This is a genomic window from Brevundimonas sp. (genome assembly GCF_016742135.1).
GTDB lineage: Bacteria > Pseudomonadota > Alphaproteobacteria > Caulobacterales > Caulobacteraceae > Brevundimonas.
This window is the reverse complement of record NZ_JACVCG010000003.1, coordinates 112,815-168,415: the sequence shown is the minus strand read 5'-3', so window position 1 is coordinate 168,415 and position 55,601 is coordinate 112,815. Positions and strand designations below refer to the sequence as shown.

The following is a 55,601-nucleotide window of genomic DNA, read 5'->3' as shown; positions in this document are numbered from 1 at the left end:
CACCCTGGGCGGAGTCGATACCGCGGAACTGGACCAGTCCACGATGGCGGCACGGCGGGTGCCGGGCCTTTATGTGATTGGCGAAGCGGTCGACATCACCGGCTGGCTGGGCGGCTATAATTTCCAGTGGGCCTGGAGCTCAGGCTGGGCCGCCGGACAGGTCGCTTAAGCGTGCGCGGCACGATAACGGCGTTCTGACGCAACTGTGACCACCTGTCGCCTTGTTCAGGGGGCGGCCTTGCGTACAGTTGTGCTGCGGGACGGGCCCCTCTGGCACGCCCCGGGGCCCCCCTCGTCCTCCGCCCCGGAGCGTGTGATGTCGGACCGCTTCGGGTGCGCCCGGTGTCGGTCCGGGCCCAATTCGGACAAAAGCCGGCGCCGGGCGCATTCACCTTTATCGGACCGCAGGACCTGACCCGGTCGTGCGGCCTTGCGCGTGGAGTGACGATGCCCCTTCTGATGTGCCCCAATGACAATGCCGCCATGCAGACGCTGGAACGGTCCGGCGTGCAGTTCGACATGTGCCCGAGTTGCCGCGGAGTATGGCTGGACCGCGGGGAGCTGGAGAAGCTGATGGCCGCCGCCGTGGATGAAGGCCGCTCTGCCGCGTCTGCCGCTCCGTCACAGCACCCGCCCCAGGCGTGGTCCGCCCCGCCCCGCCCGGAGCCTTACCGGGACGAGCGCTACCGCGACGACCGCCGCTTTGACGACCGCGGACACGCTCGCAAAAAGAAGCGCGACAGCATTTTCGATATCTTCGATTTCGACTGACCGGGCTTCAGGCCGCCAGACCGACCGTGCGCATCAGCTCGCGAATCGGTTCCAGCGCGGCGGGGGTTGATCCCAGCTCGGCCCTCACCTTGGGGTGACGCAGCAGCTTCAGCGCCTCGGCCCGGGCGCGCTCCGTCACCGGCCCCCGGGGTCCGGTTTCCCCCGCAGCCAGCCGCAGCAGAACCTGCAGCTTGTGCGGTACCGGCACCGGTGCGCGCACCATCTGGTCGATCAGCCGGGCAGAGGTTTCAACGGCCGAGCCGACCTTGCCCAGGGCCTCGCAGATCTGGGCTTCATCCGACGCGGCCAGTTCGACCTTTCCGGCCGCCCGCTGCAGGCCCGCCAGCGTCGCCAGAACCTGTCCGGGCGGGAGTTCGGAGCGGCGCATTTCCGTCTCGAATCTGAGCGAGCTGAGGCAGGCATGAAGCCAGCGCGCGGCGGACCGCTTGTTGGCGGCGCCCGTGACGTTCTCGCACAGCCGCATGAGGTGTTCGGCCTCGCACATGACCGTCCGGCAGGGCTTGACGAAGGCGGCGACGAAATCAGCCGTGATCAGGCTCTTGGAGCGCTCGGTGAAGGCATCCTGTACCTCTTCCAGGGTCAGCAGCCGGCCGGCTGTCGCCGTCAGGGTCATGGCCAGGGCCCTGAGAATGTCGATCTCGCCTTCGGGATCGGCCGGTCGCAACCGGCGCGGGGATCGCAGCTCGCGCAAAACCATACGGGCCAGAACTGCGGACAGCAGCGGATACTCCCCGCCCTGCAGCCGTTCCCCCAGCCGCCGGGCTGGCCCCTCGATCGTCGGCACAAGCAGCCGAAGCCTGTGGTCCTGGGCGATGAGGGCCTCGATCTCGGCCGGAGCGACCATGCGCACCACGGCCGCCAGGCTGGCGCCCTGATCCAGCGAGGGGCCGAGGATGTCGGCCAGACTGGTCCTCTGGGCCATCATTTCGCACAGGATCTGCTCGATGGCGACCATGACCAGGGCCCGCGGCGGGCCGTCCATCGGTGCCGCCTCCGCCAGATCCATCAGCCGGTCCAGCCGGGCCCTGGGGGTCTTCAGCCCCTTCAGCTGACCGGAAACCACGCCCCCCATGATGAAGGCCCGGTCGGACGTCCCCGCCAGTCGATGGGCCAGATCCGCCAGCGATCGACCCTCCAGCGTCGGAAACTTCTGGGCCCGTCCCGCCGCGACCAGCCGTTCGATCGCCCCATCGGCCAGCTTCTGATAGTGGCGGATCAACTCATGCACGGGCTGCCCGACGGCCTGGCTTTCCGGCACGGCGACCTTTTGCACGGCGTGCTGCAATTCGACGCCCGAGGCCTCCAGAACCTCGGCCAGATCGGGCCGGTGCAGAAGCTCAAAGGCCGTGACGCCGCGGCGGGTCAGCCAGTCCTCCAGCACCCGGCCGATCAGGTCGCGGGCATGCGGCGCATAAAAGTCCTGGATGCCGCTGCATCGCGGCCCGGTTTCGTCATCCGGAATGACCCGCTTCTGCCGAACCTCGGGCGCGCCCCGGGTCAGCACCGTCAGGCTGGAGAACTCCATTGTTTCCGCATCGAGGGTTTCCTTGGTGACCCGGACCGCCGCCGCGCGGTTGTCGTTGAGGATATCCTCGGCCGTCTCGATGGCGTGGCCACGGTTCTCCGTCGCCATCAGCAGGGTCCATGGCGCGGGGGCGGTCTTTCGGATGAAGACTTCGTAGTGGACGGGGCCGGCCATGATACACCTGAGGAACGCTACAAGCCCCGATCATGCCCCACGAGGGCTTAAGGCCGGGTTTCGCCCTGCGGCCCCCTCGGAAACGATCAGCCTCTAGCCGCCCGGCCCGGCGCGCCCTAATGTCACCCCGATTGAATCCGAACGGTTACGCTTCAGACGCGTTAGTCCGTGTCGACGGCGCGATGCGTCGAAGCCTCTGAGGAGTAAACCTTGGCCAACATCACCCTGGTCGACGACGACGAGAACATTGTCGCCTCCGTGTCGCTGGCGCTGGAAAGCCATGGGCACAAGATCACGGCCTACCACGACGGGGCCTCGGGTCTTGAGGCCCTTCTGGCGTCACCGCCGGATCTGGTCATCCTGGATGTGAAGATGCCGCGCATGGACGGCATGGAGGTGCTGCGCAAGCTGCGGCAGACCTCGCAGATTCCGGTCATCATGCTGACCTCCAAGGACGAGGAAATCGACGAGATTCTCGGCTTCAACCTCGGGGCTGACGACTACATCCACAAGCCGTTCAGCCAGCGCCTGCTGCTGGAGCGCGTCAAGGCGCTGTTGCGGCGCGTCGGCATCGGCACCGGCGACGGCGAGGCCCAGGGCGGGGAGGCGGCCCGTGCCATCCGCCGGGGCAAGTTGACCATGGATCCGGCCCGTCACGAGAGCACCTGGGACGGCAAGCCGGTCAAGCTGACGGTCACCGAATTCCTGCTGCTGCAGGCGCTTGCCCAGCGCCCGGGCTTTGTGAAAAGCCGAGACAACCTGATGGACGCCGCCTACGACGATCAGGTCTATGTCGACGACCGCACGATCGACAGCCACGTGAAACGCATGCGCAAGAAGTTCCGGGTCGTCGATCCGGAATTCGATGCCATCGAGACCCTGTACGGCGTTGGCTACAGATACCGCGAAAGCTGAACCGGAAGACACCCGCCAGACCCGGCCGCGTCGGCGCTTCCGACCGGTGGGATCGCGTCTCGGCGCGCTGATTCTGGCGCTGAACCTGCTCAGCCTGCTGATCCTGTTCGTCGGGGCCCTGGCCCTGAATGAGTGGCGGAGAGGCCTGATCGAGGCACGTCAGGAGTCGCTGATGGCCCAGGCCGAGCTGATGTCCAATGTTCTGGGCGAACTGGGCATCACCACGGGCGTGCCCGCCCCGGCCCTCGACGAATATGCGACCGCCCGATGGCTCCGCGACAATTTCGTGCCGGTCGGTCAGCGGGCGCGGGTGTTTGATCGCGACGGCCTGCCGGTGGCGGACAGCTATATGGTGACCGAGGCCATTCCCGGCGACCCGCTCCGGCCCGCCCTGCCCGCGGGCACGGCCGCACCCGAGCCCGACCTCAGGGCCGAGATCGAGGAAGACCGCCGTCTGGAGCAGGCCCGGCTGGAGTTGGCGACCGAAATCGAGACCGCCCTCACCGAGGGCCCCCAGGCGACCGTCCGCCGCGACGAGAGCGGCAAGCGTGTCATCTCCGTCTCCCTGCCGATCCGGCATGTGCGTCAGGAACTGGGCGTTCTGACGCTCGAGACCGCCGACGTCGATGCAATCCTGGCCGCCCAGCGCGCCGCCCTGATGCCGTTTGCCATCGTGGCCCTGGTGGTATCGCTGTTCTCGTCTCTGTTGCTGCATCTGTTCGTGGCGCGACCGGTCATGCGCCTGTCGGCCGCCGCCGACAGCGTGCGCCTTCAGCAGACCCGGGCCATCTCCATGCCCGATCTCGAGGAACGCCGCGACGAGATCGGCGATCTGGCCCGGTCGCTTGAGACCATGACCCGTGCCCTGTCCGACAGGATGGAGGCGATCGAACGGTTCGCGGCCGATGTCTCGCACGAGATCAAGAACCCGCTGACCTCCATCCGTTCGGCGCTGGAAACCCTGCCGCTGGTCAAGGCAGAGGCGCAGCGGGAAAAGCTGACCGCCCTGTTGCAGCAGGACGTTCGCAGACTCGATCGCCTGATCACCGACATCTCAAACGCTTCACGGCTGGATGCGGAACTGGCCCGGGACCGGCCCCGCACGCTGGATCTGGCCGCGCTGCTGACCGATATTGTCGAGGTTTATCAGACCTCGCCCAAACGGGGGGATGTGCCACTGCATCTGTCGATCAACACCCCGGGGCCGACCCGGATCGTGGGTCGCGACGGTCCGCTGGGACAGGTGATCCGCAATCTGATCGACAATGCCCGCTCGTTCAGCCCGCCGGACGGATCGGTGCGGCTCATCCTGGACCGCGCGCCCGACGGGTCGCAGGATATCCGTATCCGGGTCGAGGATGACGGACCCGGCATCCCGGCCGAGAATCTGGAAACCGTCTTCGAACGTTTCTACACCTCGCGACCCAAGGGCACCCAGTTCGGCACCAACTCCGGGCTGGGCCTGTCGATTGTCCGCCAGATCATTGAGGCTCACGGGGGCCGGGTCTGGGCCGAGAACATCATGGATCCGGACGATCCGGAGCGCATAGGCGGGGCCCGGTTTGTCATCACCCTGACGCCCTTCCGGCCATGACCGGCCCGACGCAGGTTCAGGCCACGGTCGTCGCCAGGCGTCAGGGCGAGGGCTGGGTCGGCGTCGCCCTGACCGGGCCGTCAGGCGTCGGGAAAACCGCTCTGGCGCTCAATCTGCTGGCGCAGGGCTGGCAATTGGTGGCCGATGACGCGGCGCTGATCTGGACCAGCGGTGGCCGGCTGTGGGCCCGGCCGCCCCGGTCGATCGCCGGGCGGGTGGAGGCCCGCGGACTGGGGCTGGTCTCCGTACCGTACCGGGACGTCTGCCGGCTTGCCCTGTCTGTGCGGCTGGGGCGGGACGAGCCCGAGCGCATGCCGGACCCGACGTTCGAGCCCTGGCTGGGCGTGCCGCTCAGGACCATCGCGGTCCAGGGCCGCGCCGCGGCGGCGCCGCGCATCGTGGCCCTGGCCCTGGCCGAGGCCCTGCGACGCCCCGTGTCACCTTGACGCTTTAATCCGGCGCCGGTTTGGCCTATCAAGCGCGGCTCACGGTCCGGGTCACGACCCCGGCCAGCGACTGACGCCGGGGATGGGTCCTGTCTTGGTGAAGCCTTCATGATCGGACTGGTGATCGTAACCCACGGCGGCCTGGCCTCGGAATTCCTCGCGGCCATGGAACACGTCGTCGGCCCCCAGCGCGGGGTGGCCGCCATCTGCATCGGCCCGGACGACGACATGGAGCGGCGCCGCCGCGATATCGTTGATGCCGCAGGGGCGGTGAACGACGGCGACGGCGTCATCCTGCTGACCGACATGTTCGGGGGCACGCCTTCCAACCTTGCCATTTCGGTCATGGAGGAAACCCGTGCCGAGGTGATCGCCGGGTTGAACCTGCCGATGCTGATCAAGCTGGCCAGCGTCCGTGCGCGCGAGCCGATGGAGGCCTGCGTCGCCCATGCGCAGGACGCGGGCCGCAAATATATCTCGGTCGCGTCGTGGGTCCTGTCGGGGGAAAAATGAGCGACGGTGATACACCCGCGACGGCCTCGACGGTCGTCGACATCTGCAACTCGCGCGGGCTGCATGCGCGCGCCTCGGCCAAGTTCGTCAAGCTGGCGTCCGAGTTCGAGTCGGACATCCGCGTGACCCGCGACGGTGTCACCGTCAACGCCCTGTCGATCATGGGCCTGCTGACGCTGGGCGCCGGCAATGGCTGTGGTGTCACGATCGAAGCCGAGGGTCCGGACGCCGAAGCCGCGGTCGCCGCCCTCCGGGATCTGGTGGCCCGACGCTTTGACGAGGACCAATAGGCCGGCAACATCCCTGACCCGCCAGCTGGGCCTGCCCGGTGCGGTGGGCCTCGGCCTCGGCTCCATCCTGGGAACCGGCGTCTTCGTCAGCCTGGCGCTGGTGGCCGAGATCAGCGGCGCCCTGGTCCTGCCCGCCATCCTGCTGGCGGCGCTGCTGGCCCTGTTCAACGCCCTCGCCAGCGCGGAACTGGCCGCCGCTCACCCGGTCAGCGGGGGTGCCTATGAATACGGTCACGTCTGGCTGACCCCGTCGCTGGGCTTCGTCGCCGGATGGGTCTTCCTGCTGGCCAAGTCCGCTTCGGCGGCCACGGCGGCGCTCGGCGTCTCGGCCTATGTACGCCACCTGACCGAAGGAGAGGCCGACGGCCTGGCCGTGCCCCTGGCCGTCCTGACCAGCGTCGGTGTCACCGCCCTCGTGATTTCGGGTCTGCGGCGATCCAGCGCCGTCAACATGGCCATTGTGTCCGTGACGGGGCTTGCCCTGATCGCGCTGATCGCGGCCAGCATGGTGCGCACAGACCCGCCCGTGATCGGCATCACCGGCGCGGGGCTCGATCCCGACTGGAGCCTTCTCGCCTCCGCCACGGCCCTGATGTTTGTCGCCTACACCGGCTATGGACGGATCGCCACGCTCGCTGAGGAGGTACGGGACCCCGTGCGGGTCATCCCCCTCGCCATCCTGCTGACGCTGGTGATCTCGGCGGCCCTCTACCTCGGCGTCGGCTGGGCGGTGGTCCGGGCGGCGGGGGCGGGCGTGGTGCTTGATGCCGCCGGTGGGGCCCCGCTCGAGGCCGTGGCCCGGGCGCTTCAGCGTCCCGGCCTCGCTACGCTGGTCGCCATGGGAGCCGTGACGGCCATGCTGGGGGTGCTGCTCAATCTGGTCCTCGGCCTGTCCCGGATCGTGCTGGCCATGGGGCGCAGGGGTGACCTCCCCCCCCGCTTCGCCCATGTCGATGCGCGCGGCGTGCCGACCGCCGCTGTGCTGCTGGTCGGCGCGGGCATCACCGGCCTTGTCCTGATCGGCGACATCCGTCTGGCCTGGAGCTTCAGCGCCTTCACCGTGCTGATCTACTACGCCATCAACAATCTGGCCGCCCTGCGCCTGTCGCGGGCGCAGAGGCTTTACCCGCGTCTCGTGCCCGCGCTCGGCCTGGCGGGGTGCGTCCTTCTGGCGTTTCAGGTGCCATGGCCGGTCTGGACCACGGGCCTCGCCCTGATCGTCGGCGCCCTTGTCCTTCGCGCCGCGCTCAGCCGCCCACGATCTGGCCGTCTTCCTTGACGAAGCGCGACGGCGGCTGGTCCATCAGGTCCAGCACCCGCTCCGACGGGCGGCACAGGGCGGCCCCCTTCGGCGTCACCACGATGGGGCGATTGACCAGCACCGGGTCCTCGACCATGGCCGCCAGCAGGGCCGCGTCGCTGACATCATCGGCGGTCAGGCCGCGCTCCTCGGCCGTGGTGCCGCGCTCGCGCAGCAGGCCTTTCAGACCTTCGCCGGTCCGGGCCGCCAGATCGGTCAGCTGATCCGCCGTCCAGCCGGTCTTCAGATATTCGACCACCTCCGGCTCGACGCCCGAGGCCCGGACCATTTCCAGCACATTACGGGAGGTGCCGCACTTCGGGTTGTGATAGATGGTGACGGTCATGCGGGCCCTTCTGTCAGGGTCTTTCCGGGCGGACGCCTGGTGGAGCCGAGGGGAGTCGAACCCCTGACCTCGTCATTGCGAACGACGCGCTCTACCAACTGAGCTACGGCCCCGATGCATGCTCGGGCACAGGCGAGCGCGGGACATAGGCGGGCGGGGCTTGTGGTGTCAATGGCGTCGTGCGTCAGCTGGCCCTTGGACGCCGGGAGCGGCTCAGGCTAGAAGCGGTCAACGACACCCCGCCATTTCCGAAAAGGATCGACATGGGCCCCGCCATCGCCGGCTTTATCTGTTTTCTGGTCGACTCGATCTTCCTGCTGTTGTGGCTGGCGATCATCGTCTCGGCGGTCATGAGCTGGCTGTTCGCCTTCGATGTGATCAACTATCGCAACCGCTTCGTGGCCCAGCTGGCCCACTTTCTGGACAGCATCACCGCCCCGATCCTGGCGCCTCTGCGCAGCGTGATCCCGTCACTGGGCGGGATCGACATCACCCCGATCATCGCGCTCCTGATCATTTCGGGCATACGCTCCTACATCCTGCCGGCCAGCTGCCGGGCCCTGTATCAACTGCTGGGCGGATTCTGATGCAGCAGGGCCACGCGCAGGTGCTTTCACCCTCCGGCCCGAGCGCCTAAGGTGGATGTTCCCCGGCGCCCCGGCGCCCTTGAATTTCGAAGGTCATGACCACGATCAGGACGGTCGCCATCATCGGCGCGGGACAGATGGGATCGGGTATCGCCCAGGCGGTGGCCACCGGCGGCTATGCGGTTCGCCTGTATGACGCCGACCCCTCGCGGCTGCCGCTGGCCCGGGCCACCATCGCCAACAGCCTCGCCCGCCGCGTCGAGCGCGAGAGCCTGGGCGCGGACGAGGCCCAGGCCATCCTGGGTCGGATCACCGATGCTGCCGATCTGGCCGCCGTCGGCGCGACCGATCTTGTGATTGAGGCCGCCGTCGAGGATGAGGCCGTCAAGACCGACATCCTGAAATCGCTGACGCCTCACCTTGGGCCCGACACCCTGGTCGCGTCCAACACCTCCTCCATCTCGATCACCCGCCTGGCTTCGGCCACCGACCGGCCCGACCGCTTCATCGGCCTGCATTTCATGAAGCCGGCCCCGGCCATGCGGCTGGTCGAGATCGTCCGGGGCATCGCCACCTCGACCGCCACCTACGACGCCGCGGTCGCCTTTGCCCAGAGCCTCGGCAAGACCACCACCAATGCCGAGGACTTCCCCGCCTTCATCGTCAACCGCATTCTGGTGCCGATGGTGAATGAGGCCATCTTCACCCTCTATGAGGGGGTCGGCGACGTCGCCTCGATCGACAAGGCGCTGAAGCTGGGGGCCAACCACCCGATGGGCCCGCTGGAACTGGCGGACTTCATGGGGCTGGATGTCGTTCTGGCGATCATGAATGTTCTCTACGACGGTCTGGCCGACAGCAAATACCGCCCCTGTCCCCTGCTGGTGAAATATGTCGAGGCCGGCTGGCTGGGTCGCAAGACCGGGCGGGGCTTCTATGACTATTCCGGCGACGTTCCGGTGCCGACGCGATGAAGACCCGTTTCGAAACCCTCGAGGATCTGCCGGGCCAGCGTCGGGTGACCTGGCGATCCGGCGGCTGGGTGGCGCTTGCGGCCCTGCTGGGCATCGCCTGGCCGCCCCTGATCATCACCTTCCTCGTCTGGCCGCCCGAGAACTGGCTGGCCGGGCTCAGCACCGACTGGCGCGTGCTGGTACTGGCGGTGGGGGTGCTCGCGGTGCCCCTGTGCCTGTGGCTGCTCAACCAGGAACGTCAGCGCACGGGCCGGCCGGGCACGCGCCTGGGCATCGTCTGGCGGTTCATGTTCTATGGCGGTCTTCTGGCGGCCGCCCTGCAGGGATTCAACGCCCTTGTCCTTTCGGGTATCGGGGCCGCGGGCGCGGCCGATGTCGGCCAGGCGCTGGGTTATGCCGAGACCGCCCTGCTGATCTTTGGCGTGGGCGGGGTCCCGCTGGCGATCCTGGTGGGCATTAGCTACGCCCTCTGGGCGGGCCTGTGCGCGGCCTTTCTCGCCTTCATGCCCCGTCCGGCACCGGTTCGCGACCGGCTGGGTCTGAGCGGTCGCGACAGCTTCGCGCCCGACTGACCGACGTTACAGGAAATTTACTTTCCTTCCGCCCGGCGCGCTGCGACCCTCCCGGCCTGACATCAGGTGATCGCCGGGGGGACATCACACCATGACATCCACAGACCTGCATACCGAACCGGCCAGCGCCCGGCTCTCGCCCGTCGCGCCCAAGGACCGGATTTTCAATCTGGACATGCTGCGGGGCTGGGCGATCCTCGGCATCCTGGCGGTCAATGCCATCGCCTTCGCCTGGCCCTCCCTGCTGATGATGGCCGAGGCCCCGCCTCCGGTGAACGCGACACAGGCCGATGTCATCGGCGTCTGGGTCATCGATGTCTTCTTCTCCGACAAGATGCGCACCCTGTTCACCCTGCTGTTCGGGGTGTCGGTCTTCCTCGTCGGCGGGGAACGCAGCGACCTCGACCGGGGTGCCCTGCTGCGGCGGCGGTTGTGGTGGCTGTTGCTGATCGGGGCCATCCACGGGGCGGCCCTGTGGTTCGGCGACATCCTGTTCCTGTATGCGGTTTCGGGTTTCATCTTCCTGATGTTCCGCTCGTGGTCGGCGCGGCGGCTGTTGTGGGTCGGGGGGCTGATCACCCTGTTCTGGGCCCTGGTCGCGACCGGCTTCTACTGGGGCATGGCCAATTTGCCGGCCGAGGTCGCCGGCAAGGTCGCCCAGAACATGCCGACGGCCACGCCCGAGGCCATCCAGGCGGTGGTCGACACCTATCGCTCCGGCTGGCCTGCGGGCTGGCTGGCCAATCTGACCACCTGGGCGACCTTCCTCGTCGCCATCCTGATCATGGTGCCGGTCACGGTGCCGTTGATGATGCTGGGCCTCGGCCTCTACAAGTCCGGCTATCTGACGGGTGCCGCCCCCAAGGGCGCCTATCTGACGGTGCTGGTCCTCGGCGGCGCCAACCTGGCCCTGTCGGCCTGGTGGGGCTGGCAGAAGGCGATGGCCCCGGACGGCGTCGATCCGACCGCAGGGCTCGCGGCAGCCTCGACCGGGGCGGCTCCGCTGGTCACCCTTTTCTATGCCACGGTCCTGATCCTGCTGACGAAGTTCGGGCTCAGGATCATCACCCGGGTGCTGGTGCCGGTCGGTCGCATGGCCTTCACCAACTACCTCAGCCAGACCCTGATCATGATGACCCTCTACTATGCGCCCTGGGGGCCCATGTGGTTCGGCACCCACAGCACCTCGCAGATGTGGATGGTGGTCGGGGGCGTCTGGCTGGCCCAGCTGGTCTGGTCGCCGCTCTGGCTGTCGGCCTTCCGCATGGGGCCGCTGGAGTGGGCCTGGCGCTGCCTGACCTATGGCCGGATGGTGCCGATCCGCAAGGGCGCGGACTGAGCCCACGGTCGCATTGCGGGATGGGGGGTGATGGCGTAATCGCCCCCCATGACCACTGAAGCCCCCTCCGATGCCCCGACCGCAGAAGCCCCCCGCCCGGAAGCGAGAGGCCCGCGCGGCTTTCAGGACCGGCGCGGTCCCGATCTGATCGCCGAGCGCCGCATCGTCGAGCGCGTCTCGGCCGTCTATGAGCGCTGGGGCTTTGAGCCGCTGCAAACCTCGGCCTTCGAATATGCCGATGCGCTCGGCAAATTCCTGCCAGATGCCGACCGCCCGAACGAGGGCGTCTTTGCCTTGCAGGACGACGACGACCAGTGGATGGCGTTGCGTTATGACCTGACGGCACCGCTGGCCCGCTATGCCGCCCAGAGCTGGGAGACCCTGCCGAAGCCTTTCCGCCGCTATGCCTTTGGTCCGGTCTGGCGCAATGAAAAGCCGGGGCCGGGGCGCTTTCGCGAGTTCATCCAGTGCGACGCCGACACCGTGGGATCCGACCGGCCCGAGGCGGATGCCGAGATCGTCGCCATGGCTTGCGAGGGACTACGATCGGCTGGCCTCGACGCTGATCAGGCGATCATCAAGATCAACAATCGAAAGCTCCTCAACGCGCTGCTCTCTACCCTCAACATCCATGATCCATGGACACGCCTGGCTGTCCTACGATCAATCGACAAGCTCGATCGGCTCGGAATTGAGGGCGTGGAACTGTTGCTGGGCGTGCACGGACGGGTCGACGAATCTGGCGACAAGACCGAGGGCGCAGGGCTGAACGACGCTGCCGTCAAACGCGTGCTCGAGTTTGTCAGTGCCGGCGGCGCCGACCGGATGTCCACCACGAACAACCTCGCGAATGTCATAGGAGCCTCGAAAGAGGGCGACGATGCTTTGCTTGAGATGTTCAAGATCGACGCCGCTCTGTCGAGCATGAATGTCCCCGCTTCACGGGCAACCTTCGATCCCACCGTCGTGCGCGGGCTGGAGTATTACACCGGCGTGGTGTTCGAGGCCGAACTGCTGCTGCCGACCACCGATGAACGGGGCCGTCCGGTCCGCTTCGGCTCGATCGGTGGCGGCGGGCGTTATGACGATCTGGTCGCGCGCTTCACCGGCCAGAGCGTGCCCGCGACCGGCTTTTCGTTCGGCGTCTCGCGTCTGGCGGCCGCCCTCCGGGCCAGTGGACGCGATCCGGCGGGCGAGGTGCGCGGGCCGGTCGTGGTGATCGCCTTTTCCGACGCCGACATGGCCCACTATCTGGGTGCCGTCGCCGAACTCAGGACCGCCGGCATCGCCGCCGAACTCTATCTGGGTCGCGCGGGCATGAAGGCCCAGATGAAATACGCCGACCGCCGCGGGGCTCCGGTCGCCGTGATGCTGGGTGGGGACGAAATCGCGGCCGGTACCGTCACCCTCAAGGACCTCGACGCGGGCCGCCGACTGTCTCAGGCCGTCGCGGACAATGCCGAATGGAAACAGGCACGTCCGGGCCAGCAGACCCTGCCGCGCGATCAGATGGTCGGTGCCATTCGCTCGATTCTCGAAGGAGTATCAACAACGGGCTGACCGCACCGCTGACTTATCGACGATCAGTCAAGAAAACGCCGGATTTCGCCTTCGCTTTGATTGACTTGTCGGGCCCGGATCGTATGAATGGGGCTCTCGAAGCGCGCGACGCGATGCGACGCGCTCCCTTCGTAGGCGTTTCGGGGAGGAAACGTCCGCTCCTAGACGAGCGAAAGAAGCCCGCCGCGATGTATCCCCCGCGGCGGGCTTTTTCGTGTCTGACGCTCACGCTCACCGCTCTCCCCGCCCAAGAGAAAGGGGCCGCCCTTTCGAGCGACCCCTCCTTCATTTCATCCAGACGCTGCCTACCAGAGGCGGACGCGTTCTTCCGGGGTCAGATAGTATTTCTGGCCGGGCTGGACGTCGAAGGCCTCGTACCAGGCGTCCAGGTTGCGGATCGGCCCCACCACGCGGAACTCGGCGGGCGAGTGCGGACCGGTGGCGATCTGGTTCCGCAGGGCTTCGTCGCGGTATTTGGTGTTCCAGACCTGGGCCCAGCCGAGGAAGACCCGCTGGACACCGGTGGTGCCGTCCAGAATCGGCGCCTCCGCGCCATCCAGTGACGCCAGATAGCCTTCCAGCCCGAGGGTGACACCGGCCAGATCGCCGATGTTCTCGCCCATGCTCAGCGCCGGACGGATCGGATAGCCCGGCAGGGGCTCATAGGTCGCATACTGGCGGCCCAGCATGTCGGCCCGGGCCTCGAAGCGGGCCGCGTCCTCGGCCGTCCACCAGTCGCGCAGCACGCCGTCGCCGTCGGACTTGCGGCCCTGGTCGTCGAAGCCGTGGCCGATCTCGTGGCCGATCACGCCGCCGATAGCCCCATAGTTGACCGCCGGGTCCGCCGTCGGATCGAAGAAGGGCGGCTGCAGGATTGCGGCCGGGAAGACGATCTCGTTCTTGGTCGAGTTGTAATAGGCGTTGACCGTCTGCGGGGTCATGCCCCACTCGTCGCGATCCACCGGACCGTCCATGCGGCCCAGCTGGTATTGCCAGCGGAAGATGCCCGCCCGTTCGACATTGCCGACCAGATCATCGGCCCGCACCTCAAGCGCGGAATAGTCGCGCCACTTGTCCGGATAGCCGATCTTCACCGTGAAATTGTCGAGCTTGTAGAGCGCCTGTTCCTTGGTCTCCTCGCCCATCCAGTCCAGCTGGCGGATGCGGGCGGCCAGGGCGACGCGCAGGTTGGCGACCAGCTCTTCCATCATGGCCTTGGATTCGGCGGGGAAGTATTCGGCCACATACAGGCGGCCGAAGGCCTCGCCCATCACGCCTTCCGCGAAGCTGACGGCGCGCTTGTCGCGGGCCCGCTGTTCCGGCTGGCCCGCCAGGTCACGACCCCGGAACTCCCACTGGGCGTCCGCGAAGCGCTGCGACATATAGGGGGCCATGTTGTCGGCCGTGTGGAAGGCCTGCCAGGCCTGCAGCAGCGGCAGGGGCGTGTCGGCAAAGATGGCGGCGATCTTGGGCAGGGCCGTGTCCTGGCGCACGACGATCGTCGGGATGCCGCCCAGGCTCATGGCGTCCAGATAGGCCGACCAGTTGAAGCCCGGGGCCTGGGCCGCCAGCTCGGCCGGGGTGTAGGGGTTGTAGGTCCGGTCGCGGTTGCGGTTCTCCTCCGGGGTCCAGTGAGCCTCGGCGATCCGGGTCTCCAGCGCCACGATCTCGGCCGCCGTCTCCGCCGGATTCTCCCAGCCGATCATGGTCAGCATGCGCTCGACATAGGCCAGATAGAGGGCCTTCTTGTCGGCCAGACGCTCTTCCAGATAATAGCCGCGGTTCGGCAGACCGAGCCCGCTCTGGCTGGCATAGGTGATGTAGCGTTCGGGGTTGCGGGCGTCGTCGCCGATTCCCACGCCAAAGAAGGATGATCCGAACCGGCCCTGGGTGCCGCCCATATAGGCCGCCATGGCGTCATGGCTGTCGATGGCGCGGATCGCGGCCAGATAGGGCTGCAGCGGCTGGTCATCCAGTGCCTCGATCCGGTCGGTGTCCATATAGGCGCGGTACAGGTCGGCGATCTTGCGCTCATCCGTGCCCGCCGCCAGGTCGGAAGATCCGACCAATTCGTCAACCATGACCTTCAGGCGGTTGTCCGACAGTTCGCGCAGGATGGCGAACGACCCGTAGGACGTCCGGTCCGACGGGATCACCAGCCGGTCAAAGGCCAGGCCGTTGGCATAGCGGAAGAAGTCATCGCCTGGCGCGACCGACAGGTCCCGCCCCGCCAGATCAAAGCCCCAGGTCCCGAACTTGGGGGCTTCGGTGCCCTGCCAGCCCGAACCGACCGGATCCTGCCCGGCCCCCGCGAACAGCGAGAAGACTGTGCAGGACTCGTTCAGGCACTCATGCTCGTGACCGTCGTCAAAGGTGTGCATCTGCTGGGCAAAGGTCGCCGTGGCGGGCAGCATCAGGGCACCGACAGCGGCGCCGATCAGAAGGCGTTTCATTTTCGAACCTCTTGTGGACTGACGCGACAGGGCCGCGTCCGGACGTTTCCAGTTACGGACCCTAGTCGGCCACGGCGCGCAATTCTCTTAAAAAAAGTTCATGATTGGTGCCGTCCGGCGTTGCCTTTGTCCTTGATCGGCCGCCGCGCTGTCGTATGCACAGGCATGGCGACCCCGCACGGCGACGGTTCGGAATACAAGGACCTGCTGGTCTTTCTGGCGGCCGCCGGGGTGGTCGTGCCCCTGTTCAGCCGCATCCGGATCAGCCCGATACTGGGCTTTCTGGCCGCCGGTGTGCTGCTGGGGCCCGACGGCGTGGGCCGCTTCGCAGATAGCGCCCCCTGGCTGGCCTGGCTGGGTTGGCTGACGCTCGACGACCGCGACCAGATCGCCCAGCTGTCCGAGCTCGGCGTCGCCTTCCTGCTGTTCATGATCGGGCTGGAGCTGTCGTGGGAGCGGCTCAAGTCCATGCGCCGGCTGGTGTTCGGGCTGGGGCTAAGCCAGATCGCGCTCGCCACCGCCGTGATCGCCGCAGGGTTCATACTAACCGGCCAGACCTTCGTCTCGGCCATGGTGCTGGGCATGGCGCTGGCCCTGTCCTCGACGGCGGTCGTCATGCCGGTGCTGGCGGAGAGCAAACGCTTGCAGGGCACGGCGGGCCGGGCGACCTTTTCCATCCTGCTGGCCCAGGACATGGCCGTGGCGCCCATCCTGATCACCGTCACCGTGCTGGCCACCCTGGCGCAGAGCGGTGGCGACATGAACCCGACCGTGCTGGGGGCGGCGCTGCTGACCCTCGCCCCCGCCGCCATCGGGCTGGCGGCCCTGATCCTGCTGGGACGGCTGGTCCTTCGCCCCCTGTTCCGTTCGGTCGCCCGGGCAAGGGCCCGGGGTCAGGGGCAGGAGATGTTCGTCGCCGCCAGCCTGCTGGTCGTGGTCGCCGCAGGCCTCGGCGCCCAAGCGGTCGGCCTGTCGATGAGTCTGGGCGCATTCATCGCCGGTGTCCTTCTGGCCGAGACCGAGTTCCGCGCGAGGTCGAGATCTCCATCGATCCGTTCAAGGGCCTGCTGCTGGGCGTCTTCTTCATCGGCGTCGGCAGCGGTCTGGATCTGGATGCCGTCGCCGCCGACCCCCTGGGCGTCGTCGCCCTCGCGGTCGCCCTCACCGTCGTCAAGATCGGCCTGATCTTTACCCTGGCCCGCCGTTGGGGCCTCGGCCCCCTCGCCGCGCTCGAGACCGCCCTGGTGCTCGGACCGGCCGGCGAGTTCGCCTTTGTCATCCTGACGGCCGGCATGGCCGGAGGGGTGGTCCCGTCGGGCATCGTCCAGTCGGTGATGGTGTCCGCGACGCTCAGCCTGTTCGCCATCCCTTTCCTCGGCCTGCTGGGCCAGAAGCTGGCCGCCCGCCGCATCGAAACCCGGGTCGACCTGCCCGCCGCCGCCCTGCAGCCGCCCGATTCCGGCGGCCAGGTGCTTCTGGTCGGCTTCGGTTGCGTCGGGCGTCTGGTCGGAGAGATGCTGGCCGAGCACGACCAGTCCTTCGTCGCCCTCGATACCGATCCGGGCATCGTCGCCGGCGCCCGGCGCGAGGGGCTGAATGTCCACTATGGCGACGCGGGCCGCCGCGAGATGCTTGAGCTCTGCAATGTCGCCACCGCCCGGGCCCTGGTCGTGACCATGGATGCTCCGGGCAAGGTCGATGAGGTGGTCCAGGCCGCCCGGGCGCTCCGAAAGGACCTGATCATCATCGCCCGCGCCCGCGACGACCGCCACGCCGTCCGCCTCTACGGCTATGGCGTCACCGATGCCGTCCCCGAAACGACGGAAGCCAGCCTGCAACTGGCCGAGAACACCCTCGTCGATCTGGGCGTGCCCATGGGTCTGGTGCTGGCCTCGATCCACGCGGGCGCGATCGCTACCGCGACCTGTTCCAGGCGGCCCAGCCCGAAACGTCCGACCGCCCCAACCGGGCCCTGCGCCGTCGCCTGTCGGCCGCGACCACCGGCCGCACCGATCCGGAGACCCCGGACACGGTTTAAGGGCGTCTGTTCGCATTTTGGTCATGGTTCGGTGTTGAAAGCGCCGTTTCCGTCCTCCCCGACGACAGCAACCTGTATGCCCATCGGTCGTTCCCCGAACACCTCGATCCGGCTGATCGTCAACGACACCCCTGTGAGTACCCCTTTACATGCGTGATATCGTTCTGAACCCGCCCGTCGATGCTCCCGAAGCCCATGGCCCGGAAACGGGTGCCCGTCCGCTGAACCGCCGCCAGGTGGCCAAGCAGCGCACGCGCGGCAAGGTGATCGAGGCCGCCCGCAACCTGTTCGCCCAGCGCGGCTATGACGCCGCCACCATCCGCGACATCGCGCGCGAGGCCGGCATGTCGACCGGGGCGGTCTTCGCCAACTTCCAGGACAAGTCGGAACTGTTCGACACCGTGCTGGCCGAGGATCTGGCCCGCCTGGCCGAGGCCCTGAACCGCGGCATCAAGACCGGCACCGACCTCAAGTCGCGCCTGCTGAACGGCTTTGTCGCCGGCTATGAGGCGACCCTCGAACAGCTTCCCCTCGTCCAGGCCGTCGTCGCCCGCGCCTGGCACCAGCCCCTCGACGAAGCCCAAAAGGGCCGCGCGCTGATCGCCCCGGTCATCGAAGGCCTCGAAAGCCTCGTCACCGACGCCATCAAGGCCGGCGAGCTCAAGCCCGCCACCGACGCCGCCCTCGTCACCGAACTGGTCTGGATGGCCTGGCTCTCGAACTACCGCCGCGCGGCCTACGACAGCTGGACGATCGAGACTCTCAAGGCGCATCTCGAGGCCCAGATCGACCTCATCCTGTCCGGCCAGCTCAGCCGCTAGCCGGGCCGCACCCCCGACGAACCCCCTGAAAGGCCGCGACCCCCGTCGCGGCCTTTTCGCTGTGGCGTGAGGGCAGGGGATCATCACGGGCTTCGCCGGCCTTGAGAATGAAGACCCCGCCGCAATCCTGGCCGTGATCGGGCCGGTGTTCGGCACTCTGCCATCCTGCTGCTTGTGAACCCCGGCTTCCTGCTCTGGGTCGGCCTGACGGAGGGCAAGCCGGGGACCAACCAATACGGCCCGAACCCCAAGGGGCTCTGAACCCGCCGACTTTACGAGAGGCAGCGCCGCCACACCGGCGGCTGCGGGTCGATGGCCATTGATAGCCCGGGACGCTGTTGATAGCGTCAGTGCCTTCAGGGATTGCCGGGACGAATGACCGATGATTGAGGCTCTGCTCTTCGCCGGTGGTCTGGCCTTGAATCCGGGGCCGGACGAGTGTGCGCCGCGCGTGGAAAACGCGGTCGCGATCTGGTGGTTTCGGCCGCTTGAACTCGCCCCGGGGGCGTCCGTCAGTCTGGAAGCCTACTGGACGGACCGGCCCCATTCCCTTGAACGGGCGCCGCGCCATTGCGTCACCGACATCGCGGCCTCACCCGAAGGCATCGTGCAGTTCGACGCTGACAGCCTCTCTGTACGGGTCGCCGACGACGCTCCCGCCTCCGCCCTGGTCACCATAACCGGGCGCCTTGGGGACCAGCATCTGGAAGCGCAGATACGGGTCGTGCGCCCGGAGGAAGCCCCGCTCAGGGGCACCTGGCGACAGGCCGATGCCACATGCCCGGATGGTGTGACGCCGACGCCAATCGAGGAGCTGGTCCTCGATGCCTCGCAGCGATTTTCTGTCACCTGGACTCCGTTCGAGGCCTACAGGGACTATTGGGGCACCTACCGGTTTGACGCCGCCGACCAGTCCTTCAGCGCCGAGGTCGAGGGCGACAACCAGCGCCCCGCAAACCTCGATCTTTCCGGCACAGCGTCCGTCACAGGTGATGAGTTGAGTCTGGAAGAGGTATGGCTCGGTGATCCCTCGCGAATGACCGCAGCCGCCAGCCGCTGCTCCTACCGGTTCGTCCGCTCCGGCTCGCCGGATTGACGGGAGATCACGGTCTGTCTGCCAGACGCTGCAGACCGGTTACCTCCGGGGGTATCGGGCGTGAGAAGCGCGGCCCCCCTCAGCTCTTCCACCTCAGCGTTTCCGGTTTGACCGGGTTCTGGAACGCCCGCTCCTCGGCGCGGCTGCCCGCCCATTCGCGTTTCAGCTGCTGGTACCATTTGGCCTGACGGTCGGCGTCGTCGATCCACAGCATGGCGGGGTCGAAGTCGAGGCCCATGTTCTGCAGGTTCACCATGTCGCCGTCCTGTTTCAGGAAGGCGCGCACCCCCTGGCGCAGCAGCGGCCGGGCCAGGGCAAAGATCCAGTGATCGGACCAGAACAGCTGGGTGATACGGGTGCGGTTGGCGGTCTCGGGCGTCAGGCACGTCAGGCCCAGCACCTGTTTGTCGCCGACCTGGATATGCTCCCAGCGATAGCCGGGCAGGCGAAAGGTGATCTCGGTCGCGGGCGCGCCGCCCAGCAGCTTATAGGCGCGGCTGTTGGACGAGGGGCGGTGGCGCACCATGGCAAAGCCCTGCTCGCGCGGCTCGAACGCCTTTTGCTTGTCGTGCATGGAGTGGCGCGAGCGCCACCACCATTGCTGATGGACATAGGGCCCGTGGGCCGGGTCCATCAGGCCGACCACCGCATGGTCGATATGGCTGTCGAAGACCATGGCCTCGACCAGACGCGGCGCGGGGCCGTCGGCCCCCGGAAAGACCGGCGGGGGATGGTCGGGCTCGGCCGGGCGGCGCGGGTCGGAAGCGATCCAGACGAACACCATCCCTTGGCTTTCGATGACCGGATAGGCGCGCACGCGGATGCGGTCGACCTCGAATTCCGAGTCATCGGTGAGGGACGGGATAGCCGCGCACTGGCCGTTCAGCCGGAACCGCCAGCCGTGATAGGGGCATTCGATCGTCTCGCCCTCGCCCGCGTGCTCGACCTGTCGGCCGGCCGAAAGGGGGGCGGCCCGGTGCGGGCAGATGTCGCGCAGGGCATAGACCTGGCCCGAGCGGGTGCGGCCCACCAGAACCGGCTCGTCCAGCAACATATAGCGGGCCTGCTGGCCGGGCTTCATCGCCTGGGCGGTCGTGACGAAATACCAGGTGTCCTTGAGGAAACCGCGCCCGAACGGCAGGGGGGCGGCCTTCGCGCGGGGCTCTGTCGGGGAGGAGGTCTCAACGGCCGTCATGTCGGCTAGTGTTAGGACCAGAGCCGCCGCAACGCCAGCCTCTGCCACAGCATGGCAGGGGTTGCATAGCGAAAGCACTTTGCATTATAAAGCGACTGTCTCACGCTCGCAGGATGTCCCGCATGAAAACCCTTCTTCTCGCCGCCGCCCTCGCCCTGATGCCGGTCGCGGCCTGTGCCCAGAGCCCGGTGTCGGTGCCTGGCGATCACGGTCACGCCCATTCCGCCTTCCAGTCGGGCCGCTTCCATGTCCGGGTTGAGGGCGAGGGGCGCGACATCATCCTTATCCCCGGCCTGTCCTCGCACCCGGATGTCTGGGAACCGCTGGTCGCGCGGCTGGAAGGCGACTGGCGCGTCCATATGATCCATGTTCAGGGCTTCGCCGGCGCGCCGGCCATGGACAACATCGACGGCCCCGTCGCCGCGCCCGTCGCCGAGGACATCGCTCGCTACATCCATGAGCAGGGCCTGGAAGCCCCTGTTGTGATTGGCCATTCCATGGGCGGCACCATCGCCATGATGCTGGCCGCCCGCCACCCCGACCTCGTCGACCGCCTCGTCGTCATCGACATGATCCCCTTCATGGGCAATGTCTTCGGCGGCGCCGCCGCCACCCCCGCCTCCGTCACCCCCCTCGCCGACCAGATCGGCGCCGCCATGGCGACCTCCACCCCCGAGCAATGGCGCGCCTCGGCGACCGCCAGCATCGTCGGCATGATCCAGACCGAGAGCCTGCGTGCCGGCCCCATCGAGCACAGCGTCACCAGCGACCCCGGCGTGGCGGGACGGGCCATGCGCGAGCTGATCGTCACCGACCTGCGCCCCGAGCTGGCGGCGGTCACCGCCCCGACCCAGGTCATCTATGTGGCATTCAACAACCCCGGCATGACGCCCGAGATCACCGACAGCATCTATGCCGCCTCCTTCGCCAATCTGCAGGGTGTGGTCCTGAAGCGGATCGATGACAGCGCCCACTTCATCATGCTGGACCAACCCGACGCCCTGGCTGACGCGGTTAACGGCTTTTTGGACTGATCGGCGTCATCGTCATGGTTTGGACGGAAATCCCCCGGAAGGTGCCTTGCAAGGTTTCCGGGGTGATTTCCGTTATGGCCATTCGGCGCTAGAAGCGCTGTGGGGCACTGAACGGCCGAGAGGGTGACGATGGCGGGCAACGCCTTTCTGGATCGACTGAAGCGCGGCCCCGGGGGCCCGGGCCAACGCAGTCCATTGCAGCGGATCCTGTACTGGAGCGTTGTGGCCGGCGTCTGGGGCCTGATCTTCCTCGTTGTATTCTTCGCCGTCTTCGCCCGGGACCTGCCGGACACCTCGGCCCTCTACGACATCGATCGCCAGCCTTCGGTGACCTATCTGGACCGTAATGGGGCGTTGATCGCTGTGCGGGGCAGCCAGCAGGCCCCGCCCGCCGACCTTGAGGCCCTGCCCGACTATGTGCCGGCGGCCTTCATCGCCATCGAGGACCAGCGGTTCCGCTGGCACCCCGGCTTTGACCCGGTGGGCATGGTCCGCGCCATGGTCGCCAACATGAGGGCCGGGCGGGTGGTCCAGGGCGGATCGACCATCACCCAGCAGCTGGCCAAGAACCTGTTCCTGACGCCGGACCAGACCCTGCGCCGCAAGGGCCAGGAGCTGATGCTGGCCATCTGGCTGGAGATGAAATTCTCCAAGGATGAGATCCTCGCCCTCTATCTGAACCGGGTCTACTTCGGAGCGGGGGCCTATGGCATCGAGGCGGCGGCCCAGCGCTATTTCGACAAGTCGGCCAAGGATCTGACGGTCGGAGAGGCGGCGCTGCTGGCCGGCCTGCTGAAGGCCCCGTCTCGCTATTCGCCGGTGTCCGAGAGCGAACGGGCGGCCGCGCGGGCCACCGTCGTCCTCGACGAGATGGAAGAGAGCGGCGTCATCACGCCCGAGCAGCGGGCCGCCGCCGTGCTGGAACCGGTGCGGGTGTCGCGGACGCTGGCAACCCAGCACGCCCAGTACTTCGTGGACTGGCTGGACAAGGAGATCCGCGGCCTGGTCGGCGAACCGACCGAGGATCTGATTGTCGAGACGACCCTCGACCTGACCCTGCAGACCGCCGCCGAACGGGCCGTCAGCGGCGTGCTGCGCGAGAACGCCTCGCGCGGGGTCGAGCAGGCGGCGCTCGTGGCGCTGGACGGCGACGGGCGGGTGCGGGCCATGATCGGCGGTGCCTCCTATGCCGATAGCCAGTTCAACCGGGCCGTCGATGCGCGGCGTCAGGCAGGCTCAGCCTTCAAGCCCTTCGTCTACCTGACCGCCGTCGAGGCCGGCTACACGCCCCAGACCCCGGTGGTCGACGAGCCGATCCGCATCGGCTCGTGGGAGCCGCGCAACTACTCCGGCCGGTTCATCGGGCGGACGACCCTGTCGAACGCGGTGGCCCAGTCGACCAACACCGTCGCGGTCTCGCTTGCCGACAGCCTGGGCCGGGACAATGTGGCCCGCACGGCGCGACGGTTGGGGATCACCAGCCGCATCGGCCTTGAGCCCGCCATGGCCCTGGGGGCGGTCGAGGTCTCGCCCGTCGAGATGGCCCAGGCCTATGACGCCTTCGCCAACGGCGGCAAGCGCGTCACCGCCTACGGCATCAGCCGCATCCGCACCCGCGAGGGCCGGGTGATCTATCAGCGCTCGGCCCGCGAGAGCCGACCGATCCAGGCCATCGCCAACCCGCCGCTGCTGTACATGAACGAGATGCTGCGCGGGGTGATCACCTCGGGCACGGCGCGATCGGTGGCCATCTCCGGGCGCGACCTGGCCGGCAAGACGGGCACGACCTCGGACTACAAGGACGCCTGGTTCGTGGGCTACACCGGCGGCTTCGTCACGGCGGTCTGGGTCGGCAAGGACGACAATACCGCCATGCGCGGCGTGACGGGTGGACAGGCCCCGGCGGCCATCTGGCGCGCCTTCATGACCGCCGCCCTGCCCCGGCTGGATGCGCCCCGGATTCCCGACGGCCCGCCCCTGCCCGAGGGCTGGCAGCCGCCGGATCCGGTCGGCGAGCTGATCGGCTCGATGGACGACCCCTATGTCGATGAGATCGAGCGCGGCATCCAGCCCACGCCGGAACGGCGGGAGCCCGAGCGGCCCTCGCCAGACCAGCCGGTGATCCGGCCGACCACGCCCCAGCCCGAGCGGCGCGATCCGGAGGTGCAGCGGCCCGAGCCGGGCCTGCCGCCCGAAAAGAAGGCCGATCCGCTGTTCTTCTAGGCCCCTCTTCTTCTAGACGCTGAGGGCGTGAAGCCCCGCGCCGTGCTGCCTCAGCCAGGCGCGGTGCGGTGCCGGATCGCCGATCAGCTGGCTGACCACGGCCCAGAAGCGGGGGCTGTGGTCGCCGTGGATCAGGTGCGCGACCTCGTGCGCGGCCAGATAGTCCAGCACGGCGGGAGGGGCGAGGATCACCCGCCAGGAGTAGCGGATCGTGCCCCGACCGGGGGTGCAGGAGCCCCAGCGCGAGCGGGGGTCATTGATCGACACCTTCGGCAGAGGCAGGCCCAGCGCCCGGCAATGGGCCTCGGTCCGGGCCATCAACACCTCGCGCGCCCGGCGCTTGAGGAAGGTCAGGATGCGGCGGCTCCAGGCCGCGCCCTCGCCGCCCGCGGCCAGAACCGGGCCGTCCGGCGTATCCGTCAGCCGGGCGGCGCTTGCCCCTGGCAGGGCCGCGAGCGTGATGTCCTCGCCCTCCACCGACAGGCGCTGCCCGGGCGCAAGGCCGACGGGCGTGGGCCGGTCGGCCAGCCGCTCGCGGATCCAGTCCGTGCGGGTGCGGGCGAAGGCTATGGCATCCCCAAGCCTGCGCTCGCTGGGTGCCACCAGCACAGCCTCGCCCGCCCGGGCGTCGATGCGGATCGACACGCGCCGGGCCCGCCGGTTGACCGACAGGCGCAGCGGCGCGCCACCCGCCTCGAGGCTAAGCCGCTGCCCGTCGCGATACGCCACCGGCGGCCTCGTTGCGGGCGATGAAGTCGCGCACGCGGGGATAGATGTCGTCGCGGAACCGGCGACCGTTGAAGACGCCGTAGTGGCCCACCTCGGGGTGGACATAGAGCTCGCGCCGGTCCTCGGGGACGTTCGGACACAGGCCATGCGCCGCCTGGGTCTGGCCGACGCCGGAGATATCGTCCTTTTCCCCCTCGACCGTCATCAGGCCGATGTCGGTGATCTTCGACAGATCGACCTTGCGCCCCCGGTGTTCCAGCGCGTTCCTGGCCAGCAGGTGGTTCTGGAAGACGATGTCGATGGTCTGAAGGTAGAATTCCTCGGTCAGGTCCAGCACCGACAGGTATTCGTTGTAGAACTCCTCGTGCTTTTCGACCCCGTCGCCGTCGCCGTTGACGAGGTGCTCGAAATATTCGTGGTGGGCGTCGCGGTGACGATCCTCGTTCATCGACATGAAGCTGTAGAGCTGGACAAAACCCGGATAGACGCGGCGCCCGGCGCCCGGATAGGGCAGGGGCACGGTGTGGATCATGTTCGAGCGGAACCAGGCAAACGGCCGGGCCTCGGCCAGACGGTTGGTGACCGTGGGCGACAGCCGCGCATCGATGGGCGAGCCCATATAGGTCATGCTGAGCGGCCGGTGCGGGTCCTTGTCCTCGGCCATCAGGGCGCAGGCGGCCAGCACCGGCGGTCCCGGCTGGCACACGCCTACCACATGGACGCCGGGGCCGATGGCGGTCAGCATCTCGCGGATGTGGTCGATGTAGTCGAAGAAGTCGAACCGGCCTTCCAGCATCGGCACCTGACGGGCGTTGACCCAGTCGGTGACATAGACGTCGTGGTCCTGGAGGAAGCCCTCGACCGTGCCGCGCAACAGGGTGGCATAGTGGCCCGACAGCGGGGCCACGATCAGCACGGCCGGGCCGTCGGCCGGCTTGCCCGCCCGCTTGAGGTCACCGGGATTGCGGGCAAAGCGGATCAGCCGGCACCAAGGCGAGGCCCAGAGGGTCTGCTGTGTCGTGCGCACCGGCAGGGTGTCGATGGTGACGACGTCCAGATTCCACGCGGGCTTGCCATAGCGGCGCGTCAGCCCCTCGAACACCTCGGCCGCAGCATAGGCGGTGCGACCGATGGCGGTCTCGGCAGCCGGATTGAACGGCGAGGACCAGAACGACCGGGCCAGCTGGGCCCCCAGGCGGAACGGCGTGGCGGAGTAGTAGGAGAATTCGTGAAGGGAATAGAGCATGCGTCTCTTCAGATGGCGGCGGGTCGCCTGCCTTGCAATGCAGCGCAGCATAGTTCGTGAGGCACTGCAAAAGGATTATCGGACGCAGAGGTTCCCGGACGTTCACACACCCGTGAGGGGAACGGGCACGCCGGGGCGCCCGTCCGCAGGAGCGGTGGGTTGGAGGGCAGGCGGAGCGCCGGGCCTTCGCCCGGAGACGATGTGTTTTACCGTTTCGACGAAGACCGACGCTCCGCGCGGTGGTTATCCGGAAGCTTGCGTCGGGTGGCCGTATTCGGGCCTTACCGCAGCGCCTCCGACGGGCGGGCGGGGCCTGCGCCCCGTCCCGGAACGGCCGAGTATCCCCCTCGACCCTTGCCCCCATCACGCACCCGGAGGCGGTGATGAGGGTGTTCGGACCCTGGGGTCCGACCCCGCTCCATCCGCTCCCGCCGCTCACAAGGTCGCAGGCCTTACGAGCCCTCCGTGCGACGGGACGGGAGGAGTGTGGCACGCGGCCGGACCTGGTCGGGAAGAACGGTGCGAGAATCGGGTGGGGCGTTGAAAGGGCGGGGGTTTTGGGCGGTGGCCGTCACACCATCCGTCTCCTCCCTAACGAAGTTGGGGAGGTGGCACGGCGCGCAAGCGCAGTGACGGAGGGGCTCCTGAGGGCGTGCATGCGTTAAAGAACCCCTCCACCCTCCTTCGCCCTTCGGGCTACGGACGGTCCCCCTCCCCATCGCGATGGGGAGGAGACTGAAATCTGTCGGCCGATTGAACCGGACGGGGGGCTCGCGGCACCTTATCTTTTCGAGAGCGGGAGTGTTCCTTCATGTCGCCGTGTCCATCCGACAAGGCCCGCCTGCTGGACGCCTATCTGGTCGCCGCCGCGCGGACCGGGGATGCGGCGGCGCGGGCTCGTCTGGTCGCGGTGTGGCAGCCGCGGCTGATCGGCCATGCCTGGCGGTTGACCGGTGATGCCGAGATGGCCCGGGAGGCGGTGCAGGACGGCTGGGTCGAGATCCTGCGCGGGCTGGGGGGCTTGCGCGACGAGCTGGCCTTTCCGGCCTGGGCGCTTCGGATCGTGACCCGGCGGTGCCGGAGGCTGGGCGGGCGACGCGGCCGGGATCGGGCGCGGGAGACCGGGCTGGACGATCAGATGGCGGCCACTGATCGCGAGACCGGGCCCGATGTGCTGGTCCGGCAGCATATGCGGCGGGCCATCGATGCCCTGCCGCCGGATCAGAGGGCGGCCCTGGCCCTCGTTTACCTGCACGAGCTGAGCGTCGCCGAGGCCGCTCTGGCCCTCGATGCGCCCGAGGGCACGATCAAGACGCGACTGATGCATGCGCGGCGCAAGCTGCGCGACCACCTGACCCTTCAAGGAGTGAGACCATGACCGACGATATCGACGCCCTGATCGCCAACACCCTCAAGGACGAGGACCGCGCCCTGCTGGCCCGCGCCGGGGCCGAGCCGGGCTATTTCCATCAGCTGGGGGAGGCCTTCGGTGGACCGACCGGCTGGGTCAATGTCGTGCTGATGATCACCCAGACGCTGTTGTTCATCGGCGGGGTCTGGGCGGCATGGCGGTTCTTTCAGGCGACCGAGGCGCTGGAGGCCCTGCGCTGGGGTCTGCCCTCGGCCGTGCTGATCCTGTCGTCGCTGATGCTGAAGCTGGCGATCTGGCCCGTGATCCATGCCAACCGGACCATCCATGCGCTGCGGCGGCTGGAGCTGCAGCTGGCGCTCAGGCGGCAGGCCCGGGACTGAGGGCGGTCAGCCGCGCGCCTGGACGCGGCGGACGATCCCGGCGGCGCGTTCGGGCCCCAGCTCATAGTTGAGGGTCTGGCGCGCCTTTCCGTCCGGGCCCATCAGCCAGATCGCCAGCGAATGGTTCATCGTATAGGTCTCGCCGCTGCCCGACCGGCTGTAGAAGATGTCATAGGCATCGGCGGCGGCGGCCACCTGTTCCGGCGTGCCGGTCAGGCCGATCACGCCCTCGGGGAAGCCGTCGGACGAGAGATAGTCTTTCAGGGCCTGCGGCGTGTCCCGCTCGGGATCGACCGAAACGAAGATCATCTGCAAGTCGTCGCCCCGGGGCCCCAGTTCGGTCCTGAGTGCCTGAAGGAAGGCCAGGGTGGTCGGGCAATAGTCCGGGCAGTAGGTGAAGCCGAAGAAGACCAGGCTCCATTTGCCGTCCAGCAGGGTCTGATCGACGGTTTCACCGTCCTGGTTGACCAGAGTGAAGGGACCGCCGGCCGTCGGCTGCCCCTCGACACCGGCCTCGATTGCCCGACCGGCGGGGCCCGCGCGGGTCTCGCTTCGGCCCTGCACCACGATCAGGGTCACCAGCGCCAGGGCGGCGGCGATGCCGAGGCAGGCGGCGGCCAGAACGATGACGGACTTGCGGGGCATGGGGCCTGTTCCTCGGTTGCGGCACCGGAACGTCTCGCCCCGGATGTCGGCCCGGGTCTATAGAGGGGATGTGGAGACGTTTGAAGCGGATAAAGGGCCGCATGGCCCGGCGCTGAAAGGCTGGCGCAACCTGCCCCGGCGGAGCCGCGGGCTGTCGCTGCGGACCCTGATCATCCTGCGCTGGCTGGCCATTGCCGGGCAGAGCGCCACCATTGCCGTGGCCACCGCCGGCTTTCACTTCGACCTGCCGCTCTGGCCGTGCCTGACGGTCATCGCAGCCAGCGTGGCCATGAACCTTCATGCCACCCGGCGGCTGAAACGGCCCGATCCGCCGCTGGCGGACGGGGGGCTGACGGCGGCGCATCTGGGGTTCGACATCCTGCAACTTACCGTGCTGCTGGGGCTGACCGGGGGGCTGCAGAATCCCTTCTGCCTGTTGCTGGTGGCCCCGGTGACGGTGGCGGCCGCCTCGCTTCCGGCGCGGCAGGCCCTGGTGCTGGGTCTGATGGTGCTGCTGGCGACCGTGGGTCTGTTCTTCTGGGCCATGCCCCTGCCCTGGCAGGCGGGGACGGAGCTGACCCTGCCGACCCTCTACCGGTTCGGCATCGGCCTCGCCCTGGTGACCGGGGTGGTGTTCACCGCCGCCTATGCCTGGCGGGTGGCCGCCGACGCGGAAAAGCTGGAGCTGGCGCTGGCCACCACCCAGGATGTGCTGCAGCGTGAACAGCGGCTGGCGGCGCTGGGCGGGCTGGCCGCCGCCGCCGCCCACGAACTGGGGACGCCGCTGGCGACCATCCAGGTCGTGGCCAAGGAACTGAAGCGGGCCTTTCCCGCCGATGCCCCGGCCGCCGAGGACGCGGCCCTGATCCTGGAGCAGGCCGAGCGGTGCCGGCTGATCCTGCAGAGGCTGTCGCAACGGCCCGAGGACGGGGATGCGCTTTATGACGACGTGGATCTGAAGGCCCTGCTGGAAGAGGTGGCGGCCCCGCACAGGGGCTTTGACCTGGAGTTTCAGATCTCGGTCCGGGTGGCCGACGGCTCGGCCCCGCCGCGTATCCGACGCCTGCCCGAAGTGATCCACGGGCTGTCGACCCTGGTCGAGAATGCCGCCGACTTCGCCACCCGCCAGGTGCGGCTTTCGGCCTCGGTCGACGCGGGTTGGATCGAGATCGAGATCGCCGACGACGGGCCGGGGTTCTCGCCCGACATCCTGCCCCGGCTGGGCGAGCCCTATGTCACCACGCGGCCGCAGGGCAAGGCGCGCCGGGCGCTGGCCGCCCAGATCGCCGCGGCTGCGGTGCCCCGCGCCGCGCGTCGGGCCGGTCGCGGCAAGGATCCGGCTCCGCCCGTGGCCATCGCCCCCAGTCAGGGCGGCATGGGACTGGGCTTCTTCATCGCCCGGACCCTGCTGGAGCGGACCGGGGGCAAGGTGACGGTGGGCGCGGGCAGCGGGGCCCGGGACCGGCTGCGCGGGGCGCGCGTCACCGTGCGCTGGCCAAGACCCGCGCTGGAGCCGGGCCAAGTGTCGCAGGGCGCGTCCTCGCCTTGACGCGAGGCGGTGCCATAACGACGTGATCGCTTCTGGAGGCAGATGATGACAGACACCGACCCGCGCATCACCCGGCTGAGCGATCGCTCCCTGCTGGTGCTGGACGACGACAATGCGCTCAGAACCCGGCTGGGCCGCGCGCTGGAGTCGCGGGGCTTTGAGGTGACCACGGCGGCCTCGATCGCCGAGGCCCAGGCCGCGCTGGGCCAGCGGGCCCCCGCCTTTGCCGTGCTGGACATGCGGCTGGAGGACGGCAATGGCCTTAAGATCGTCGAGGCCATCCGCGAGCGGCGCGAGGATGCCCGCATCATCATGTTGACCGGCTATGGCGCCATCGCGACCGCCGTGGCGGCGGTCAAGGCCGGGGCGGTCGATTATCTGCAGAAGCCCGCCGATGCCGACGATGTGGTCAAGGCCCTGCTGGCTACCGGCGACGCGCCCGAGCCGCCCGAGAACCCGATGAGCGCCGACCGGGTGCGCTGGGAGCATATCCAGCGCGTCTATGAGCTGTGCGACCACAATGTCTCGGAGACGGCGCGGCGGCTGGGTATGCACCGCCGCACCCTGCAGCGCATCCTGGCCAAGCGCGCGCCGCGCTAGGCGGAAGGTCCTGAGCCCGGACCATCCTCGTCCGGCACCTCGAACCTCGGCCGGGAGTCTTTCGTCAGAAGGGCATCGATCAGGGCTGTGATGCCGACCACCGCCGAGGCCAGCGCGACCAGGTACAGCATGCCGCTGTAAACCCCGCCGAAATTGTAGAATCCTATGCTGTTGACCAGTATGCCGCAGCCAATGATCGCGCTCAGGAAAGCGGGTGTGGCGGTGAACATGCGGCTGAGCAGCCTTGTCGGATCGCTGTCTGCCGGGAGCAGCTTCAGGAACAGGGAGCCCCGTTTGCCGTCGAGGCGCGCCTGCGCAAAGGGCTGGGCGATGAACTCATTGTACTTGTCCTTGTAGACCGACCGGTAGATCCGCCTCATCAGCGCATCGTGGGCCGAAATCGCGGCTTCGGTCGTATTGACCTGAAGGTGCGCGAAGAAGGCAAAAAACGTGATCATGAACGATGCGATCACCATAATGCCTGACCGGTTCACGGGCAGATCCCCGCCTTCGACACCGAAAATGGCGCCGATGAACGCAAGCAGTCCCAGCATGAACGAGTAGAGCCAGACAATATATTTGAGGCGGATCTCCTCGAGGTGTCTGTAGTGCTCGTAAGACTGTTGAAGTTGAACGAGGTCCGCCTCGAATATCCGGTCCCGGTCAGGCGCGGGGACAGGAGCGGGGGTCGAGGGCGTCGATTTGCGCATTCGCCCATGATCGTTCGAAGATCGTCGATCTTCAAGAGGCGGCCCGATCAGCGTCGGGGCTCAGGCCCTTTTCGAAGCGCCGCCAGACGGCCAAAGGCGATGGTCAGGGCCTTGCGGCGGGCCGGAGCCAGCGGCTGCGGGCCTGAATCCCTGAGGATGGCCCCGCCGAAGTCGTCGGCGACGATCAGTCCGACCTCCTGCGGCAGGATGTCGTGCGGAAAGCCCGTCGAGACGGCGAAATAGAAGCGGTCGCAGAAGGGGGCATAGTCGCCCCATTTCCGGTCGCAGCGATAATCCTCGGGGCTGGACTTGACCTCGCAGATGACGATCTCGCCGCGCGGGCCCAGCGCCATGACGTCGGCGCGGCGGCCATTGGGCAGGGCTACCTCAACCAGCGGCGCATGTCCCAGATCGACCATCAGCCGCGCCACGCCCCGGGTGATGCGGCGCGTGGTCTCGGGTCGGGGGCCGGCGACGGGCGCGAGGCTGAGCGACAGAAGCGGGGTGGCGGACATGCCGCCACTATGTTCCGCCTATGTTCTGCATTCAAGCTGGGCGACTACCGGCCCGTGTGCACCGTGCGGCTGGTGTTGAAGCCCAACTGGCCGGCGCGGGCGACGAGGCGATTGCGCTCGGTGGCCGAGGGGTTGGCGCTGCGGTGCCAGATCCACCAGTTCGACTTGTCCGGCAGGCCCATGATGGCCCAGCTGTAGTCCGGGGCATGATCCCAGACCCAGTAGTTCTGACCCGCCAGGCCGCCGAAGCTGAGCAGGCCGGTCAGGGTGAAACGGAATTTGGCATTGGTCGCGGGGTCGGTGACGCGGGCATTGGCGCGCAATATCTCGACCTGGCCGTCCGCCCGACGGGTACAGGTGACGGTGAGGCCATAGCGCCCGGCCCGCGACTGGGGCGTGAAGTCGATCTGGGCGCGGCTGCAGTCCTTTTGCACATCGTTGGGATTACGCACGACCTCGAACCAGCGCCCGTCGAAGCGGTCGAGATCGACATTCGTGGCCTGCGCGAAAACTGGCGTGGACTGGGCCAGGGCGGCGACCGCGAAGGGGGCGGCGATCAGACGGCACAGGGACATGGTGTGTTCCTTCGTCGTTGAAAAGGTCCGGGCAGTTACGCGCCAGACCGCCGTTCGGTTGCCTCAGCCCCGGCTGCGGGCCGCCCACTGCTCGCGCGTCTGGCCCCAGCGATCGACGCGCACGTCCTGAAAGGGTGGCGGCAGGCGGATCGGGCCCAGATTGCGGGACCCCAGACGCTCAGCCAGGGCCCGGGAGGGGTGGTTGTCCGGGTCGATGCAGTGGATCACCTCGACCCAGCCCAGAATGTCGAAGGCATAGTCGAGGCTGGCGATGGCTGCTTCCCGGGCATAGCCCTTGCCCTGGGCGTCAGGGTGCAGGCCCCAGCCGACCTCGGTTCCCGGCCAGCCCAGCGGCTGCCAGGGGCCGATCCGGCCGAGCCAGCGCCCGGTGTCGCGCTCGATCAGCGAGAACATGGCGATGCCGCCGAGCGCCCAGGCCCCGGCCATGGTCATCATGCCGCGCCAGGCGGCCTCGGGGGCCTGGGGTCCGCCGATGAAGCGGGAGGCCTCGGCATCGCCCATCATTTCCGCCCAGCGGGGAAAGTCCGACAGTGCGGTCGGGCGCAGGATAAGGCGCGCGGTCTCGATCCACGGGCCGGGGGCGACGTCATCCGTATCGGCAGAGGTCACAGCGGATACTCCTGTTCGAGGCTGTAGGTGCCGCCGTCCGGGCCCGTGACGCTGGAATACAGGCCGAAATGATCGAGCCGGAAGGGCGGGGATTGCAGCAGATTGTGCCCCTGAACCCAGGCCGCCAGCCGGTCGTCGCGGACGGTGGGCTTGAGATAGGCGAGGGTCACATGCGGGTGATAGGTCCGACGCGGGGGATCGAGCCCTGCCCGCCGGCCCGCGGCGTCGCAGCGCGCGGCCAGCGCGGTCAGGCGCTCATCGGGGGTGACGCCGGCCCAGAGGCTCCGCGCCCTGTGGCCATCGCCGAAGGCCCCGACCCCGGAGAGCGAGAGGGTGAGCGGGCCTCGCCCCGAGGCCCGGACCAGTTCGCCGTCCAGATCGTCGGCCTGACGCCGCGTCATCTCCCCATAGAAGGCGAGGGTGATGTGGAGGGCCTCGACCGGTCTCCAGGCCGCGCCGGGCAGGCCCGTCTGGCGTCGGACCAGGGCCTCGGCGATGTCGGGCGGAACGGCGAGGGCGGTGAACAGGCGGACCATGCGACCCTTGGTAGCGGCCGCGGGCGGGTCGTCCAAGTCCGGTTTCCCTTGCGTGACGGGGCCGGGCTGACGATATTCGTGAGCAAAGGCGGCGATGATGCCGCACGACCCGTGGGAGACACGCTCGAATGAACGAATTCCGGAACCCTGCGCGCCCCCTGCCGCAGACCGCCGACATGGCGATGGACGCGGGCCTGCGCGCCTTCATGCTGGGGGTCTATAACAAGCTGGCGCTCGGCCTCGTGGTGGCCGGAGCCCTCGCCTATGTCACCGGCAATGTCCCGGCGGTGGGGCAGTATCTGTTCGCCGTGGGCCCGGACGGCCGCATCGGCCTGACCATGCTGGGCATGATCGTCCAGTTCTCGCCGCTGGTGATGCTGTTCGGCTCGATGTTCTTCATGAAGAACCCGACGGCAGGCGGCGTGAACCTGCTGTACTGGGCCGTGGTCGCGACCATCGGCGCGGGCATGGGGGTGCTGTTCTTCATCTATACCGACGCCTCGATCGCCTCGACCTTCTTCATCACGGCGGCCGCCTTCGGGGCGCTGAGCCTGTTTGGTTATACGACCAAGAAGGACATGTCGGGGCTGGGCAGCTTCCTGATCATGGGCGTCATCGGTCTGGTGATCGCCATGGTGGTCAATATGTTCCTGGGCAACGGCATGCTGGCGCTGATCATCAGCGTGGTCGGGGTGCTGATCTTCTCGGCCCTGATCGCCTATGACACCCAGCGGCTGAAGATGACCTATTACGCCATGGGCGGAAACCAGGCGGCGCTGGGCGTGGCCACCGGCTTTGGTGCGCTGAGCCTGTTCATCAACTTCATCAACCTGTTCCAGTTCCTGCTGGCCCTGTTCGGCGGCCGGGAATAGGGCATTTTGCATTGCGCTACGTTCGCGTCGCGGACGCTCACTGCTTGAGCGCTAGAACTTCCAGGGCCCCGGTGGAAACGCCGGGGTCTTTTTCTTTTCGTCAGTCGATGACCTGAAACCGGCGGGCGTCGAAGACGCGCAGCACCTGGGCCAGGTCGCGGCCGCGCTTCAGCACCTGTCCGCCCTGGCCGATCACCGCCCACTGGCCTTGGCGGGTCTGGAGGGGGGGGCGCTTTTCGACACGATAGAGGGGGGCGTCGCCGGATCGGGCATAGACGGCGAATTCGGCGACATCGGCCCCGCCCGCGAGGCTGTAGTCGCGCCAGTCCCCGGTCGCGACCAGACGGCCGTAGACCCTGAGAAGCTGGTCCAGCTCGCGCCGCTCGAAGAAGACCGGACCCCGGACGGGGTGAGACCCGGAACTGTCCTGTGACGCGCTGCTCATGGGGGAATCCTAACGCGCTGCCGCCCAAACACCAGAGCCGGCCCGCAGAAGGTGCGCGACCGGAAAACCATGACTATCGGAAAAAATGCAGGGGTCACGAAAACGCCCCCATTTGGTCCTTCGCCCGCCCCCTTGGAGGGCGACAAGACCACATCGGCCCGCTGGAGCCCGGAGCGATCCCGGATCCTGAACAGCCCCCCCCAGCCCCCCGGGTTCCTCCCCAAAGGGTTTCAGTGGGCCGACGCTTCCTCCAAGCGAGCAACGCCCGTTTCGGCCATCCCCCTCCCCCCCAGGCCGGAGCGGGCGTTTGCGTTGGCGGGGACCGTAACCCGGTCCCCGCCAGCCTTACCCCTCACGAAACCTGCCCCGGAAATCAGGGCCTAGAAATCAGAGCCCGGAAATCAGAGCCCGGAAATCAGGGCCCGGAAATCAGGGCCCGGAAATCAGGGCCCGGAAATCAGGGCGAGACCGTCAGGTCGACGGTCTCGCCCGCACGGTGCACGCGCAGCCGGATCGGGCGGCGATCCGTGGCCAGCGCCGAGGCCAGGGCCTGAAGGCTGGAGACCTCGCGGCCATTGACCGAGGCGACCAGATCGCCCGCCATCAGGCCGGCGGACGCGGCGGGCGTGCCGCCCTCCACCACCTCGACCAGAATGCGATGTTGCTGACCGCCGCGTTCACCCGTCCGGGCCTCACGGAAGCCGGCCCCCCAGGCGGTCAGGGCCTCCCGCCCCAGGGCAATGCCGCCCGGCTCGGACATTTCGACGACCAGGGTGGTGCTGTATTCGGTGCCATCGCGCAGATAGACGATATCAAGCCGGCTGCTGGGAGCCGCCACGCCGACGGTCGCCAGGACCGAGCCGGCATTGGCCACCGGCCTTGACTGGACCCGAACGATCACGTCGTCGGGGCGCAGGCCCGCTGTCTCGGCGGGGGAGCCCGGGGCGACATCCCGCACCACGGCCCCGCGCACAATGTTCAGACCCAGTTCGCGGGCCGCGGTGGCGTTCAGCGAACTGAGCTGGGCACCCGTTCCGCCGCGACGGACCTGGCCGTGTTCGCGAATCTGGCCGACGACATACAGCATGATGCGGGTCGGCACGGCAAAGGCGATGCCGTCATTGCCGCCGCCTCCGCCCGACAGGATGGAGGTGTTGATGCCGATCAGCCGCCCGCGACTGTCCAGCAGGGGGCCCCCCGAATTGCCCGAGTTCACCGCCGCGTCGGTCTGGATATAGTCCTCGACCGCATCGCCCAGGCCCGAACGGTTGAGGCCCGAGATGACCCCCATGGTCAGGGTCTGGTCGAGGCCGAGGGGATAGCCCACGGCAAAGGCCAGGTCGCCGGTGCGCAGGGTATCGGAATCGGCCACCTCAACCTGTGACAGACCGGTCCCCTCGATCCGCAGCACGGCGATGTCGGTGGCCTTGTCCGTCCCGATCAGGACAGCGTCGAACAGGCGCCCGTCCGCGAGGTCGACCGTGAATTTCGAGCCTCCCTCGATCACATGGTTGTTGGTAACGATGATGCCCTGACCGGCGTCGAGGATCACGCCGGAGCCGGTCGAGACAGGCTGGGCCTCCGTCCCCGCAGACCGGGGGCCCCGGGACTGGCCCAGGGTGGTCACCTGAACTACGGCCGGGAGGCTGCGCTCAAGCCCGTCGGCGAAGCTGAAGACGCCGCGGGCCTCGTCATAGGGCAGGGGGGTGGCCTGGGCCCGGGCGGCATCCATCGGGAGGCCGGCCATGCCGGTGACGAGCACGGCCGCGACCGACAGTTTCAGCAGGACAGACCGACGCATCGCATTCCCCATTTCGTTCTTCGCTCTGGTCTTAGCGCGAGAAACGCGCCGTGACGATGGCCCCCGGCCCGGCATCGCCGATCGTCAGAACACCGCCGTGGCGGCGCACCACGGCCCGCACGAAGGGCAGGCCCATGCCATGGCTTTCGACGCCGTTTCGGGCCGGGTCGTCGCTGACCGCGTCCTCGACCGGTCCCCGGGCGCGCCCCGGATCCATCCCGGGACCCTGATCGGCGATCGAGACCTCGACCCCTGTATCGGTCGGGTGGGCCCTGAGGGTCACCACGCCGCCTTCGGGTGAGAATTTCACGGCATTGTCGACCAGATTGGTCAGGGCCCGCTGCAGCAGGGAGCGGACCCCCAGCACAGAGGCGGGCTCGACCTCGGTGACCAGACGCACGGCCCGTGTGTCGGCCAGCGGCTCATACAGTTCGGCCGTCGCGATCACGAGCTCATCCAGTTGTACCCGTTCGAACACCCAGGCCGAGCCGTCGCGGAGCGCCAGGGTCTCGTTCATGGCCCGCGTCAGATGACGGAGATCGTCGCCGGCCAGCTGCAGCAGGCGGGCGCGTTCCCCGGGGGTTGCGGCCTCCCCGAGCCGTTCCAGACGCGCGGTGGCCCGGGCCAGCGGGGTGCGGAAATCATGGGCCAGCTGGTCCGAGGAATCGCGCAGCCAGCCCAGCAATTCCTCCAGCCGGTCGAGCGTGCGGTTGACCCGAAGGCTGAGCGGCCGGAGCTCGGGCGCGATGTCATCCACCGGGGGGCGGCGCGAGAAATCGCCCATGGCAGCCCGGTCGAGGGAGGCGCTGACCTCGGCCAGGGCGAGGCCCAGACGGTGGCGGGCAAAGACGGCCGCGGTCAGGCCCGAGATCAGGATCAGCAATCCGCTGAGGCCGACAATCAGTACGGCCCGGCCCCAGGCCTCGCCGGACCGGTCGACGACCCGGCCGACGATGATCTCAAGGGCCCCCGCCTGACGCTTGACGACCACCACCTCCACATCGCGACCCGGGCACAGGGTGCCGGCCGGGAGCGCGGCCACATAGACGTCGTCGCCCAGACCCTTGAGGCGACGGGACCTTGCGTCCTCGAGAGCCGCGAGACCGGCGGGCTTGCCGCTGGGGGCGCGGATGAAGCGCACGCCCGCCCCGCCCCGCCCCGTGCGGCAGACCTCTTCGAGGGTGCGGTCTTCCCGGCTGGGCCCGGACTGAAAGGCGGTGAGCCAGGCCGAGAAATAGGCGGCGTCGGCCTCGGTCACCTGATCGGCACCGAGCCAGGCCTGGGCCCCCAGTTTGTCGACCATGGTGGCATAGTCCGCGAGCGCCACGAGGGCCGCCTTCTGGCGCTGGTCGGCGCGCACGGCCTGGCCGGTGATGACCACTGACCCCGACAGGGCCAGCGCCGCCAGCACCGCCACGGCGACCGACAGCTGGGCCGAGGTCCTCCCGGCCAACCACCCGCGCAGGCCGGACAGGGGACCCGACATCCGGCCTCAGCCCACGCCGTCGAGGTCGCGGAACACCAGGCTCTGGCTGCGCGCCGAGACGATCAGGGGGTGCATGGCGTCCGGCACCTCGGGGCACTGGTCCTTGAGCCGGCGCCTGAGGGCGCTGATCCGGGCGTCGATGATGTTGACGAAATTGTCGGGCAGGAAATTCCACTCCACCCAGCATTTGTCCCACAGCATGGTCTTGGTCACCGGCTGGCCGCGCGCGGTCATCAGCTCGCAGACGATGGCGAATTCGAGCGGCGACAGCTCGATGGCGCGCAGACCGCCGTCGGCGCTCCGGACCTGCAGGGTGCGGGCGCCGGGGGACAGGATGAAGGGGCCGTTGGTGACCTCGCCGCCGTTTGCCCTGGCGCGGCGGCCCGCGCGGCGCAGCTGGGCGGCGATGCGGGCCAGCAGTTCCTCGTCGCCCACCGGCTTGGCCAGATAGTCGTCGGCGCCGCCCAGCAGGCCCTCGACCTTTTGTCGCTCGGCGCCGAGCGCGGTCAGCATCAGGGCCGGAGAGTCGGACGAAGGGCCCTGGCCCGCCCGGATGCGCTTCAGCGTTTCCAGCCCGTCCAGCCCCGCGGTCAGCCGATCAAGGATCAGCACGTCATAGGGGGTATCGGCGGCGGCCTTGAGCGCCTGTTCGCCCGACTCGACGCGGTCGACGCGGGCGAAACCGGCCCGCGTCAGGCGGCTGGCAACGTGCTCGGACAGGGCCGGCTCGTCCTCGAGAAGCAGGGCGGTCATGCCGCCGAACACCTCGGCCAGCTGGGCGAACGCGTCCTCGCCCACCGTCGTGTCCGTCTGGTTCACCTGGTCCATACGCCCGCCTCCCCGCTCGCGCAGAGGATAGGCCCCTGTCCCGGAAAGACAATGTTCGGCCTATGGGCCGATGGACGCGCCTGACAGTTTCTGACGCACCGGGCCTAGAAGGCGCTCTGGCCGGTGATGGCCCGGCCGAGGATCAGGGCGTGGACGTCGTGGGCGCCCTCATAGGTATTGACGGTCTCGAGGTTCATGGCGTGGCGCATGACGTGCATCTCGCCGGTGATGCCGGCCCCGCCGTGCATGTCGCGGGCCTCGCGGGCGATGGCGAGCGCCTTGCCGCAATTGTTGCGCTTCATCATCGAGATGGCCTCGGGCACCCAGGCGCCGGTGTCGAGCAGGCGGCCCAGCGCCAGCGCGCCCTCCAGTCCCAGGAAGATCTCGGTCTGCATGTCAGCCAGCTTCTTCTGGACCAGCTGGCGCGAGGACAGGGGCCGGCCGAACAGCATGCGCTCGCCCACATAGTCGCGGGTGGCGTGGAAGCAGAACTCGGCCGCCCCCATCGCGCCCCAGGCGATGCCGTAACGCGCCTTGTTGAGGCAGGAGAACGGGCCGCGCAGGCCCTTCACACCTGGCAGCAGATTGGCCTCGGGCACGAAGACGTCGTTCAGGCCGATGTCGCCGGTGATGGAGGCGCGCAGTGACAGCTTGTCGCCGATCTTGTCGGTGGTGAAGCCGTCGAAGTCGCGCTCGACGATGAAGCCGCGGATGACGTCATCCAGCTTGGCCCAGACGATGGCCAGATCGCTGATGGGGCTGTTGGTGATCCAGTATTTGGCGCCGTTCAGGCGATAGCCGCCGTCGACCTTGTCCGCGCGGGTTTTCATCGAGGCCGGGTCCGAGCCGCCGTCGGCCTCGGTCAGGCCGAAACAGCCGATCAGCTCGCCGGCCGCCATCTTCGGCAGGAATTTCGCCTTCTGCTCATCGGAGCCAAAGGCATAGATGGGGTACATGGCCAGCGACGACTGGACCGACATGGCCGAGCGATAGCCACTGTCGACCGCCTCGATCTCGCGCGCGATCAGGCCATAGGCGACGTGGGAGGCGTTTGACCCGCCGTACTCCTCGGGCAGCATGGCGCCGAGAAAGCCCATCTCGCCCATCTCGGTCATGATCGCGCGGTCGAAGGTCTCGTCGGCGAAGGCGCGCACCACGCGGGGCAACAGCTGCGCGCGGGCATAGGCGCGGGCGGCGTCGCGGATCATGCCCTCGTCGTCGGTCAGGCGGCTGTCCATATCCAGCGGATCATCCCAGCGGAAGGTGCGGGTCGGGGGGGTGCCGTCGGCCATGGAGGCGCTCCTGAATCTGCGGGCGGGTCGCTGATCGGACCTCTTTTTCTGCCCCTGCCGCCGGGGTTTAGGCCAGAACGTGTGCGACGGGTAGAGGGCCGCGCGGACTGCGGCTATGATCCCCGCCATGAGCCGTCTGTTTCACCGTCTGTTCGTCGACCACCCGCGCGAGGTGGATGAGGGCTATTTCGAACATATGGCCGCCTCGTCGCGGTTCGGGTTTCGCCTGCTGAAGCTGGCGGGGGCGGCCTTCCTGCATTCCGTCGTGCCGGGTCTGTGCAAGACGACCGTCTCGCGCGAGGTCTGCTGCATGGCCGATGAGGTGGGTAGCCGGGCCCGCGAGGCCCGCGAATGCCGCATGCGCGAGGCGGGCGTCTGGGATCCCGGCCTTTGACATCATCCGCAAAGGGACCGCTGGCGGGCGTTCGCGTCCTTGACCTAAGCCGGGTTCTGGCCGGGCCGTGGGCGACGCAGACACTGGCGGACCTCGGCGCCGAGGTGATCAAGATCGAGCGGCCCGGGGCCGGGGATGACACCCGCCTGTGGGGCCCGCCCTTCACCACGAAGACGGATGGATCGCGCGGGGATGCGGCCTATTTCCTGTGCGCCAACCGGGGCAAGAAGTCGGTGGCGGTCGATATCGCCACGCCCGAGGGGACCGAGGCGGTCCGCAAACTGGCCATGACCTGCGATGTGGTGGTCGAGAATTTCAAGACCGGCGGGCTGAAGAAGTACGGGCTGGACTGGGCCTCGCTGAAGGCGATCAATCCGAAGCTGGTCTATTGCTCGATCACCGGCTTTGGCCAGGACGGGCCCGACGCCCACCGGGCGGGCTATGACTATATGATCCAGGCCATGGGCGGGCTGATGAGTGTCACCGGCCAGCCCGACGGGGCGCCGGGGGCCGAGCCGATGAAGGTCGGGGTGGCGGTCGCCGATCTGTTCACCGGCCTCTATGCCTCGAATGCCATTCTGGCCGCCCTGCTACATGCGCGCGCGACGGGTGAGGGCCAGCAGATCGACATCGCCCTGTTCGATGTGCAGGCCGCCATGCTGGCCAATCAGGCGACCAATTATTTCGTCTCGGGCAAGACCCCCACGCGCATGGGCAATGCCCACCCGAACCTGTCACCCTATCAGCCCTTTCCGTGCACGGACGGTATGGTCGTGATCGCGGTCGGCAATGATGGCCAGTTCCGCGCCCTGTGCACGGCGCTGGGCGCGCCGGGCATGGGCACCGACCCCCGCTATGCCACCAATGCGGTGCGGATCGAGAACCGCGCGACCCTGTCGGCCGAGCTGTCGGCCCTGACCGCCGGGCAATCGATGAAGGGGCTGATGGCGGCGCTGGAGGCTGCGGGCGTGCCCTGCGGCCCCGTCAATACCGTCGATCAGGTGTTCGCCGAGCCGCAGGCGAAGCACCGGGGGCTGGAGGTCGAACAGACCCGCGCCGATCTGTCGGAGCCCATCCGCACCGTGGCCAGCCCGATCCGCATGTCGGCGACGCCGGTCGCCTATGATCGGCCCCCGCCCGCGCTGGGGGAACATACGGATGAGGTGCTGGGGGAGGGCCAGGGCCGCTAGCTGCGAAGGTCGGCAAACGATCCGCAATACCCCAGAAGCCCGGCAAACAGCGCGCTGCCGAGGATCAGGAAGGTGCCCAACTGGATCAACGGCCGCGACCCGACCAGACCCTGAACATCCGCCTCGTCAAGTTCGCCGATCCTGCCGGGCGTGGCCTCGACCTGCCATTCGTCATTGTCATCCGGGGTCGCGAATTCTCCGGCCCGTGCCCGGCGGGCGATATCGCGGGCCGCGTCGATTTGCTCCGCATAGGCGACGACCCGGATTCCCCCCAGGGCCATTTGCACATGGGGTAGCATGGTGGCCATGTCCCGATCGGGAAGCCAGGCGCGAATGCCGTGCCGACCCAGCAGGGCAACCAGCAATTCCGCCTCCGCCACCGTCAGAAATCGGGCGACCTCATACTCTTCGGCCATCCGCCCTCCGGTAATCTTTACCTTAAAGGTCCAGCAGGAAGCGTTGCGGATCCTCGAGGTGCTCCTTGATCCGGACAAGGAAGGTCACGGCTTCCTTGCCGTCGACGATGCGGTGATCGTAGCTGAGGGCCAGATACATCATCGGGCGGATCTCGACCTGGCCGTTGATGGCCATGGGGCGCTGGACGATGTTGTGCATGCCCAGAATGCCCGACTGGGGCATGTTCAGGATGGGCGTCGACATCAGCGAGCCATAGACGCCGCCGTTGGTGATGGTGAAGGTGCCGCCCTGGAGCTGGTCCAGAGTCAGATTGCCGTCGCGGGCGGCGCGGCCCAGATCGCCGATGCCCTTTTCGATCCCGGCCAGCGACAGGGTGTCGGCATCGCGCAGCACCGGCACGACCAGACCCTTTTCGGTGCCGACGGCGACGCCGATGTCATAGTGGTTCTTGTAGATGATGTCGGTGCCGTCGATCTCGGCATTGACGGCGGGCAGCTCCTTGAGCGCCGCAATCGTGGCCTTCACGAAGAAGCTCATGAAGCCCAGCTTGATGCCGTGATGCTTTTCGAAGGCGTCCTTGTAGCGATTGCGCAGCGCCATGATCGCCGACATGTCCACCTCATTGAAGGTGGTCAGCTGGGCGGCCGTGTTCTGCGATTCCTTCAGGCGGCGGGCGATGGTCTGGCGCAGGCGGGTCATCCTGACCCGTTCCTCGCGCGGCTGGTCGGCGCGCGGCGGAGCCGCAGGCGCGGCCCTGGCCGGAGCCGCAGCGGCAGTCGGCTGGGGCTGGGCGGCGGCCTTCAGCGCATCGGCCTTGGTGATATTGCCCTTGGGTCCGGTGGCCTGGATGGATTTCGGATCGAGGTTGTTCTCGGCCACCACACGCTGGACGGCGGGCGACAGGTGCGGGTCGTCCGAGCCCGACGACGCCTTGGCCGGAGCGGCCTCGGCCCTGGGGGCCGCCGCAGCAGCCTCGCCGGAGGCAGCGATCTGGCCGATCACCTGACCGGGGGTGACGGTCGAACCGGCCTCGGCCGAAATGGTCAGGATGCCGTCGGCGGGGGCGCTGATTTCCACGGCCACCTTGTCGGTCTCGATCTCGACCAGCAGTTCGTCCTTGGCCACCCGGTCGCCGGACTTCTTTTGCCAGGTTCCGACCGAGCCCTCGGCCACGCTTTCGCCCATGGTCGGCACCTGAACGGGGACCGAAGCCTCGCCTCCAGCCTTCGGGGCCTCGGCAGGTTTGGCCTCGGCCGTGGGGGCGGCTTCTCCGGCGGGGGCGGCAGCGCCCTCGGTCACCTTGCCGAGGATGGCGCCGGGGGCGACGGTGTCGCCGGCATCGAAGGCGATCTCGGCCAGGGTGCCGTCGGCGGGCGAGACGACCTCAAGCGAGACCTTGTCGGTTTCCAGCTCGACCAGCAGCTCATCGCGCCTGACCGGATCGCCGACCTTCTTCGTCCACTTCGCAATGGTGGCTTCGGCGACGGATTCACCAAGGGCGGGGGTCAGGATATCAGCCATGTCAGTTCCGGTTCCGGATAAGCAGGGGTCAGTTCGGGGTGGCGAGGGCGTCGGCAAGGAAGGCGTCGAGCTCGGCCTTGTGGCGGCTCATCAGGCCGGCCGCCGTCGAGGCCGAGGCGGGGCGACCCACGTAACGGGCGCGCTTCGCCTTCACATCGAGACGCTCGAGCGTCAGTTCAAGCCACGGATCGACAAAGGTCCAGCCGCCCATGTTCTTGGGCTCTTCCTGACACCAGACCAGTTCGGCCCCGGGGAAGCGGGCCAGTTCGGTCATCAGCGACTTCATCGGCCAAGGATAGAACTGTTCCAGCCGCAGGATGTAGATGTCGTCGACCGGCTTGCCGTCCTTGAAGGCGGCCTCGCGCGCTTCCAGCAGGTCGTAATAGACCTTGCCCGAGCACAGGATGACGCGGCGGATGTCGGCGTCAGGCCTGAGCGTCATGCCCGCCACATCGGGACGGGTCTGGGCGTCGTCGTGGAGCACACGGTGGAAGGAGCTGCCCTCGGCCAGATCCGACAGGGGGGAGACCGCCTTCTTGTGACGCAGCAGCGACTTGGGCGTCATCAGGATCAGCGGCTTCCTGAACGGGCGGTGCATCTGGCGACGCAGGATGTGGAAATAGTTGGCCGGGGTGGTGCAGTTGGCGACCTGCATATTGTCCTCGGCGCAGGCCTGCAGGAAGCGTTCGAGGCGGGCCGAGGAATGCTCCGGGCCCTGACCTTCATAACCGTGCGGCAGCAGCATGGTCAGGCCGCACATGCGCAGCCATTTCCGCTCGCCCGAGCTGATGAACTGGTCGATGACCACCTGGGCGCCGTTGACGAAGTCGCCGAACTGGGCCTCCCACATCACCAGGGTGTTGGGATCGCTGAGGGCGTAGCCGTATTCAAAACCCAGCACCGCCTCTTCCGACAGGGCCGAGTCGATCACCTCGAAATGGGCCTGGCCCTCGCGCAGGTGATTGAGCGGGATGAAGCGTTCTTCCGTGGTCTGATCAATGATGCCGGAGTGGCGCTGGCTAAAGGTGCCGCGGACAGAATCCTGACCCGACAGGCGGACGGGGAAGCCCTCGTCCAGAAGGGTGCCGAAGGCGAGACTTTCGGCCGTGGCCCAGTCGAGGTCCTGACCGGTCTCGATCATCTGGCGGCGGCCGTCCAGCACCCGGCGCAGGGTCTTGTGCACGTCGATGCTGTTGGGGACGGTGGTCAGGCGGGTGCCGATCTCGACGAGGCGATCCTTCGGGACGGCAGTCTCGCCGCGCAGCTCGTCGCCCTCCGGCTTGCCGATGCCGTGCCACTGGCCATCCAGCCAGTCGGCCTTTTCAGGCTTGAAGTCCTTGCCGGCCTCGAACTCGGCATCAAGGAACTGCTCGAAACGGGTGATCTCGGCCTCGACGTCTTCGGCAGTGATGACCCCCTCGGCGACCAGACGCTCGGCATAGAGTTCGCGGGTCGATTTCTGGGCCCGGATCTTCGAATACATCAGGGGCTGGGTGAAGGTCGGGTCGTCGCCTTCGTTGTGGCCGAAGCGGCGGTAGCAGAACATGTCCACCACCACGTCCTTGTGGAATTTCTGGCGGAACTCGGTGGCCACCTTGGCAGCGAAGACCACCGCCTCGGGATCATCGCCGTTCACGTGGAAGATCGGCGCCTGGACCATCAGGGCCACGTCCGACGGATAGGGCGAGGAGCGGCTGTTGCGCGGCGCCGTGGTGAAGCCGATCTGGTTGTTGACGACGAAGTGAACCGTGCCGCCGGTGCGGTAGCCCTTCAGCCCCATCAGGGCGAAACATTCGGCCACCACGCCCTGGCCGGCGAAGGCCGCATCGCCGTGGATCAGCAGGGGCATGACCTTGGTGCGGTCCAGCGCCCATTCGGCTTCGGGCTTGCCGGCGTTGGCCTCGCGGATGTCGAACGCCTGCTTGGCGCGCGCCTTGCCCAGAACGACCGGATTGACGATCTCGAGGTGGGACGGGTTGGCGGTCAGCGACAGGTGGACGGTATTGTCGTCGAACGAGCGGTCCGAGCTGGCGCCCATGTGGTATTTGACGTCGCCCGACCCCTCGATGTCGGACGGCACGGACGAACCGCCCTGGAACTCGTGGAAGATCGCGCGATAGGGCTTGCCCATGACCGCCGACAGGACGTTCAGACGCCCGCGGTGGGCCATGCCCAGCACGATCTCGTCGACGCCCAGATTGCCGCCGCGCTTGATGACCTGCTCGAGCGCCGGGACCATGGCCTCGCCGCCATCGAGGCCGAAGCGCTTGGTGCCGGGGAAGCGCTTGTGCAGGAAGCGTTCGAAGGTCTCGGCTTCGATCAGCTTGTTGAGGATGGCCAGCTTGCCCTCGCGGGTGAAGGCGTTCTCCTCGAACTTGTCGGGGCCCTCGATGCGCGCCTGCAGCCAGGACTTCTCCTCGGGCTCGGCGATGTGCATGTACTGGATGCCGATATGGCCGCAGTAGGTGCGCCTGAGGATATCAAGAACCTCGCGCAGGGTGCCGGTCTCAAGGCCCAGCACGCCGTCGAGGAAGATCGGCTTGTCGAGGTCGGTCTCGCTGAAGCCATAGAATTCGGGCGTCAGCTCGGGATTACGGACTGGCGGCTCCATGCCCAGCGGGTCGAGCGTCGCCTGCAGATGGCCGCGCACGCGATAGGCCCGGATCAGCATCAGGGCGCGGATCGAGTCATGGGCGGCGGCGCGCACATCCTCGGGCGTCGTCGCCCGGGAGGAAGCGGGCGCAGGGGCCGCCGCCGGTGCGGCCTTGCCCGGCTTGCCGGCCGGTTTGGCTTCGGGCCAGCGACCGTCGAACACGCCGGTGTCCTCGGTGGGTTCGCCCGCGCCCTTGCGGCCCCATGCACCGGCTTCGGCGGAGGCCTTTACCGTCGCGGCACTGTCGCGCAACTGGTCAAAGAAGGACCGCCACTCGGCCGACACCGAAGCCGGGTCATCGGCCCAGCGCGCGTGAAGGTCCTCGATGAAGGCGGCATTCGCCCCGTAGAGAAAGCTGGTCTCGGCAAAGACCTGGTTCAGCCGACCGGCATCATCCGCCATCGTGTTCGTCGCAATCCCTTGGCCGCGGAGCGGCACGCTCCGTCGGTGACAGGGTCATATACGCACGGTTCGGCTGCGGGTCATGACCGAAACGGGGCGAAAGGGCGGGAAATTTGGTCCTGCGACAAGAAATTTCCCGCAACAGCCCCGCTTCAGCCCTTCAGGACCTCGACCAGGGTGGTGCCGAGGCGCGCCGGCGACGGCGAAACCGTGATGCCGGCCGCCTCCATGGCCGCGATCTTGGACTCCGCATCGCCCTTGCCGCCCGAGACGACGGCGCCGGCGTGGCCCATGGTGCGGCCCTTGGGCGCAGTGCGACCGGCGATGAAGCCGACCATGGGCTTCTTGCGGCCCTTCTTCGCCTCGTCGATCAGGAACTGGGCCGCGTCTTCCTCGGCCGCGCCGCCGATCTCGCCGATCATGACGATCGATTCGGTCGCATCGTCCGCCAGGAACATCTCGAGGACGTCGATGAACTCGGTGCCCTTGACCGGATCGCCGCCGATGCCGACCGCCGTGGTCTGGCCCAGACCCTCGTTCGAGGTCTGGAATACGGCCTCATAGGTCAGGGTGCCGGAGCGCGAGACGATGCCGACCGAGCCCTTGCGGAAGATAGAGCCCGGCATGATGCCGATCTTGCATTCCTCGGGGGTCAGGATGCCGGGGCAGTTGGGGCCCAGCAGACGCGAGTTCGACCGGTCGAGGCGCGCCTTGACCCGCACCATGTCGGCGACCGGAATACCCTCGGTGATGCAGACGATGAAGGGTACCTCGGCCTCGATCGCCTCGATGATGGCGTCTGCGGCCCCGGCCGGCGGCACATAGATGACCGAGGCGTCGGCGCCGGTCCGCTCGCGCCCCTCGGCCACCGAGGCGAAGATCGGCAGGCTCTCGCCCTCCGACCCGTGCCAGGTCTCGCCGCCCTTCTTCGGGTGGACGCCGCCGACCATCTTCGTGCCGAAATAGCGCAGCGCCTGTTCGGTGTGGAAGGTGCCGGTCTTGCCGGTCAGCCCCTGGACGAGGACGCGGGTGTCTTTGTTGACGAGAATGGACATGGGGAACCTGGATTCAAGCGCCGCGAGGCGGTGCAGGGGTGGGGGAGGAAGGCGCGAAGGCGAGCAGGGGGCGGTCAGCGGGTTTGGGGCCGCATGAACATGATCATGATCACGCCCTCGGAGTCGCCGGTCATGACGATCCGCATGTCGTCATTGGCCGCCAACTCAAGCAGGGCATCCTCGGCCAGGTCCGGCGCGATGGCGACCTTTCGGCCGTCCTGGATGGTGTAGGGATAGCCGCGAAGCTCCCCCGTGCTCATGTCGTCATTGGGCGTCATGTCCAGCCAGCGGGCGACGGCACCGTCCACGGCGGCATAGTCGCCGGGCATCACGCCAATGGCGCACACAGCAAGATACAGGTCGCCACCATTGGTCAGGGTGCCCAGCCCCTCGTTCATGTCGCCGGTCATGGCGATGTTGATGCCCTCGTTTCCGAACAGCATCCTGGCCTGCAGATTATCGAACGGGGCATCCGGTCCCAGCATCTCGGGCGGCAGCACGCTCCAACCGGCCGCGTCCAGTTTGGCCATGGCGACCGACGCCTGACCATCGGTCTCGACACAGGTCGACTGGAAGGTCGCCAGCAGGGGATCAGCCGCCTGAGCCTGGGCCACGGCCGGGACGAGGGCGAGGGCCGTAGCCGCGGCGAGGGGCTTGAGGATCGACAGGAGGGACATAGGCAGTCTCCGAGAAAACAGAAAGGAGTGTCAGGGCTGGATGGGCGAAGTAGAAGTGACGGTGCTGATGATCCGCTGGCGGGAGAGAGAGATGACTGCACGTCCGTCAGGAGACGTGGCGTAGGTCAGGGTGGAGTCACCGAGTCTTGACCAGGTCCGGACCGGACCGGCGGCCGACGGAAAATTCCCGCCCATCGGATCGCTTTCAAGTCCGAGGCTGGCGGCGAGGGCGGTAACCTCCTGCTGGAGGGAGGGCGGCGCGCGCTCCACGGACACCGAACACATCGACCCTGCCGAGGGGTCGGATGCATCGGACTCAGGGAGTCCGACGAGCATGACATGACCGCCCCGGACCCGGAACATCAGGTGCCATCCTCCCATTCGGTCGCCACTCGACGTAACGCGCACCCGCCGCCAGCGCCGCTCGCGCGCCAGTTCCTCGAAAGCCCCACGATCCAGCCCAGTTTCGACGCAGGCTTCCCGGAAGATCTGCAGGACATGCGCGTCCTGCGACGCGGTGTCTGCCAGCGCCGTGGTACCGATGACCGTCGCCCATGCGAGCGCGGCCAGCATCACCCCACCGCCTTGGTGAGCTTCTGCGCCACGACACCGGCAGCGAGAGGCTTCATGATCGACAGAAGCGACATGCGCATTGCTCCGCAGGAGAGATCCAAAGGGGCCGTCGGCCAGCCCCGGGCCGGGACCCTGGTCGGGGTGATAACAGGAATGATCGCGCGTGCCATCCGGTCAGATGTCCCGGAACGGGTTTTCGACCCGGACGGTCCCATAGGTCTGACCATCGTTCAGGTCTTCGGAATAGATCACGCGCGCGCCCAGCCGCTCGGCCGCGGCGATGATGGCGCCGTCCCAGTAGCTGATCTGGTAACGATGCGAGAGGGCGATCCCATCCAGAACCACGGCGGTCGTGATCGGCTGGCACGGCTTCATGGCCACCACCCGGACCCATTCCCGGGCCTTTTCCGGCGTGAGCGGCTGCGCGCTCTTTCTGATGACATTGTTGTAGAATTCGGCCAGCACCTGACCCGAGGTGCAATAGTCTTCCGTCAGAACGATTTCACGCGCACGGCCCCACCGATGGCCCGCGTGATCGCGGCCAAGGGCCGCGTAGAGCAGAATGTTGGTGTCGAGAAAGACCTCAGTATTCGCGATCAAACCGAGGTTCCCCGCTGTAGGTCTCTTCACGCGTGGGAGGGCGCCAGCCTTCGCCGCCGCGTCCTTCGGACTCGTCGATGAGCCTGAGAAGGGCCTCGCGCGCCTCGTCGGCCTCTCTCTCCTCCTCGACTGCGCGCTGGAGGAAGCCGCGCACCATCTCATTGACGCTGGTCCGCTTCATGGCGGCCAGCACCCGCACCTTGTCGAGCAGGTCTTCATCGATAGCGAGGGTGAGGTTGCGCGTCACGGGTTATGTGTAACACGGGTTATGTGGAGCGCACAATCTGTGGGCGCGGCTGCCGTCACTCTTTTCTCGGCGAAGCCGCTGGCACTCCGGGAGGCTCCAAGGCTGCGGAGCCAGCAGGAATGATAAGAGCGAGTTCAGACGATATCCCTTCGTTATACCCGAACGAGCAAGCAGCGTACTCCTCTCCGTTGATGTCGAACGACCGACAATCTCCAGAGAGGGGGGGCATTTGACTCGCCTCAGTGCGACGCTGAACACCCGGCCGCCCCGCCAGCCAATCTGTGAGCATGTTGGTCATAGCCTCGCTGCCCATCGGATTGGATACCCGACAAACCACAACCTCCTCCCACCGCTCAAGGCTGACGTGGTTGATCTGATTGTCGTTGGAGAACGCCCGATGGCCACCAGCCTCGTCCTTGGGCCACTCGTACCATCCTGCCGCCTCCAGTGCAGCGACGATCTGTCTCGAGTCTTTGGCAGCGGCTCCAGCCTCGCAGAACTGCATAAAGTCCTGCTGGATCAATTCAGCGTTGCGGGCGTCAGACGCCGGAACTGCTGACTGCTGGCATCCGCCAAGCGCGAGAAGCGCGCAGAAGGCAGAAGCCAGTCGCATCACCCCACCGCCTTGACGATCTTCTGGGCGGCGTCGTCGAGGTCGTCGGCGGCGGTGATGGCGAGGCCGGATTCGTTGAGGATCCGCTTGCCTTCCTCGACATTGGTGCCTTCCAGACGCACCACCAGCGGCACCTTGAGGCCTACTTCCTTGACGGCCGCGACCACGCCCTCGGCGATCACGTCACAGCGCATGATGCCGCCGAAGATGTTGACCAGAATGCCCTCGACGCGGGGGTCGGCCGTGATGATCTTGAAGGCCGCAGCCACCTTTTCCTTCGACGCGCCGCCGCCGACGTCACAGAAGTTGGCGGGCTCTTTCCCATACAGCTTGATGATGTCCATGGTCGCCATGGCCAGACCGGCACCGTTGACCATGCAGCCGATGTTGCCGTCCAGGGCGACATAGGCGAGGTCCCATTTCGAGGCCTCGATCTCCTTGGGGTCTTCCTCGGTCTCGTCGCGCAGGGCCAGGATGTCCGGGTGGCGGAACAGGGCATTGCCGTCAAAGCTGACCTTGGCGTCCAGCACGCGCAGGCGACCGTTCTCCATGACGATCAGCGGGTTGATTTCCAGCATCGACATGTCGGTGTCGATGAAGGCCTTGTAGAGGATCGGGAACAGGGTCTTGCCGTCCTCGGCGGCCGCTCCGTCCAGCTTCAGCGCCGTGTTCAGCGTGGCGACATCGGCGTCGGTGACACCGGTCTCGGGATCGATGACGATGGTCTGGATCTTCTCGGGCGTGTCATGGGCGACGGCTTCGATGTCCATGCCGCCCTCGGTCGAGACGACGAAGGCGACGCGGCCGTGCTGACGATCCACCAGCAGGGAGCAGTAGAGCTCGCGGGCGATGTCGGCACCATCCTCGATATAGAGGCGGTTGACCTGTTTGCCGGCCTCGCCTGTCTGGGCGGTGACCAGGGTTTTGCCCAGCATTTCGCGGGCATGGGCCACGGCTTCCTCAACCGATTTCGCCAGACGCACGCCGCCCTTGGCGTCGGCGCCCAGTTCCTTGAACTTGCCCTTGCCGCGTCCACCGGCGTGGATCTGGGACTTCACGACATAGAGCGGGCCGGGCAGGGACCGGGCGGCGGCCTCGGCCTCGTCCGCCGAGGTGATGGCCACGCCCGCCGCGACCGGTGCGCCAAAGCCCTTCAGAACCTGCTTGGCCTGATACTCGTGAATATTCATGGAAACCGTCGCGTCCGCTGGTGGGGAGGATTGCGAGGCTTATAGGCTCCGCCCGTTCGCACGCGCAACAGGCGGAGCCGGTCTGGTGTCAGGGATCAGTCGATCCAGTCGCGCTTGAGGGTGCGCGAGGCGCCGATCAGCAGCAGCGCCGCCAGCACATAGAAGCCCATGCCGGTGTAGATGGCCCAGCGCAGGCTCTCCTCAGCGAACCGGGGTGCCAGCAGATCGCTCATCCAGCCGAAGTAATAGAAGCCTACGGCGATGCCGAGCAGGTTGTTGATCAGCAGAAACAGGGCCGAGGCCGTCGAGCGCATTGGGGCGGCGACCAGATTCTGGATGGAGGCGGTGATCGGCCCCAGCCAAGCGAGGTTCAGGCCGGTCGGGATGATGAAGATCAGGAAGGCGACGATCAGGGCCTGGGCCCGGGTGCCGCCGTCGGCGAAGATCTGGGCGATCAGCCAGTCGGAGTTCATCGCCAGGATGAAACAGGGGGCCGAGATCAGAAAGGCGATGGCCGGGACCAGCGGATAGGCGCCCTTGCCGCGATGGGCCAGTTTGTCGGCGATCATGCCGCCCAGCCAGATGCCCAGGATGCCGCCGATCAGGGCGATGCCAGAGTAGTACCAGCTGACCTCCCGCAGGGTCAGGTCAAAGCTGCGCATGAAGAACAGGGGCAGCCAGCCGGCGACGCCATAGCCGCAGACAGAAGAGGAGGCCGCCCCCAGGGCCAGCAGCCAGAAGCTCTTCTTCTTGATCACGACCGAAGCGGTCGCGCGGGCGATCATCAGGGAGATGCCAATGACCAGCGCCAGCAGCCCGGCGAAGCCCAGAACCATGGCGCTGCCGAGGGCAAGGAGACCGGAATAGGCGAGGGCCGCCAGCACCAGCAGACCGGCGCCCAGGCCCAGCATGATGAGGGCGGCGGTGCGGCCCACAGCGGATGAGGCCGCGGGCGGATGCGAGGCCACGGGGGCGGCATCGGCGGGCGCGGCCGGCTCGACGGGACGGGGAATGTCCGTGGCACCCCGCTTGGGGTCCCTGACCGTCAGCCGAAGGACCGGAGCCACCAGTACGCCGATCAGGCCGACCACGATGAAGGCCGTCCGCCATCCGTACTCTGCCGCCAGAAGACCCCCGACGAGGGTGCCCGCCGCCGTGCCCAGCGGAATGCCGAAGGCAAAGCCGGCCAGGGCCCTTGCCCGCTGATGCGGCGGGAAATAGTCCGCGACGAGGGAATAGGCCGGGGCGACGCCGCCCGCTTCACCGACGCCGACCCCCATGCGGTAAAGGAAGAGCTGTCCGTAGGAGGTCGCGACGCCGCACAGGGCGGTGAAGCCCGACCAGACCGTCAGGGCACCGGTCATGATCCAGACGCGGCTGTAGCGGTCCGCCAGCCAGGCGAGCGGGATGGCCAGGGTGGAATAGACCGAGGCGAAGGCGATGCCGCCCAGCAGGCCGAACTGGCTGTCGGTCAGGCCGAACTCTTCCTTCAGCGGCGCGGCCAGGATGCCGATGATCTGCCGGTCCAGAAAGTTCAGCATGTAGACGAAGATCAGGATCGCCAGAACATAGAAGCGATAGCCCGGGGAGACGGGCTTTTCGGTGCCGGTCGCGGCAGCTTCGGTCATGGCGGTTCCCCTGATGGTTCCTGTACCGGGCGCGACGGTAGCGTTCCCGGTCCGGCATGCAAAAGAAAAAGGGCGGCGGCTCGAAGGAACCGCCGCCCGGACAGGTGTCAGACGTTCAAGGTCGGGATCAGAACTTGACCTGGATCGATCCGGTCACGGTCCGTGGGGGCCCGTAGTAGCCGATGATCGAGTCGTTGAAGAGGGCGCCCGGGAAGTTGTAGCCCCCCACGCGGTATTCTTCGTCGGTCAGATTCTTGCCGAACAGGCCGACGCTCCAGCGCTCGCTGGGCGCGGTCCAGATCAGCGACAGGTCGACCAGGGCATAGGCGTCCTGGTCCAGGATCGGGTTCGGGAACTCGAACTGGCTGAAGTCGCCGCGATAGCTGACCGAGGGGGTCACGACCAGCTCGCCACCCGCCAGATCACTGCGCCAGGTGACACCGAAATAGCCGGTCCATTCCGGAGCGTTCTGGAGCACCACCAGGTCGGAGATGTCCTCATAGGCCATGGTGGTCAGGTTGTAGCGCAGGAATTCGTCGAACTCGCTGTTCAGATAACCGATGGCGAAGTTGGCCGTCAGGCTGTCCGTCAGGAACAGGGAGCCTTCGAACTCGGCACCGTACAGGGTGGACTGGCCGACGTTGTCGACGAAGCTGGCGATGCCGCCGACGGCCGGAACCTGGGTGGTGACCTGCTGGTCCTGGTACTCGTTGTAGAAGATCGACGAGCTGAACGACAGCGGGCCCGCGCGTCCCTTCAGGCCGATCTCATAGCTGTCGACCGTTTCCGGGTTGTAGCCATTGACCGTGTCCGGGGTGAAGACGGCGTCGCCGCGCATGTCGAAGCCGCCGGACTTGAAGCCCGAGGACCAGGAAGCATAACCCGTGATCGCGTCGGAGAAGTCGTACGACAGGGCGATCCGCGGCGAGATGTCGTCGAAGGTGCGCTTGTTCGTATAGTCCGTCCGCAGCAGCAGCGGCGCACGCGGTGTTCCGCCCAGCAGAGGCGACCGGGTGGCACCGAGATAGTTGGCGCGGAACACGGTGCCGGTTTTGGTGTCCTCGGTCCAGCGGATGCCGAGGCCCAGGTGCAGGCGCTCGGTCAGGTCAAGGTTCACATCGGCGAACAGGGCGACGCTTTCCGTATCGACCACGCCGCCCGTGCCGATCACGATCCCGGCATTGCCGAGGATGGTGTCAAAGGCGCCTTCCGCGGAGCCGTCCAGATAGAAGAGGCCGAACACGCCCTGGATGCGGTCATAGTTGAACTGGAACTGGAACTCGGCCGTGAACTGTTCATCGGCATAGTAGGCCGGGATGTCCAGCGTCGGCGCCGGGGTGTTGTCGAAGTCGATGACCGTGTCGGTACGACCCTCGCGCCAGGCCGCGATCGCCTTGAAGGTCCAGTTTTCGCTGACGTCAACCTGGCCGGTGAAGGACAGGCCCTCGCTTTCGACCGAGTTCTCGTCACCGATCCCGGCATAGGTGTCATAGACGCTGCCCGGCACGCCTGCGCCCGGTCCGACGCCGGCCACTTCGCGGTGGCCGTGACGGGGGCTGGAGTCATCCTGGGTGCGATCATAGGCGAGGCGGAAGAAGACCTCGTCGCGCGGCGTGAACTCGGCACTGACGCGGAAGGCGGTGACGTCCTTGTCGTAGTGTTCGGCGCCCGTGTTCAGGTTGGAGCCGTAGCCGTCGCGGGTCAGGTTGGCGAAGGCCGCCCCGACGCGGAAGCTGTCGGTCAGCGGTACGCTGCCCGAAGCGATCAGGTCGACCTGATTGTAGCTGCCGTAGGCGCCGCGGATGGTGGCCTCGGCGTTTTGCGACAGGCGCGAGGTCACATATTTGATGGCACCGCCGACGGTGTTGCGGCCATACAGCGAGCCTTGCGGACCGCGAAGAACCTCAATGCGTTCGATGTCGAAGATATCGAGCACCGCCGCCTGCGGACGGGCGACGTAGACATCGTCCACATAGAGGCCGACGCCGGGCTCAAAGCCCCACAGCGGGTCCTGCTGGCCGACGCCGCGGATGAAGGAGATCAGGGTCGAGTTGGAGCCCCGGGCCACCTGGACGGTCGCGTTCGGCGTCTGCTGCTGCAGGGTGGTGATGTCGGTCGCGCCGGTTTCCTCGAGCCGGGTCGCGGACAGAGCGGTCACGGCGACCGGCACGTCCTTCAGCTGCTCGTCACGGCGACGGGCGGTGACGATGATTTCATCCAGCGCGGTGACGGTCGGATCCTGTGCCGGTGCCTGCTGGGCAATGGCGGTGGCGGACAGCGCGCTCCAGGCGGCCCCCGCCAGAAGGACGGTTTTGACGAGTCTGTTCATTTGAAACCCCAATCTCTGTTTCCAGCCCAAGACGCTTTTATTCAGCGTTCAATGATTTTCCGCAGACTGACCCCGTTTTTGGCCATCTGTCAAACGGCCAAGCCTGTCCGGGCG

The 55,601-nt window shown here is 67.6% G+C and carries 54 protein-coding genes, 1 tRNA gene and 1 pseudogene (1 of these 56 only partly in view); 26 read left to right on the top strand and 30 right to left on the bottom strand.

Translation table 11 applies throughout. The features are described from left to right. Together IBJ06_RS07645 and IBJ06_RS07640 are read left to right on the top strand one after the other, a co-directional pair. Positions 1-169 carry the final stretch of an NAD(P)/FAD-dependent oxidoreductase gene (locus IBJ06_RS07645; protein WP_292158877.1) on the top strand. 1,058 nt of this gene lie to the left of the window's left edge, so the window shows 169 of its 1,227 coding nt (coding positions 1,059-1,227); its start codon lies off the left edge, out of view; it ends in the stop codon at positions 167-169. A gap of 278 nt (positions 170-447) precedes the next feature. Further along, entirely contained in the window at positions 448-771 is a 324-nt protein-coding gene (locus tag IBJ06_RS07640; protein WP_292158875.1) for a zf-TFIIB domain-containing protein, read from the top strand. Between the two features lie 7 nt (positions 772-778). Here IBJ06_RS07640 and IBJ06_RS07635 read toward each other — a convergent pair whose 3' ends face one another. Beyond that, the gene (locus tag IBJ06_RS07635) at positions 779-2,491 is read right to left on the bottom strand and encodes a hypothetical protein (RefSeq protein ID WP_292158873.1); all 1,713 of its coding nucleotides are present in this window, start codon (positions 2,489-2,491) and stop codon (positions 779-781) included. Between the two features lie 210 nt (positions 2,492-2,701). On the opposite strand from IBJ06_RS07635, the gene IBJ06_RS07630 reads away from it, so the two are divergent. The 6 genes from IBJ06_RS07630 to IBJ06_RS07605 all read left to right on the top strand — a co-directional run bounded on the left by IBJ06_RS07630 (position 2,702) and on the right by IBJ06_RS07605 (position 7,528). Further along, a complete protein-coding gene (locus tag IBJ06_RS07630; protein WP_292158871.1) occupies positions 2,702-3,406 on the top strand; it encodes a response regulator transcription factor in 705 nt (234 codons plus the stop codon). Next, on the top strand, positions 3,381-5,000 hold the full coding sequence (locus tag IBJ06_RS07625; RefSeq protein WP_292158869.1) for an ATP-binding protein: 1,620 nt from the start codon (positions 3,381-3,383) through the stop codon (positions 4,998-5,000). Before IBJ06_RS07630 ends, IBJ06_RS07625 begins: the two co-directional genes overlap by 26 nt. Then, on the top strand, positions 4,997-5,446 hold the full coding sequence (locus IBJ06_RS07620) for a serine kinase (protein ID WP_292158867.1): 450 nt from the start codon (positions 4,997-4,999) through the stop codon (positions 5,444-5,446). The genes IBJ06_RS07625 and IBJ06_RS07620 overlap by 4 nt, the downstream gene beginning before the upstream one ends. A gap of 108 nt (positions 5,447-5,554) precedes the next feature. Beyond that, complete coding sequence (locus IBJ06_RS07615) at positions 5,555-5,959, top strand: PTS sugar transporter subunit IIA (protein ID WP_123285989.1); 405 nt, start codon at positions 5,555-5,557, stop codon at positions 5,957-5,959. Next, complete coding sequence (locus IBJ06_RS07610) at positions 5,956-6,249, top strand: HPr family phosphocarrier protein (protein ID WP_292158864.1); 294 nt, start codon at positions 5,956-5,958, stop codon at positions 6,247-6,249. Before IBJ06_RS07615 ends, IBJ06_RS07610 begins: the two co-directional genes overlap by 4 nt. Further along, the gene (locus IBJ06_RS07605; RefSeq protein ID WP_292158862.1) at positions 6,233-7,528 is read left to right on the top strand and encodes an APC family permease; all 1,296 of its coding nucleotides are present in this window, start codon (positions 6,233-6,235) and stop codon (positions 7,526-7,528) included. Before IBJ06_RS07610 ends, IBJ06_RS07605 begins: the two co-directional genes overlap by 17 nt. Here the strand turns inward: IBJ06_RS07605 and arsC are convergent. Continuing rightward, entirely contained in the window at positions 7,497-7,895 is a 399-nt protein-coding gene (arsC, locus tag IBJ06_RS07600) for an arsenate reductase (glutaredoxin) (RefSeq protein WP_292158861.1), read from the bottom strand. The genes IBJ06_RS07605 and arsC overlap by 32 nt on opposite strands. Positions 7,896-7,932: 37 nt before the next feature. Continuing rightward, positions 7,933-8,008 (bottom strand) — tRNA-Ala (locus IBJ06_RS07595). Positions 8,009-8,158: 150 nt separating this feature from the next. Between IBJ06_RS07595 and IBJ06_RS07590 the strand changes: the two genes are divergently transcribed. The 5 genes from IBJ06_RS07590 to hisS all read left to right on the top strand — a co-directional run bounded on the left by IBJ06_RS07590 (position 8,159) and on the right by hisS (position 12,927). Beyond that, positions 8,159-8,482, top strand: a complete 324-nt coding sequence (locus tag IBJ06_RS07590; protein WP_292158860.1) for a YggT family protein — start codon at positions 8,159-8,161, stop codon at positions 8,480-8,482. Between the two features lie 95 nt (positions 8,483-8,577). After that, complete coding sequence (locus IBJ06_RS07585) at positions 8,578-9,456, top strand: 3-hydroxybutyryl-CoA dehydrogenase (protein WP_292158856.1); 879 nt, start codon at positions 8,578-8,580, stop codon at positions 9,454-9,456. Continuing rightward, a complete protein-coding gene (locus IBJ06_RS07580; RefSeq protein ID WP_292158854.1) occupies positions 9,453-10,028 on the top strand; it encodes a phthalate transporter in 576 nt (191 codons plus the stop codon). The genes IBJ06_RS07585 and IBJ06_RS07580 overlap by 4 nt, the downstream gene beginning before the upstream one ends. 91 nt (positions 10,029-10,119) lie before the next feature. Further along, complete coding sequence (locus IBJ06_RS07575) at positions 10,120-11,367, top strand: DUF418 domain-containing protein (protein ID WP_292158852.1); 1,248 nt, start codon at positions 10,120-10,122, stop codon at positions 11,365-11,367. A 48-nt stretch (positions 11,368-11,415) separates the two neighbouring features. After that, positions 11,416-12,927: a histidine--tRNA ligase gene (hisS, locus tag IBJ06_RS07570; RefSeq protein WP_292158851.1), complete on the top strand. Its 1,512-nt coding sequence runs from the start codon at positions 11,416-11,418 to the stop codon at positions 12,925-12,927. 305 nt (positions 12,928-13,232) lie between these two features. Here the strand turns inward: hisS and IBJ06_RS07565 are convergent, their stop codons facing one another. Further along, on the bottom strand, positions 13,233-15,380 hold the full coding sequence (locus IBJ06_RS07565) for a M13-type metalloendopeptidase (protein WP_292158849.1): 2,148 nt from the start codon (positions 15,378-15,380) through the stop codon (positions 13,233-13,235). On the opposite strand from IBJ06_RS07565, the pseudogene IBJ06_RS07560 reads away from it, so the two are divergent. The 4 genes and pseudogenes from IBJ06_RS07560 to IBJ06_RS07545 form a co-directional block, all read left to right on the top strand. Then, positions 15,279-16,681, top strand: a pseudogene (locus tag IBJ06_RS07560) (cation:proton antiporter); the annotation flags it as partial. The gene IBJ06_RS07565 and the pseudogene IBJ06_RS07560 sit on opposite strands and share 102 nt — an antisense overlap. Then, positions 16,673-17,575, top strand: a complete 903-nt coding sequence (locus IBJ06_RS07555; protein ID WP_365812378.1) for an NAD-binding protein — start codon at positions 16,673-16,675, stop codon at positions 17,573-17,575. The pseudogene IBJ06_RS07560 and the gene IBJ06_RS07555, both read left to right, overlap by 9 nt. Then, a complete protein-coding gene (locus tag IBJ06_RS07550) occupies positions 17,568-18,239 on the top strand; it encodes a TetR/AcrR family transcriptional regulator (RefSeq protein WP_292158845.1) in 672 nt (223 codons plus the stop codon). Before IBJ06_RS07555 ends, IBJ06_RS07550 begins: the two co-directional genes overlap by 8 nt. A 382-nt stretch (positions 18,240-18,621) precedes the next feature. Continuing rightward, a complete protein-coding gene (locus IBJ06_RS07545; protein WP_292158844.1) occupies positions 18,622-19,335 on the top strand; it encodes a hypothetical protein in 714 nt (237 codons plus the stop codon). 79 nt (positions 19,336-19,414) lie between these two features. Here the strand turns inward: IBJ06_RS07545 and IBJ06_RS07540 are convergent, their stop codons facing one another. Beyond that, the gene (locus IBJ06_RS07540) at positions 19,415-20,530 is read right to left on the bottom strand and encodes an aromatic ring-hydroxylating dioxygenase subunit alpha (protein WP_292158843.1); all 1,116 of its coding nucleotides are present in this window, start codon (positions 20,528-20,530) and stop codon (positions 19,415-19,417) included. Between the two features lie 122 nt (positions 20,531-20,652). Between IBJ06_RS07540 and IBJ06_RS07535 the strand changes: the two genes are divergently transcribed. After that, positions 20,653-21,564 (top strand): alpha/beta hydrolase, encoded by a 912-nt coding sequence (locus tag IBJ06_RS07535; protein WP_292158841.1) that lies wholly within the window; start codon positions 20,653-20,655, stop codon positions 21,562-21,564. A gap of 129 nt (positions 21,565-21,693) precedes the next feature. Continuing rightward, positions 21,694-23,787, top strand: a complete 2,094-nt coding sequence (locus IBJ06_RS07530; protein ID WP_292158839.1) for a PBP1A family penicillin-binding protein — start codon at positions 21,694-21,696, stop codon at positions 23,785-23,787. Between the two features lie 12 nt (positions 23,788-23,799). Here the strand turns inward: IBJ06_RS07530 and IBJ06_RS07525 are convergent, their stop codons facing one another. Further along, positions 23,800-24,516, bottom strand: a complete 717-nt coding sequence (locus tag IBJ06_RS07525) for a M48 family metallopeptidase (RefSeq protein WP_292158837.1) — start codon at positions 24,514-24,516, stop codon at positions 23,800-23,802. Beyond that, positions 24,488-25,762: a polyhydroxyalkanoate depolymerase gene (phaZ, locus tag IBJ06_RS07520; protein ID WP_292158834.1), complete on the bottom strand. Its 1,275-nt coding sequence runs from the start codon at positions 25,760-25,762 to the stop codon at positions 24,488-24,490. The genes IBJ06_RS07525 and phaZ overlap by 29 nt, the downstream gene beginning before the upstream one ends. Before the next feature lie 811 nt (positions 25,763-26,573). Here phaZ and IBJ06_RS07515 point away from each other — a divergent pair. Together IBJ06_RS07515 and IBJ06_RS07510 are read left to right on the top strand one after the other, a co-directional pair. Continuing rightward, positions 26,574-27,140: an RNA polymerase sigma factor gene (locus IBJ06_RS07515; RefSeq protein WP_292158832.1), complete on the top strand. Its 567-nt coding sequence runs from the start codon at positions 26,574-26,576 to the stop codon at positions 27,138-27,140. After that, positions 27,137-27,514 carry a DUF6768 family protein gene (locus IBJ06_RS07510; protein WP_292158830.1) on the top strand — a complete coding sequence of 126 codons (378 nt, stop codon included), beginning with the start codon at positions 27,137-27,139 and terminating at the stop codon, positions 27,512-27,514. The genes IBJ06_RS07515 and IBJ06_RS07510 overlap by 4 nt, the downstream gene beginning before the upstream one ends. A gap of 6 nt (positions 27,515-27,520) precedes the next feature. On the opposite strand, the gene IBJ06_RS07505 is transcribed toward IBJ06_RS07510, so the two are convergent. Beyond that, positions 27,521-28,159: an SCO family protein gene (locus IBJ06_RS07505; RefSeq protein ID WP_292158828.1), complete on the bottom strand. Its 639-nt coding sequence runs from the start codon at positions 28,157-28,159 to the stop codon at positions 27,521-27,523. A gap of 43 nt (positions 28,160-28,202) precedes the next feature. Between IBJ06_RS07505 and IBJ06_RS07500 the strand changes: the two genes are divergently transcribed. Then, a complete protein-coding gene (locus IBJ06_RS07500; protein ID WP_292159406.1) occupies positions 28,203-29,708 on the top strand; it encodes an ActS/PrrB/RegB family redox-sensitive histidine kinase in 1,506 nt (501 codons plus the stop codon). Positions 29,709-29,753: 45 nt separating this feature from the next. Continuing rightward, positions 29,754-30,308, top strand: a complete 555-nt coding sequence (locus IBJ06_RS07495; RefSeq protein WP_292158826.1) for an ActR/PrrA/RegA family redox response regulator transcription factor — start codon at positions 29,754-29,756, stop codon at positions 30,306-30,308. On the opposite strand, the gene IBJ06_RS07490 is transcribed toward IBJ06_RS07495, so the two are convergent. From IBJ06_RS07490 to thpR, 5 genes are all read right to left on the bottom strand, one after another. After that, complete coding sequence (locus IBJ06_RS07490; protein ID WP_292158824.1) at positions 30,305-31,018, bottom strand: hypothetical protein; 714 nt, start codon at positions 31,016-31,018, stop codon at positions 30,305-30,307. The two genes, IBJ06_RS07495 and IBJ06_RS07490, sit on opposite strands and share 4 nt — an antisense overlap. A 47-nt stretch (positions 31,019-31,065) precedes the next feature. Beyond that, positions 31,066-31,533 (bottom strand): DNA repair putative endonuclease MmcB, encoded by a 468-nt coding sequence (mmcB, locus tag IBJ06_RS07485; protein ID WP_292158822.1) that lies wholly within the window; start codon positions 31,531-31,533, stop codon positions 31,066-31,068. Positions 31,534-31,577: 44 nt separating this feature from the next. Further along, positions 31,578-32,108, bottom strand: a complete 531-nt coding sequence (locus tag IBJ06_RS07480) for a lipocalin family protein (protein ID WP_292158820.1) — start codon at positions 32,106-32,108, stop codon at positions 31,578-31,580. 63 nt (positions 32,109-32,171) lie between these two features. Continuing rightward, a complete protein-coding gene (locus IBJ06_RS07475) occupies positions 32,172-32,738 on the bottom strand; it encodes a GNAT family N-acetyltransferase (protein ID WP_292158818.1) in 567 nt (188 codons plus the stop codon). After that, positions 32,735-33,274 carry an RNA 2',3'-cyclic phosphodiesterase gene (gene thpR / locus IBJ06_RS07470; protein ID WP_292159387.1) on the bottom strand — a complete coding sequence of 180 codons (540 nt, stop codon included), beginning with the start codon at positions 33,272-33,274 and terminating at the stop codon, positions 32,735-32,737. The genes IBJ06_RS07475 and thpR overlap by 4 nt, the downstream gene beginning before the upstream one ends. Positions 33,275-33,402: 128 nt before the next feature. Between thpR and IBJ06_RS07465 the strand changes: the two genes are divergently transcribed. Continuing rightward, positions 33,403-34,146 (top strand): Bax inhibitor-1/YccA family protein, encoded by a 744-nt coding sequence (locus tag IBJ06_RS07465; protein ID WP_292158816.1) that lies wholly within the window; start codon positions 33,403-33,405, stop codon positions 34,144-34,146. Between the two features lie 100 nt (positions 34,147-34,246). Here the strand turns inward: IBJ06_RS07465 and IBJ06_RS07460 are convergent, their stop codons facing one another. From IBJ06_RS07460 to IBJ06_RS07440, 5 genes are all read right to left on the bottom strand, one after another. Next, complete coding sequence (locus IBJ06_RS07460) at positions 34,247-34,591, bottom strand: DUF2794 domain-containing protein (RefSeq protein ID WP_292158814.1); 345 nt, start codon at positions 34,589-34,591, stop codon at positions 34,247-34,249. Positions 34,592-35,048: 457 nt separating this feature from the next. Further along, positions 35,049-36,392, bottom strand: coding sequence for a trypsin-like peptidase domain-containing protein (locus tag IBJ06_RS07455; RefSeq protein ID WP_292158813.1), 1,344 nt, complete (start codon positions 36,390-36,392; stop codon positions 35,049-35,051). A 31-nt stretch (positions 36,393-36,423) separates the two neighbouring features. After that, on the bottom strand, positions 36,424-37,878 hold the full coding sequence (locus tag IBJ06_RS07450) for a HAMP domain-containing sensor histidine kinase (protein WP_292158812.1): 1,455 nt from the start codon (positions 37,876-37,878) through the stop codon (positions 36,424-36,426). Positions 37,879-37,884: 6 nt separating this feature from the next. Then, complete coding sequence (locus IBJ06_RS07445; RefSeq protein ID WP_292158810.1) at positions 37,885-38,706, bottom strand: response regulator transcription factor; 822 nt, start codon at positions 38,704-38,706, stop codon at positions 37,885-37,887. A 104-nt stretch (positions 38,707-38,810) separates the two neighbouring features. Further along, on the bottom strand, positions 38,811-39,998 hold the full coding sequence (locus IBJ06_RS07440) for an acyl-CoA dehydrogenase family protein (protein WP_292158807.1): 1,188 nt from the start codon (positions 39,996-39,998) through the stop codon (positions 38,811-38,813). A gap of 127 nt (positions 39,999-40,125) precedes the next feature. Here IBJ06_RS07440 and IBJ06_RS07435 point away from each other — a divergent pair, with 127 nt between their 5' ends. Both IBJ06_RS07435 and IBJ06_RS07430 read left to right on the top strand, forming a co-directional pair. Further along, positions 40,126-40,392: a DUF6356 family protein gene (locus IBJ06_RS07435; protein WP_292158805.1), complete on the top strand. Its 267-nt coding sequence runs from the start codon at positions 40,126-40,128 to the stop codon at positions 40,390-40,392. Beyond that, positions 40,389-41,582 (top strand): CaiB/BaiF CoA-transferase family protein, encoded by a 1,194-nt coding sequence (locus IBJ06_RS07430; protein ID WP_292158803.1) that lies wholly within the window; start codon positions 40,389-40,391, stop codon positions 41,580-41,582. Before IBJ06_RS07435 ends, IBJ06_RS07430 begins: the two co-directional genes overlap by 4 nt. Here the strand turns inward: IBJ06_RS07430 and IBJ06_RS07425 are convergent. The 12 genes from IBJ06_RS07425 to IBJ06_RS07365 all read right to left on the bottom strand — a co-directional run bounded on the left by IBJ06_RS07425 (position 41,579) and on the right by IBJ06_RS07365 (position 55,487). Next, on the bottom strand, positions 41,579-41,998 hold the full coding sequence (locus tag IBJ06_RS07425) for a hypothetical protein (protein WP_292158801.1): 420 nt from the start codon (positions 41,996-41,998) through the stop codon (positions 41,579-41,581). The two genes, IBJ06_RS07430 and IBJ06_RS07425, sit on opposite strands and share 4 nt — an antisense overlap. Positions 41,999-42,020: 22 nt before the next feature. Further along, positions 42,021-43,520, bottom strand: a complete 1,500-nt coding sequence (odhB, locus tag IBJ06_RS07420; RefSeq protein WP_365812242.1) for a 2-oxoglutarate dehydrogenase complex dihydrolipoyllysine-residue succinyltransferase — start codon at positions 43,518-43,520, stop codon at positions 42,021-42,023. A 28-nt stretch (positions 43,521-43,548) separates the two neighbouring features. After that, positions 43,549-46,575, bottom strand: coding sequence for a 2-oxoglutarate dehydrogenase E1 component (locus tag IBJ06_RS07410; protein ID WP_292158798.1), 3,027 nt, complete (start codon positions 46,573-46,575; stop codon positions 43,549-43,551). Positions 46,576-46,727: 152 nt separating this feature from the next. After that, positions 46,728-47,630, bottom strand: coding sequence for a succinate--CoA ligase subunit alpha (gene sucD / locus IBJ06_RS07405; protein WP_292158796.1), 903 nt, complete (start codon positions 47,628-47,630; stop codon positions 46,728-46,730). 74 nt (positions 47,631-47,704) lie between these two features. After that, positions 47,705-48,307, bottom strand: a complete 603-nt coding sequence (locus IBJ06_RS07400; protein WP_292158794.1) for a hypothetical protein — start codon at positions 48,305-48,307, stop codon at positions 47,705-47,707. A 30-nt stretch (positions 48,308-48,337) separates the two neighbouring features. Beyond that, positions 48,338-48,880 carry a hypothetical protein gene (locus tag IBJ06_RS07395; protein WP_292158792.1) on the bottom strand — a complete coding sequence of 181 codons (543 nt, stop codon included), beginning with the start codon at positions 48,878-48,880 and terminating at the stop codon, positions 48,338-48,340. 174 nt (positions 48,881-49,054) lie between these two features. Continuing rightward, positions 49,055-49,480, bottom strand: a complete 426-nt coding sequence (locus tag IBJ06_RS07390; protein WP_292158790.1) for a PIN domain-containing protein — start codon at positions 49,478-49,480, stop codon at positions 49,055-49,057. Beyond that, on the bottom strand, positions 49,464-49,727 hold the full coding sequence (locus tag IBJ06_RS07385) for a DUF6364 family protein (protein ID WP_292158786.1): 264 nt from the start codon (positions 49,725-49,727) through the stop codon (positions 49,464-49,466). The genes IBJ06_RS07390 and IBJ06_RS07385 overlap by 17 nt, the downstream gene beginning before the upstream one ends. Before the next feature lie 55 nt (positions 49,728-49,782). Continuing rightward, complete coding sequence (locus IBJ06_RS07380) at positions 49,783-50,340, bottom strand: hypothetical protein (protein ID WP_292158784.1); 558 nt, start codon at positions 50,338-50,340, stop codon at positions 49,783-49,785. Further along, positions 50,340-51,530 carry an ADP-forming succinate--CoA ligase subunit beta gene (gene sucC, locus IBJ06_RS07375; RefSeq protein ID WP_292158782.1) on the bottom strand — a complete coding sequence of 397 codons (1,191 nt, stop codon included), beginning with the start codon at positions 51,528-51,530 and terminating at the stop codon, positions 50,340-50,342. Before sucC ends, IBJ06_RS07380 begins: the two co-directional genes overlap by 1 nt. 95 nt (positions 51,531-51,625) lie before the next feature. Continuing rightward, positions 51,626-53,158, bottom strand: coding sequence for an MFS transporter (locus tag IBJ06_RS07370; protein ID WP_292158780.1), 1,533 nt, complete (start codon positions 53,156-53,158; stop codon positions 51,626-51,628). 127 nt (positions 53,159-53,285) lie between these two features. After that, on the bottom strand, positions 53,286-55,487 hold the full coding sequence (locus IBJ06_RS07365; protein ID WP_292158779.1) for a TonB-dependent receptor: 2,202 nt from the start codon (positions 55,485-55,487) through the stop codon (positions 53,286-53,288). Between the last annotated feature and the right edge of the window lie 114 nt (positions 55,488-55,601).

Bases quoted from the DNA above. Each gene is read 5' to 3' on its own strand.
- IBJ06_RS07445 (WP_292158810.1), bottom strand. From the start codon at position 38,706: ATGGACCAGGTGAACCAGACGGACACGACGGTGGGCGAGGACGCGTTC.
- hisS (WP_292158851.1), top strand. From the start codon at position 11,416: ATGACCACTGAAGCCCCCTCCGATGCCCCGACCGCAGAAGCCCCCCGC.
- IBJ06_RS07450 (WP_292158812.1), bottom strand. From the start codon at position 37,878: ATGTCGGGTCCCCTGTCCGGCCTGCGCGGGTGGTTGGCCGGGAGGACC.
- IBJ06_RS07615 (WP_123285989.1), top strand. From the start codon at position 5,555: ATGATCGGACTGGTGATCGTAACCCACGGCGGCCTGGCCTCGGAATTC.
- IBJ06_RS07455 (WP_292158813.1), bottom strand. From the start codon at position 36,392: ATGCGTCGGTCTGTCCTGCTGAAACTGTCGGTCGCGGCCGTGCTCGTC.
- IBJ06_RS07495 (WP_292158826.1), top strand. From the start codon at position 29,754: ATGACAGACACCGACCCGCGCATCACCCGGCTGAGCGATCGCTCCCTG.
- IBJ06_RS07575 (WP_292158852.1), top strand. From the start codon at position 10,120: ATGACATCCACAGACCTGCATACCGAACCGGCCAGCGCCCGGCTCTCG.
- IBJ06_RS07380 (WP_292158784.1), bottom strand. From the start codon at position 50,340: ATGCGACTGGCTTCTGCCTTCTGCGCGCTTCTCGCGCTTGGCGGATGC.
- IBJ06_RS07610 (WP_292158864.1), top strand. From the start codon at position 5,956: ATGAGCGACGGTGATACACCCGCGACGGCCTCGACGGTCGTCGACATC.
- IBJ06_RS07435 (WP_292158805.1), top strand. From the start codon at position 40,126: ATGAGCCGTCTGTTTCACCGTCTGTTCGTCGACCACCCGCGCGAGGTG.
- IBJ06_RS07410 (WP_292158798.1), bottom strand. From the start codon at position 46,575: ATGGCGGATGATGCCGGTCGGCTGAACCAGGTCTTTGCCGAGACCAGC.
- IBJ06_RS07425 (WP_292158801.1), bottom strand. From the start codon at position 41,998: ATGGCCGAAGAGTATGAGGTCGCCCGATTTCTGACGGTGGCGGAGGCG.
- IBJ06_RS07620 (WP_292158867.1), top strand. From the start codon at position 4,997: ATGACCGGCCCGACGCAGGTTCAGGCCACGGTCGTCGCCAGGCGTCAG.
- IBJ06_RS07565 (WP_292158849.1), bottom strand. From the start codon at position 15,380: ATGAAACGCCTTCTGATCGGCGCCGCTGTCGGTGCCCTGATGCTGCCC.
- IBJ06_RS07540 (WP_292158843.1), bottom strand. From the start codon at position 20,530: ATGACGGCCGTTGAGACCTCCTCCCCGACAGAGCCCCGCGCGAAGGCC.
- odhB (WP_365812242.1), bottom strand. From the start codon at position 43,520: ATGGCTGATATCCTGACCCCCGCCCTTGGTGAATCCGTCGCCGAAGCC.
- IBJ06_RS07550 (WP_292158845.1), top strand. From the start codon at position 17,568: ATGCGTGATATCGTTCTGAACCCGCCCGTCGATGCTCCCGAAGCCCAT.
- IBJ06_RS07590 (WP_292158860.1), top strand. From the start codon at position 8,159: ATGGGCCCCGCCATCGCCGGCTTTATCTGTTTTCTGGTCGACTCGATC.
- IBJ06_RS07635 (WP_292158873.1), bottom strand. From the start codon at position 2,491: ATGGCCGGCCCCGTCCACTACGAAGTCTTCATCCGAAAGACCGCCCCC.
- IBJ06_RS07400 (WP_292158794.1), bottom strand. From the start codon at position 48,307: ATGTCCCTCCTGTCGATCCTCAAGCCCCTCGCCGCGGCTACGGCCCTC.
- sucC (WP_292158782.1), bottom strand. From the start codon at position 51,530: ATGAATATTCACGAGTATCAGGCCAAGCAGGTTCTGAAGGGCTTTGGC.
- IBJ06_RS07545 (WP_292158844.1), top strand. From the start codon at position 18,622: ATGATTGAGGCTCTGCTCTTCGCCGGTGGTCTGGCCTTGAATCCGGGG.
- IBJ06_RS07555 (WP_365812378.1), top strand. From the start codon at position 16,673: ATGGCCGGAGGGGTGGTCCCGTCGGGCATCGTCCAGTCGGTGATGGTG.
- IBJ06_RS07505 (WP_292158828.1), bottom strand. From the start codon at position 28,159: ATGCCCCGCAAGTCCGTCATCGTTCTGGCCGCCGCCTGCCTCGGCATC.
- phaZ (WP_292158834.1), bottom strand. From the start codon at position 25,762: ATGCTCTATTCCCTTCACGAATTCTCCTACTACTCCGCCACGCCGTTC.
- IBJ06_RS07395 (WP_292158792.1), bottom strand. From the start codon at position 48,880: ATGCTGGCCGCGCTCGCATGGGCGACGGTCATCGGTACCACGGCGCTG.
- IBJ06_RS07535 (WP_292158841.1), top strand. From the start codon at position 20,653: ATGAAAACCCTTCTTCTCGCCGCCGCCCTCGCCCTGATGCCGGTCGCG.
- IBJ06_RS07640 (WP_292158875.1), top strand. From the start codon at position 448: ATGCCCCTTCTGATGTGCCCCAATGACAATGCCGCCATGCAGACGCTG.
- IBJ06_RS07510 (WP_292158830.1), top strand. From the start codon at position 27,137: ATGACCGACGATATCGACGCCCTGATCGCCAACACCCTCAAGGACGAG.
- sucD (WP_292158796.1), bottom strand. From the start codon at position 47,630: ATGTCCATTCTCGTCAACAAAGACACCCGCGTCCTCGTCCAGGGGCTG.
- IBJ06_RS07585 (WP_292158856.1), top strand. From the start codon at position 8,578: ATGACCACGATCAGGACGGTCGCCATCATCGGCGCGGGACAGATGGGA.
- IBJ06_RS07530 (WP_292158839.1), top strand. From the start codon at position 21,694: ATGGCGGGCAACGCCTTTCTGGATCGACTGAAGCGCGGCCCCGGGGGC.
- IBJ06_RS07480 (WP_292158820.1), bottom strand. From the start codon at position 32,108: ATGTCCCTGTGCCGTCTGATCGCCGCCCCCTTCGCGGTCGCCGCCCTG.
- IBJ06_RS07370 (WP_292158780.1), bottom strand. From the start codon at position 53,158: ATGACCGAAGCTGCCGCGACCGGCACCGAAAAGCCCGTCTCCCCGGGC.
- mmcB (WP_292158822.1), bottom strand. From the start codon at position 31,533: ATGTCCGCCACCCCGCTTCTGTCGCTCAGCCTCGCGCCCGTCGCCGGC.
- IBJ06_RS07460 (WP_292158814.1), bottom strand. From the start codon at position 34,591: ATGAGCAGCGCGTCACAGGACAGTTCCGGGTCTCACCCCGTCCGGGGT.
- IBJ06_RS07500 (WP_292159406.1), top strand. From the start codon at position 28,203: ATGTCGGCCCGGGTCTATAGAGGGGATGTGGAGACGTTTGAAGCGGAT.
- thpR (WP_292159387.1), bottom strand. From the start codon at position 33,274: ATGGTCCGCCTGTTCACCGCCCTCGCCGTTCCGCCCGACATCGCCGAG.
- IBJ06_RS07490 (WP_292158824.1), bottom strand. From the start codon at position 31,018: ATGCGCAAATCGACGCCCTCGACCCCCGCTCCTGTCCCCGCGCCTGAC.
- IBJ06_RS07465 (WP_292158816.1), top strand. From the start codon at position 33,403: ATGAACGAATTCCGGAACCCTGCGCGCCCCCTGCCGCAGACCGCCGAC.
- IBJ06_RS07440 (WP_292158807.1), bottom strand. From the start codon at position 39,998: ATGGCCGACGGCACCCCCCCGACCCGCACCTTCCGCTGGGATGATCCG.
- IBJ06_RS07515 (WP_292158832.1), top strand. From the start codon at position 26,574: ATGTCGCCGTGTCCATCCGACAAGGCCCGCCTGCTGGACGCCTATCTG.
- arsC (WP_292158861.1), bottom strand. From the start codon at position 7,895: ATGACCGTCACCATCTATCACAACCCGAAGTGCGGCACCTCCCGTAAT.
- IBJ06_RS07365 (WP_292158779.1), bottom strand. From the start codon at position 55,487: ATGAACAGACTCGTCAAAACCGTCCTTCTGGCGGGGGCCGCCTGGAGC.
- IBJ06_RS07580 (WP_292158854.1), top strand. From the start codon at position 9,453: ATGAAGACCCGTTTCGAAACCCTCGAGGATCTGCCGGGCCAGCGTCGG.